Genomic DNA, 57,671 nt, shown 5'->3' with positions numbered 1-57,671 from the left:
AGCAACTGGAAGACCTCGCCAATATGCTTGATGTTCGGAATATCCGGTTTGGCGGATTTGTTTCCGATATTCGCGATATATGGAAGGCTCATCATGCTTTGGTTCTTCCTTCGCGCAAGGAAGGCATGCCAATTGTGCTTCTCGAAGCCAGTCTTTGCGGACGGCCTGCAATATGTAACCAAGTGGCCGGAATTTCCGAGATCGTTGATGATGGGGTAACCGGGTTTCTGTCCAAGGCACCCGAAGTCGAATTGTATAGCGAGGCTTTGGAGCGTGCATGGGACCGGCGTGAAGAATGGCAGCAGATTGGGCTACAGGCCGCGGCCAAAGTGCGTGAACTAGTTCCTGAGAAGCCGGCTGAAAAATTTGCGGAACGGCTGGAGCAACTGGCTGCTGAACGATAAACGATTTGGCGATGCCAACAACAGCACAACACTATCCTCAACTTGATTCCCTCCGCGCATTGGCGGTATTTGGTGTCATGTTGGCTCATTTCGCACATGTTGAGGGAATCGGTGCGTCTGGAGTTCGTTTATTTTTTGTTCTGAGCGGCTTTTTGATCACCCGCGTTCTGCTAAAGTCTAAAGCGAATATCGATTCAAAAATCTCCACCTTTGGTAATGAAATCAAAAAGTTCTATCTGCGACGATCAATAAGAATTTTTCCAATATACTATTTAGTATTGTTCGTCGCCTTTGTTCGTAATGTTAAGCCAGCCCGTGAAACATTTCCTTGGCATTTTTTCTACATGTCCAATGTACACGGGTTTGTTGAAGGCTGGAGTTGTGGCATGCTGGGGCATTTTTGGTCATTGTCAGTGGAGGAGCAGTTCTATTTATTTTTACCTTTTCTGATTTTGCTTCTACCTCAAGAGGTGCTTCTTTATGTCCTCTCCTCGTTGGTCCTGGTGGCCCCCTTGTTCAGGGCCGTTGCACAGCATTTTGGTTGGTGTGGCTATTACATCTGGCTACTGCCTAGCCAACTCGATGGTTTGGGCTTCGGTGCTTTACTTGCGCTATTTGGAATTTCTCAATATCGCTCTGGCTGCTTTCGTGTATTCCGGCTTCCTCAATGGATTGTTTGGTATTGCGGAACCTTCTCGCTTGGCTGCTTTGTATGGCTAAATTTGAAAGGCCCTCTTCCGGTGGCAATTTGCAATAATGTGAATATGGTATTCGAAGGAGTCTTCTTTACGTGGTTGGTCGGACAGGCTGCGTATGGCTTTTACGGAATTTGGGGAGGTTTTCTCAATTCTCCGGCCATTTGCTACATCGGAAAGATCAGTTATGGAATCTATGTCTATCATACCTTTGCAAATTTTCTCGCCCATAAGCCGCTGCGGGTTTTCAGCATCTCGTATCCCTCATCCGTTTGGTTGAGCCTGCCAATAGAAGTGGGGACTAGTATTGCTTGTGCTGCTATAAGCTGGCATCTCTTGGAGAATCCACTAAACGCCTTAAAATCGCGTCTTAACTAGTCGGTTTTGATTCCAGTTTGTTTTTCGCGACAAAACTTATTGGATACGCCTGTTATATCATGCCACTGAAAAACACAGCCGTGCAGTATCCAAACTTTACGTGCCAGACAGCTAGTGTTTGTATTGTGACCTTTAAACGGGATGACATCCTCCTAAAATCGTTAAGCTATCTGCTTGAATCGACTGTCCAGCCGATGGAAATATTGGTCGTAGATAATAGCCATTCGCTAGAATTGCCCGCACAACTGCGTAGGCTATCTATGCCAATCCACGTGATCTATCCAGATGAAAATATTGGATGCGCAGGGCTAAATCTCGCCTTTGCTCAGGCAACGGGGAAATATGTATTCTGCTTCGACGATGATAGTTTTCCGGCGTCGGACTGCCTCGAAAAGGCAATTAGGGCCTTTGAGGAAAATCAAAGTCTGGGAATGATTGGGTTCAAAATATACGACCCTGAGACGCGATTGCCATGGCATGATCCATGGTGGAATCCCGATTGCGCTACTAGCTGTCCTACGGTATTTTGTCCTGGTTGTGGCCTTGCATTTCGCCTGGACTCCAGGTTGCCACCAGAGATGTGTATGGAGGATATCCCTTCGCAGGCGCATGAGTTGAGTATGGCCGCAGAAATGATTCGTTTGGGATATGTGGTCGAGTTTCGGCCAGAGTGCATTGCTTATCATCCAGATAATACAATGAATTATGTCGGAATAAAATCTCGCAATGGGAACCGGAATCAAATGAGGTTTCTCATTCGGTATGCAGATGCTATTTCGCTTGGATTGCTTCTATTCTCTCAATGTTTATCCGCTATTTGCAGCAGGCAAAACGACGCGGCATTCGCCTTTCGCTATCTCTGGTCGGTTAAGCGGCGCCCCCTGTATCGCCAGTTAGCAAGGCAATTTCGTGATGTATTCCTGTGGCATATCCATCCACGGTTAGCACAGTTTCTGTCCCTATGCGCGTAATCACCAGTTCTCCTTCGATGGAATTGAGCGGTGCCAATATTCTCATGGCCAATTTGCTCGATCAATTCCAGAAGACTGGAGTAGAAACGGAGTGGATGCTGACCGGGCACAATCCCATTGATGATGATTCATGGATGGGACATCGGCTGTTCGGTGTTCATCGATTCCCTCCGTCGCCTATTCTAGCGATATGCGAACGCCAGGCGTTGATGCTGGAACATCTTCGAAAAATGTCGCCGTGTGTTTATCTTCCGAACTTTGATTTTGATATGGCCTGTATCGCTCCGGCGCTTCCGAAGGAGACATCGGTAGTGATGATCATGCACTGCGACGATCCTGTTTACTATAACTTCGTGGCTCGCTACGGACAGCTGTTCGATGCCATCGTATGCGTCAGTCAATTTGTAGCTGATAAACTTCGACGCGTTTACCCTCATTTGGTGGAGCGTATTGTTCACATATCGTTTGGGGTGGATGCGCCCGCAGAATTGCCATTGCGGCATGATAGTTGTGATCGCTATCTGAACATTGTCTATTGCGGCCGACTTACCTTTCACCAGAAACGCATTCAGGATTTGGCTGTCATCATCAAGGAATGCTATGCCGCGCATTTACCTGTGCGCTTTGTGATCGCCGGATCCGGTACGGACGAAAGCGCATTTTGTGAGAGTATTGCTCGCGCTTTGGCTGATGGTTTCGTTCGCCACTTAGGTTTGGTTCAAAACATGGAAGTGCTCCACCTACTAGACAAAGCAGATGTATTATTAATCACTTCGGACTTTGAGGGGCTGCCTATAGTGTTGCTGGAAGCGATGTCAAGAGGGTGCATTCCTATTGTATCCAAAACCGAAAGCGGGGTTGCTGAGCTAATCCAGGACGGCGAGAATGGATTTCTTGTGCCTATAGGTGATGTAAACGGTTTTGTCGATGCGGTGAAACGATTATTAGCTGAGCCGTCCTTGCTGGCACGATTAAGCCAAGCTGCCTTTGATCGCATTCGCTCAGGAGGATTTACTGTGCAGCGAGCTGCATTGGACTATCTCGAGCTTTTCAACTCATTGCCGCTATCTGTCAGGAAGGTATCATATGCACGCAATAGTGTACCAATTGTTCCTTCGAAATATAAAATTCCTACGAGAATTTTAAATAGAATGAGAGCTTTACTAAAGGTTTCATGATGATGGTAGACGCCGACATTGCCGATATAAACCGCAGTGCGAAGAAGCGATTGGTTTTAATTACAGGTTATCCCGTAGGATTTGGGGCCGTTATTTATCATGTAATCAACGGAATTTATTATTCCTTGGCTACAGGAAGAGTTCCTTTTGTATTCTGGGACAGGCATCGATGCTTATATGTAAACCGCTGCATGCCACCGTTGCCGGAACACAATTACTTTGAGGATTTCTTTGAGCCTGTCTCTTCTGCTCGGCTATCGGACTTTTCTGACAGATCATTAGTATACTACCCATCAGTATGGAACCGTAGTAACATTGTTGATACATCCCAGATTCCGTTTAGTTATGAAGTCAAAAATAACGCCGAATGTATTCAAGGGATTCCGACATCAGATGAAGCGCTTTCCGATGTTGTCGTTTTTTCCTCACGACTGTCGGTTTACGATTTGATTGCGCAATATCCGCCACCACCATGTTTCGTGAACCTTAACCCGACGGAGATCATTCGGAAAATCAGCCATGATTACCTGCGGCTTAGACGTTCTGTCGCAGAGGGTCTGGAGGCCAGGCATTGGGCGTGTGTTGGTTCTGAGCCTTACATTTCTGTACATATTCGCGCTACCGACAAAGTGATGGAGTTTCCCGTTCCTAACACGTCTCGATTTCTCAACACGATACGTACTGTTTTACAACGAAATCCGCGTTTGAATGTTTTCATCGCAACAGATTCCCTCGGTGCATTGTCTGCGGCCAAGAGCGCGTTTAGTGATCGGCTTCGTTGCCACGATGTTGAACGGTCCGCCGATGCTAACCCCGTTCATGCGCCAAATGGAAATGGTTATCGACGTGCTTTGGAATTCCTTCAGGATTGCTACTCGGCCGCGCGGGGAGCGGTATTTATCGGGACCCCGCATAGCGCACTGGTATGGGTGATGCGAGATGTTGTAGGCGAGGCAATGCTTAAATCCGAGCTGATATTTGTGAGCCCATCATTTGCTGATATATTGGCACATAAGAAAGTTGTTTTAGTTGATCGTGCGGAAAAAGTTGGAAAATTTTTACTGAGGCGATTACTCCCCAAGCATTTCGTAACGTTTATCAAATCTTACAGGGCTAGAACTCGCTGCTTCGCGTATTTTAGCCGATGAACAGTCAAAAATAATAGGCTGGTACATGTTGCCTCGTACAACTATGACATTATGAATATATTCCGTTTCCTTCGAAAATGCCTAACAGACAGATCTGCCGCGCTTAAGAGCGCAAAACTCGTTTGCCGACTGTATTACGGCCAAATGTACTGGAGTTGTTTTCCTCTGTCTCCCCTTAAACACCGGCTTCCGACCGGTGGAGTTATGCTGCTGGAGCCTGGACACATTTTTACGTTCTGCTATTGGCCTGGAATTGAACAATATGAGCCTGAGGTAACTGCGGCATTGCGGCATTTCCTCCGCCCAGGCCATACGTTTCTCGACTGTGGAGCCAATGTAGGTCTTTTTTCAGTAATGGGAGGGAATTTGGTCGGGGCAACTGGAAAAGTGGTTTCTATTGAAGCAAACCCTATAACTTACCGCTTGCTCCGGCGCAACCTCGATGCAAACGGCTTGGGACCATCCGTACATTGCGCCCTAACTACATCGCCAGGTGATGTGGAGCTATTTATGCCCATGGAGGGCGACGTATATTCGAGCTTGCGTAAAGGCGGTTATATTACTGGTCCAAATATAGAAACTTTTCGGGTAAACGGGCGGACGTTGCCGGAGGTTTTGGAATCGCTCGGCGTCAACCATGTCGATGTTATGAAGATTGATATTGAGGGCGGAGAACTGGACGTTTTGCGATCTTCTTCATGTCTGCTTGAAAAGATGCGCCCGACCATTATCTGCGAATATTCAACAAAAACGTGGCCCGCGTTTGGGGCCTCAGCAGAGGCATTAATACAGTTGGCGAAAAAGTATAGGTATAATATAGGAGTCTATAATATAGCTACAGGTGAAGTAGATCCCGTGAGCGATGGAATGTGGCAGTCCTGCTATCTTAATCTTGTATTGCAGCCACAGTGATTGTGCGTGCGAGATGCTCTAAGTCTCGTGGTGGTGAACTATAAAATTTCAAGCATGAAATGAGAAAGTTGCTAGAATACTATAGATCTCGTGTGCTTGTGTTTGTTGGGTATGATTTTTTTAGTAATGGCGGTGCTTGGCGGTCAATTTATCGAGTTTTCCGACATAAAGAAGCGAATGGCGAAGCGGTGATGCTTATCAATCGCTGCAACCAGAAAACCTTTCGCCAAATGGTCGCAGCATTATGTTTGAGCCCTCGACTTCTTATAAATGGATTGGGGGCATTTACACGCTGGGAGGGGATTGCTGCGTGCCTGTTGCGAAAGGACATCCTTATTTACCTCCATGATACCGAGTACATGATTGAGTTATTTGCACGCACTTTCCCATGGAAATTTCTACTATTCCGACGGATTATTCGCAGGAACCCGGTCTTGTGCGTTTCACGGCAAATGCAGGAATATTACACTGCCGAGTTAGGCGTTCGGCAGGTTCACGTTATCCGAGAAGCCTTGGCGATACCTTCAAAGCCTGATTTTGAACCAGGCTATAGGCACGTTGTGATGGTGGGATCTATGGATGAACGAAAGGGGGTCCCGTTTTTTTCCGCGGTGGCGGAGCAAGCTAACGCCCTGAGTTTGGGTTGGAAATTTCACTGGGTTGGGGGAGTCGCCAGCCAAACGCTTGGGACCCTTTCTGAGCGAGTTCATTGGTGGGGATGGCAAGAAGCGCCATACGAATTTGTCAATAGAGCAGATCTGTTTTTCCTTTCTTCTTTGGACGACCCATTGCCGCTAGCTTGTCTCGAGGCTATGGGGCAAGGAAAACGATGCGTTGTCTACCGTAAAACTGGAATCGCGGAGATGATAGCCGGAGTTCGAGGCTGCGCGGTATATGAGGACTATTCAGTAGCATCTGCAATTGATGCTATTAGGCGAGTAATGAAGGAGCTTCCAGATAGTGATACCCTGATTAAAATTACGAAAAAGCATGCGTCGGTATCCGCCTGGGATTCGAAAATACAGCAGATCATTCAAAGCTAGTTGGCGTTCCAATCGATTCCATGAAAATTCTAATTGTTGAGGAGGCTTTGCGTGGACTGAAAGGACACTGGTTTCAGTATATTAGCGATATTGTGAACGGTGGGCTGCGGGTGGGGCATCAGATCGAAGTAGCCGTTCATAAAGATGCCTGTAAGGAAATATTGGAGGCTCTTCCCTGCCGTCCCATTCTCAAAAAAACGGCGTTTGGAGGCAGCGCGGCGCCGGCCAGAGGATTTAGCCGCATCAAACAAATCATTGCTCATAATAGATCTCTTTATAATGACTTGAGCGCACTTCTTGCCGCTGGCAATACCTACGACGTTATCATAGCAACAACCGTAAGAATTGACCATCTGTTGGCATATGTAGGGTTGCTTTTGCATTTCCGCGGTCGCGGATTTGGAAAGCTTGTATTGCTTTTCATTGAGTCCGTTGGACGATATACATCGAACTATTCGCAGCTGCATATTAGTGCAAAATTGTATCCGTTGAAAGCTATCTTGATTTTATTTCGATTGCTAATGGGGAGATATCCGGTGTTTTTGGTAACTGAATCGCAGGGACTAGCCCGGCAGTATGAACAGCTATGTGGGGTTAACTTCCCTATTGTTCCCCATGTAACCGCATTGCCGCCATGGAAAGTATACCAATCGGACGAACGGAATGTCTCCGTCAATTCCGATAAACCAATTGTCCTGGGCGCCTTTGGCTTTACGCGATTTGACAAAGGATTGGATATTCTACAGGACGCGATTAGGATTCTAGGACAACGGGACGCGCGTCGTAACATGCGGTTCGTTCTACAGTGGACTGGCGATTATAGGCTTCCAAACGGCACGCGGGTCTGCAAGGATCCACAATTATTAAGAGACTCGTTTGTCCAATATATACCCGCATTTTCCTCTTCTGGGGAATACTATGAACAGCTAGCGAACACGGATATCATGGTGATGCCGTATCGGCGGGCCTTCTATTTCGATAAACTTTCTCGTGTCGCAATAGATGCGGCATTAGCGGGAGTGCCATTTGTCTTTCCTTCGGGAACGTGGTTGGAATCATTTGCAAACGTGCATGGATCAGGAGTGGCATTTCGAGCGGAAGACCCGTTCTCCCTAGCTGATGCGATATTTATAGCAGTTGATACGTTTGAGGAGATTAAATCCAAGGCGGAGACCCGACGACAATTTGTTGCTCCTGCGTTTTCGGCAAAGGCCTTTTTTGACTGCATTGCTGGCTTTCACGCTACAACTTGAGATGAATTATGGCACCGCGTATACGTTCGAATTTAAGGGCTAATGCAATGGCGACAGCAACATGCAACTTCTGTCTTCCGGAAGGATACCACCTAATGACTGACGAGATCATCGAGCGCGGTTGGATCCATGATCGTAATGGAAACCGGCGCGAAATTGTTGGGTCAGTTACAAAAGAGGAAGCAGCAATACTCGCTGGAATAATCTATAAGAACGGATGCAGGCGGAGCGTAGAGACAGGTGTTGCAAATGGAATAAGCACGTTAGCTATAGCCCAGGCAATTGCCGCCAACGGCGGACGCCATTATGGAATAGACCCAGAGCAGTCCTCTACACACGACTATGCCGCTGTAAGTTTACTTTCGGAACATTGCCTGAACGGATGCTTTTCATTGATGGAAGGGCCCGCCCACATTATGATGCCGCAGTTGATTGCACCGGAAGAGTTGTTTGACTTTGCATTTATCGATGGTATGCATACCTTCCACTACAAGCTTGTTGACTATTTTTTCGCCGATAAATTACTTCGTATTGGCGGCTGGTTGATATTTCACGACCTTCTGCTTCCATCGGTAAAGAAACTGTACCGTTTCATTCAGACACAAGGAAAGTATCGCACCTGGAATACTCCTCAACTTGAGCCTCCGATGGCATACAAGCTTCGTCATATCGCTGCTTCCCTCATCAAGGGAAAGCCACTTCCGACTTTCTGGCCGAACGGCTTCTCCAATCTTCTCGTTCTAGAAAAAATTAGCGATGCGGAACGCCCCTGGAATCACTTCAACGACTTCTAGCTTATATTCTAACGGTTGAGCTGTTTCATACAATAATGCATAAGTTGCTATATTATTCACCGGGAAGCTGTGGGGGCATCGCCGATTATGCGCATGAGCAAGCAATTGCGCTTGCCAATCTTGGGGTTGAAGTGGTGATGCTTTCTACTCCTGCGTATTCTCGACATAAGGCGCATGGGGCTTATACGCTTCTACCGTTGTTAAAAGAACCACGGTGCCACAGAAAAGGAGACCGTGCTGGAACTCGAAAGCTATTTAACTTTTATATCCTATTATACAACTATTCGATGCTGGCACGGACGATTTCGAAAGGAAAGTTTCGGCACGTATTGTTTGGTTCTTATGCCGAGTATTTCGCTCCTCTATGGGCGTGGCTGTTCCGTCGATTCGCACGCGCTGGGGTTGTTATTGGGGCGGTTGTACACGATCCTGTGCGTGACTATGTATTTGGTCCAATGTGGTGGCATCTGCGCTCTATTGCTAGCGCCTACTCGTTTATGCGGGAGGCATTTGTACATGACGATATTTCGTTGCATACAGGCGTTCCAATGCCGCAGTTGTGCACGACAACGATACCGATCGGATTGTTCCACTTCCCTCCGCCCAACGAGTCGCGCGAGGAAGCAAGGCGCCGGCTGCATATATCTTTGGATGCATTTCTAATACTTTCATTTGGACACATTCGTGATGGAAAAAATCTGGATTTGGCAATCGAATCAATTGTTGATTTACCCAATGTATTCTTGCTTGTTGCTGGTAAAGAACAATCCTCGGGGCAAAAGCCAATTAGATACTATCAGGAACTTGCAAGATCATTGGGCGTCCATAATCGGTGCCGCTGGTTGAATGATTTTATTCAGGAGAGTGCCGTTGGTAACTTGTTTGTTGCTTCCGATTTGATTCTTCTTTCCTACAGCCGGAACTTTCGCTCTGCTAGCGCGGCGCTTAGCGCTGGGGTAACGTATAGAAAGCCGTGTCTCGCATCATGTGGTGAGGGAAATCTACATTCTGTTGTCCAAAAATATACTTTGGGTTGGTTGGTTGAACCAGATAACGTATTAGCGTTACGAAAAGGTATTGAGGAGGCGACTCGCTCGCAGGTAACGCCTCGTTGGGACGCTTATGAAGCTGAACAATCCTGGTCGCGTAATGCTGAAATTGTAAAAGCGCGCATGTTTGAGCCGCGTGCATAAGCCGGTAAATTTGAAATTGTTGAAATGAATATAAAAGCGTTTGTTGGGGCTGCGATTGCCTATACCTATAATCACTGGGTAGGCTGGTTTCCGTTTCGCCCATTGCGTCACAGTTTGCTAAAGTTCTGGTTGGGCCGGTTTGGCAAAGGATCTTGCGTGCAAATTGGAAGCCGGTTTTTGAATGGCCGGAAAGTGTATTTGGGCGAAAGAAATGTAGTTAACGCAGGATGTCTACTAGACGGTAGACGCTATCGGATTTGTATAGGAAACGATGTGTCGATAGGACCTGAAGCCACCATTCTAACATTGGGACATGATCCACACTCAGCGCATTTTCTGGACCGTGGAGGTGATGTAATTATCGGTAACCACGTTTGGATAGCCTACAGAGCGGTAATCTTACCTGGTGTTTCCATTGGCGACGGTGCGGTGGTTGCTGCGGGTGCCGTGGTGACTAGGGATATCGAACCGTATGCGATTATGGCTGGTGTTCCCGCAAGGAAAATTGGTGAGCGAAACCCAGAAATCGGATATAGATTGAATTTCAATCCGTTGCTTTTTTAAGCTCAGACCAAGCGATGTCAAATTAATGAGAGAACGTGGCGATGCGAGGCCCACAAAGATCAGACTTCACCATCCACATAAACAATCTGGCGTCGTTAGCAATTCGTAAAATATTTTCACGGGGACGAATGCACGCCATCTCCGAAAAGTTCAATGCCTACATCTTTGCTCAAATTGCCCTCAAATCCGACTCGTTTCCATGGTTTGGACGCTGCGCGTGCATTTGCGATGCTCATAGGCGTCTTTTTTCATTCCGCGATGGCGTATAAGACTCGGGGAGGTTGGTTGCTGTCTGAGTATTCAAGATCGGTAGTTTTCGACTTTTTTTGTTCTATAATACACGGGTTTCGCATGCCATTATTTTTTTTGATGGCAGGCTTTTTTGCGCAAATGACCTTTCACCGATATGGAACGATCCTATTTCTAAGAAAGCGGGCGTTTCGTATCGGAATACCTTTTCTAATTAGTTGCTACACCGTGGTTCCGCTCTGTAAGTTATTAGCAACTTATATAGAAATGGATGTTTGGAGATCACCGTTTTCCGGATGGACCTGGAGGGACGGAGTTGGTCTAGGAAACGTATATCATCTTTGGTTTCTGCGCGATCTATTAATGTTTTATGCAGGTGCTATTTTACTTCGTGGAGTTGGTCGAATGTTTCCTCGACGTATCCAATTGCTACCTAACCGATGGTTTGCAAAATTGATCCAGATATGGTGGGGCCCTATGGTGCTTGGGCTGCCGATTTTGCTATTGTTTGCCATTGCCCGATCGTTTTTCCAAACGGTTTTGACGTCCAAAATTCCTGTGGATTTTTGGACAGATGCTAGTTTCTTTATTGTCGGCTGGCTATTACATCAGCAGCCAAAACTCCTCGATCATCTTATAGAGCGAAGCGCTACGAATTTTGTTGCTACCGTTTCGATGATGATTGGTGGTTGGGTATTTGCGTTTGGGGTAAAAGATGGTAATCATAATGAGATTCTATTGGAAGTGAGTAAAGTGTATTATGCTTGGTATTCAACGCTGTTTATTGTTGGGATGTTTTGCCGATATTGCAACTCTTATAGCGGTCGTGTTCGCTATTATGTGAATGCATCCTACTGGATATATTTAGTGCATCTTCCGATTGTGTTTGCGATGCAAATTGTTTTGGTTGGCTGTGAATTTGGAGCAGCGGTCAAGTTTCTTATTGTTAGTGCGGTTACAATGGGGGCTTGTTTCCTTAGTTATCGTTTGTTTGTGTGTGACACATTTGTAGGAATTTTCCTGATTGGAAAATCTAGTCAACCCAAATTGATCTCTACGCCGTTACAGAATATAGAAAGTTAAGGTTGCATTTTGGTTTGCCGGGCCAGCATTGTTTTTCAAATATAGTCCGGCTCCTTTGTTGCACATGGGGGCGATAGTGTTGACTATATAGTCGTTATATTTTGCCATGAATCTCTGGACGAATGGAAATCGGACAAAAACATTGGAATGAAAATAGCGCGTAACTGGATATGCTGTCAACTTGGTGCCCGTGAGCACTATGCCGTTCCTCGTGCCTTGCATAGTGTGAAAAGGCTGGGTTTGTTATTTACCGACGCTTGGGTGAATTCGGGAAACCCGTTGGGTTGTATAAGGCGGACATTGAGAGAACGTTATGACGCACAACTTGTCGATTCGCGTGTCGCGACGACAACCAACCGACTGATATTGTTCGAAGCGATTTGCCGAATTAGGGGAGTAAGAGGTTGGCCGCTCATTATTGGAAGGAATCGATGGTTTCAAAAACAAGCGATTCGGAAGCTTAATGAATTGGCTGCTTCAGTAGATGCATCGGGGCACCGCTCCATTCTATTTGCCTATAGCTACGCGGCACTGGAAATATTTCGATGGGCTAAAGCGCGGGGATGGAAAACGGTGCTAGGTCAAATAGACCCCGGACCATTCGAAGCGCGTCTTGTCGATTGTTTGGCTGAAGAACATCCTGATCTCGCTGTAGCGCACAAGAATCCACCGATTCGCTATTGGGAGCATTGGAGAGATGAATGTGATCTTGCTGATGTGATCGTAGTGAATTCGAACTGGAGTCGTAAGGGGTTACTACAAGAAGGCGTTGCTTCCGATAAAATCTCAGTAGTGCCACTTACCTATGATTTACCGAAGGCCCGTGCCTCATTTGTTCGAAATTATCCATCTGTATTTACGCATGAGCGCCCAATGCATGTGTTGTTTTTGGGACAAGCTAATCTGCGAAAAGGAATAGCAGAGGTACTGAATGCGATTTCGTTAATCGCTGGTAGCGCTATTGAACTCTGGGTTGTAGGGCCGGTACAGATTGATGTTTCTCTGGATAACCCACAAGTAAAATGGTTTGGCTCGGTGCCCCGAAGCAGTACCGCAAAATATTATCAGCGAGCCGACGTGTTTTTGTTTCCTACGCACTCTGATGGATTCGGTCTGACCCAGCTGGAGGCCCAAGCATGGAAACTTCCAGTTATCACCACACGGTTTTGTGGGGAAGTGATTAAGGATGGACAGAATGGTCTTGTGCTCGAATCGGTATCGGGCCCTAATATTGCGAACGCGTTATTGCACCTTTTGAGGAAGCCTGCTGAGTTAGCACACATGGCGGCCAATTCGGGTATAGGGCCATCATTTCATATAGAGGATTTGGGGCGGCGGTTGGTTGAATTGGAATAATTTTCTTTTGCGTGAATACGGAATTCTCGATCTTTGCGTGTATTCATATTCTGTTCTGCCTTCTGGGAATCTTTTGGTTCTTGAGGCGAAACGATGAAATTCCTTTGCTGATTTCGGCATTTCTATTCTACATAGCCACTTACCGCTATTGGGCGGTGCAGCAGAATTTGTCGGGATGGGTCGTCATAAATAACCTTGGGTTTTCCGTAATTGAGGCGGACTCGGCTCTTGGAGCGCTTAAGTTAATTATTCTGGGGCATGGAGTATTAATAGGTACGTACATGTACTGGCAAGATAAGCCGATTAGAATTTTCCGCTTCGATTTGCCTCAGAAGTTCGAATTGTGGATACAACATAAGCTATTTGTCGTCATATTCCTTGCTATCCCCGTTGTATATTTCTCTCGCATGTCGGTAATCGAACAAGTGCAGGCTGGCAAAAGTATGGGATTTGAAGTTAGCAAATATCTGGTGCTTCTTCCCATGATGTTGGTGGGCGTGGGGTGCCTTCTGATCTTACTATGGAAATTCGGAGCGTTTAAACAAACAGGACAAAAAGTAATGGCTGCATTAGCTTTGGCTGTCCTGGCTCAAAACACGTTCAACATTACTGGGCGTTTTATGTTTCTTGGTTGGTTGATGGCGGGGGGAATTGTTGTGTCATTGGGTTATTCTCCACGGCGGCGTTTGTTGATTCTTGGGGGCGTTTTCGTAGGGCTATTAGGTGTTTTCGTAGTAGCTGGGGCCCTGCGCAATCAGGGGGATCAGGAGAATGATTTGCAACAGGTAGCGTGGCAACGAGCGATATCGGGTGAAGATGCGAATATGCTCGACGGTTTTGTGATGCTGCAGCAGATTTACCCAGCGAGACTGAATTGGAGTTATGGGAAGGAGCATTTTGATATTCTATTGCGCCCGATCCCACGGGCATTTTGGCCGGAGAAACCTGTGGGTTCCTATATGAACAAACTCGGGTTGATCACGAAAGATGATGGATTCTGTTTGGGTATTTCTCCTTCGCTCTTTGGTTCATTTTATCAAGAGGGAGGAATATTCGGGATTGTTATATTTTCGATAATATATGGACTAGGAATCGCAAAGCTTGTGGTTTGGTCAACCCGTATTCATCCGTTTTCTGGCGTATTGGTTAGAGCATTGCTCTGCGCATCTATTGTGCCATTGATGAGGGGCGGTGACTTGCCTGGAATCTTTGCTTGGCTTGGGATGTCGTTTTGGCCGTGTGCATTGCTCCTTTGGGTGAACCGGGACGAATTGATCTATGGCACCACTTAACAGTTGAGGCTTTATACATATCTGCTAGAATGAATCTTCTTAATATAATTCAGTGTACAAACCTGGGAGGGATGGAGCAGGCTTCGCTGCGGTTGATGAAAGGATTTGTTCAGGGCGGGCATCGCGTTAACCTTTTGTCTTTAAACCCACTTGGTGCATTGAGGGGGGCGTTAGATACTGCGGGTATTTCTTCGGAAGGACTTGATTACGGTGGAAATGGGAAATTGCGTAATTGGATGCTGCTTAGGAAACGGATACAGGCGAGTGCTCCTGACGCGTTACTCATGACAGGACATAATCTGATGGCTCAGTTGGCGTTAGGTAATGTTTGTAAAGGTCGGAGGGTTCTCGCCATTCATTTTCACCACAGGGGGGTAAAACCAATCTGGCAGTGGCGCATTATCTATGCGGATGCTTGCAAACGGTTTCGAGCGATTGTTTTTCCGTCAGAGTTTGTTCGACGGGAAGCTGAAGAGATCTACCCGCAACTTGGCGAGGTGTCTCATGTGATTCGTTACCCGATGGAGATTCCTGCGGTTACTACGGAAACGGAGCGGCAGAGCGCCCGTAGGATTCTGGGGCTGCCAGGGCTTGATGTGCCTCTTGTTGGGAACGCTGGATGGCTAATTAAGAGAAAGCGCTGGGATGTTTTTTTGAGAGTCGCTGCAAAGGTATCTGCGAGTTTGCCGATAGTTCGCTTTGTTATTGCAGGGGATGGCCCGGAAAAACGGAGGCTGATGGCGCTCGCAGCCGATCTTGGAATTCAGGAAAAGATATTTTGGCTAGGATGGATCAAGGAGATGAAAACATTCTATCAAAGCGTCAATGCGGTATTATTCAATTCAGATTGGGATGCGTTACCTGTTACACCTCAGGAGGCGATGTCTTATGGTGTGCCGGTAGTTGCCTCAATTATTCATGGCGGGTTGAGTGAAATTGTCCTTAATAACAATCAGGGCTTTCTACTACACGAGCATGATGCGGAAAGGTTGGCTGATCGTCTGTGCACCTTGATTGTCGATCCGACTTTGGCGAATAACGTGGGCGCTCAGGGACGCGCTCGGATTGCGATGCTATCTAGTCCGGAAAAAATTGGAAATGCCTATAAAAAATTATTGTGCATGGAGGCTGGTAATACTTGCTCGCGTGGCATTCCAAAAGAAGTAATACATTGACAATCCTAAATGCAATTTCTGCTAGGGTGCGAAACCGTCTATTCATGATGGGTGTGAAACATCGCACAAAAATGGCCATCAGTCGGTATCGGCCGAATGTCATATTGGCGACATCTCCGCAAGCCTGTGATCCCGATTCACCGCTGAAAGTCTGGCTGCTAACCGGGCGCAGAGATATGTTGATGGCCCTCTGGGCGCTAAAAAGCTTGATCTGGAGCAGTCATAGAAAATGGGATATTTGGATCGCTGATGACGGAACATTGGATGCATCCAGTCGCGGGCTGCTTAAGGATCATCTACATGGCGCGCATATTTTGGAGTCCGGCGATATGACTATTGCCACGATGGCTGGACTAGAGGGATATCCGAAATGCCGCGCGTTGCGGAATGAATTCATTTTTGCAAGAAAACTATTTGATCCGTATTTTATGGTTCCTTCGGGACGGTATTTAGTTATGGATTCCGATATTCTGTTTTTTTCCAATCCCTGTGAAATTGTCGACGCGCTTTCGGAACCGCAAAATCAGCCCAATTATTTTTGCCGCCAAGCTGGGGTGTTATCCTTGTTTACACCGACGGAGGCAGAAGCCCTCATTCATCGTGAGGTCATGAAGGACTGCAATTCGGGGGTGTCCATTATCAACAAAGAAAGCATAGACTTGTCCTTGATGGAGAGAGCTCTGTCCGAAACCGGGGCATTGTTTCGTTGGCGACATATTTTGGAGCAGTCCCTATATGCTCTCTTGAGTTCACGTTACGGATACCGGTTTTTGCCGTCGGCATATCAGGTTCACATGGGAGACGCTAAGGCGCCGGATAACGTGATCTGCACGCATTATGTCGCTACGATGAGAGATCAATTTTACGCCCAGGGAGTGCGCTATTTTCAAGAGAGATGGCAGCTCGTGGGAAAGGAATGACTGCAAATGGAAGATGAATTAAATATTATGAAAGTTGGAGTTCAAGACAAGGGAACGTCTCCAGACTATATCAAGCGCATGGCCATCTCGGCGTGGCAAAACGTTGATGGGGAACGGGCTGAGATGACGGTTGCGGATATTGGTGGTGGGCGAGGGGACTTGGCTCGCCTGTTGGCCCCACAATGCAAAAATGTGGTGTTTGTTGATTTCTCGCCCCCTCTGGCGGCTATTGGCAATAATGTGGAAATATTGGGTGCCGACTTGAACGAACGTTGGCCGGTTTCCGATTCGTCAATCGACTTTATGTTCTCGCTGGAATGTATTGAACATGTCGAGAACCCTCGCCACTTCCTGCGTGAGTCTGCGAGGTGCATAAAGCCAGGGGGGTATGGCTTTATATCTACGCCAAACCAGCATTCCGTTCTGAGTAAAATTGCGTTTTTATTTCTTGGGCAGCATCGTTGCTTTTTAGGCAAAAACTATCCCCATCATATCACCGCACTTTTGCGCCACGATTTTAGGCACTTGCTCGCCGAGAATGGCCTTGAGTTTATCTCGTGGTATTTTTCAAACGAGGATAACCTTCCTGGCCTGGGATGGCGAATTCCCATTCCTGGCAATGCTTTCTCGAAGTGTATGGGAGTAATGTTTCACAAACCGCTCGTTGGCGAATAGTCGAAAGATAGCCGGGATGAATGGGCACTTATCATGAATACTCTGCATGTATATCAAGTTGAAAAACAAGAGCCGAATAATTTTTCAGCGCGGATTCTAAAGAAGGTTGAGCGCGATGTCCTTTCATATAAACCGAAACGTGTTCTTGATATCGGCTGTGGTACCGGCGCCTTGTGTGGTAGCCTGGTTCAGGCCGGGGTTGAAACTGTCGGATGCGACCCCACTCTGGAGACCATAGAATTCGCAACCAAGCAATATCCTGGAGCGACATTTAAGGGGATCTCAATATACGATGCAGTTGAAAAAATTACGCCATCGCTTGGGCTCTTCGATGTTATTGTCAGCACAGAAGTAATAGAGCATCTCTATTTGCCTCATATTCTGATTCAATTTGCAAAAAAACATCTGAGCCCGAACGGAGTCTTGATTCTTTCAACGCCCGATTACGGTTCGTATATTCGCAACTTAGCAATTAGTCTTTGTGGTCGTTGGGATCACCATTTTGCTCCACTTTGGCAGGGAGGGCATGTTAAATTTTGGTCAAAGAAAACCGTGAAGGATCTGCTGTATTCGGAGGGATTTAAACCGATTCGATGGGATGGTGTCCGGTCAAAGAGAATGCCGATTTGGAACATTAGCTTAATTTGCCACTCCAGAATCTCCGAGTAATGTATTCCCTGGGCATGTTCCGAATCCGCCTCCAGTGGGGAGTAGACTTCCAATGTTAAAGAAACCGCAACAAAGGCTAGTCTGGGTTGTGCCCGACCTGAGCTATTATCATCATGCTCGTATTAACGCGTTCGCCAGGCTAGGTATTGCAGACGTTGTTGTTATTGAAATGTGTGACACTAGTGGGTTTAAGGAATTCAAAAAGCCCGCTTTTTCTGATGCTGCGTATCGGTTGATCACGCTTTTTAAAGGCAGATATTATGCGGATATTCCCAAAGCCGAAGCCTGTGTGACAATTAATAACGTTTTGGATGAAGTTGATCCTGATCTACTGTTGGTTCAGGGCTGGTCCGATATATTTGCATTGGCCTCCATTCGCTGGTTACAAGAGACAGGAAAGATTGGCATTGTCGCTACAGAAAGTCAGTTTATCGATGACGTAAGAAAACCGTGGAAGGAATGGATCAAGCGCCGACTTATTCGGCGTTTTTCGTCTGGCCTAGCGGGAGGGCGTTCTCATGTTGACTATTTGAAAATGCTTGAAGTTTCCGCTGATAGGATTTTTTCCGGCTACGATGTGGTTGATAACGATCATTTTGCGACTGGCGCGGCGGAAATTCGTAGAAGACAGGAGGCATGGGTACAACATTGCCCGGCGAGAGCTTATTTCCTTGCTTCAAGCCGATTTATAAAGCGCAAAAACCACGCAAGGCTACTGCATGCGTATGCGCTATATCGAAAGGCGGTTTTGGCGCAAAACGGTGAACCGTGGAATTTGGTTCTGCTGGGGGATGGCCCGCAGCGAATGGAACTTGAACATTTGGTCGGAGAGCTTTCCCTTTCAGGGTATGTTCAAATGCCCGGATTTAAGGGCTACGACGAACTTCCTGCTTATTACGGTATGGCTGGTGCGTTTATCCATGCCAGCACGGTTGAACAATGGGGGTTAGTTGTGAACGAGGCGATGGCGGCCGGATTGCCTGTCCTGGTTTCTAATCGTTGCGGTTGCGCGGCCGACTTGGTTACGGATGGAGAAAATGGCTTTTGTTTTGATCCCTTTGACACTAGTGAACTCGCTCATCTGATGGCGCGGGTGACGTCAAAGGAGTGTAATGCGAAGGTCATGGGGCAATGCAGCTATCAAAAGATTACACGGTGGTCGCCACAAACGTTTGCTGAAGGGTTATCACAGGCGGTAAAGGTCGCACAGTCGCATCCGGTTCCGCCAATGGCGTGGTTTGATAAGGTATTACTTTGGAGCTTGCTGCGGCGATGAAGACCTTGTGCATTATGGATTCGGTTTCGCGTGCTAATGGCGGAATTTTTGAAGCCGAAAGGAGACTTCAGCAGACCCTCCACATGTGCTTGTCTGTGGATGTTAACGTGGTTGGCCTTCGCGACTTGCACACAGAAATAGATCGGGAACTATGGCATCCATTGAACCCTGTTGCATGTGCCGTGCGTGGACCGCAAGCTTTTGGATTTGCTCCAGGTTTTTCCGAAGCTTTATTTAAATCGGATGCCGATTTGGCTTACGGTGTTGGGCTTTGGAGATATCCTTCGATCGGTGCGCTTCATTGGATGGCCCGCACGGGAAAACCGATCATCGTAGCTCCTCACGGGATGTTGGATCCGTGGGCTGTTAGGAATTCAAGAGCGAAGAAGCGATTGGCAGCGTGGTTATTCGAGGATACTCGTTTGAAGAAGGCCGCGTGTTTGCGCGCGCTTTGCTCATCTGAGGAGAATGCCATTCGGGCATACGGCTTGAAAAACCCAGTTTGTACAGTGCCCAACGGGATTGATCTGCCGATGATCAGGAGCACGGCTGAGGTTGGAGAACGCAGTGAATTGCTTGCTCCGGGACGCAAGGTCCTTCTTTACCTTGGGCGACTACATCCGAAAAAAGGACTCGCTCATTTGCTTTGCGCTTGGGCCATACTTCAGCACGGGAAGGAGCAGGCAATCCGTGATTGGGTGCTTGCGATTGCTGGATGGGAGCAGTCTGGCTATGAAACCGAATTGAAGCACTTAGCTAGTGAACTGGGAATCCGGTGGCAGGACAAAAATTCGACGATAACGGATGCGTGTTCTGTTTGCTTTTTGGGGCCGCGGTTTGGAAATGCAAAGGCGAGTGCTTATTTTCATAGTGACGCATTTATACTGCCGTCCTACAGCGAAGGCTTGCCAATGGTTATCTTGGAGGCGTGGTCGTATGGTAAGCCTGTTTTGATGACTCGGGCATGCAATCTCCCGGAAGGATTTCATACCCAAGCAGCCCTCCCCATTGAAATAAATGCCGGCCGGATTGCGGCTGGTTTGAGGCAACTCTTCGATATGACCCGCGACGAACGTGAAGGCATGGGGGCGCGCGGAAGAAAACTGGTTTCTGAGCAATTTAGTTGGCCTAAGGTTGCTGGGCAGATGCATGAGGTTTACCAGTGGCTCCTTGGCGGCGGTGCAAAACCCGCGTGTGTAAACTTTCGGTGAATCAGTCAGCTGACTTGAGCGCAAGCCGTCTGGAATGTCAGGGAATTAAAAAAACCGGCCGATCAGACGAGCTTTGTTTGTACTACTAAGTTGCATTTCGGCCGGGCCTTTGGAGGGAAGGAGGCGGCGCATCAGGGAAACCCTGATTGCGGGGTGTCCAGCGCGCGAGGAGCCAAAGATACTTGCAAATACCCCTGGTTCCCCTAAAAAGGGCAGCCGCAATGAAGCTGATGTCCTCGTGTTTGGCGGCGCTTGGGTTCACCTGTGGGCTCCTGGGCTCTCCGGCCATGGCGGACTCGGTGGGGCTCGTCATCGCGGGTAACAGTGCGAATGAATCCGACGCCCAGCACTTCTCTTCTCTCGCAGCGCGCACCAGCGCTGCCCTAAAAGCCCGGGGTATCGAGAAAGTGACTGTTCTCGATCAAAAAGTCACCGAAGCCGCTATCCTTGGCGCATTGGATGCGGCGTCCAAGCAGACCGAGGAGGCTGACGAATGCTGGGTGGTTCTCCTGGGCCACGGGGGACGGGGCCGGGACCGGGAGCCGGCGTTCCAGGTCAAAGGCCCGCGCCTGGCGGCAAGCCGGTTGCGGGATGCTCTGCAAAAAATTTCCGGCGCAAAATCGGTCCTCATCGGCACCTCCGAAAGCGGCGGATTTCTTCCGTATTTGAAAGCCCCTGGCACCGCTGCCATCGCGGCCACGAGCGAGGAAGGGGAGGTCAATACCCCGCGGTTTCCTGAAAAATGGGTGGAGGCCCTTGAGCGTTATCCCAAGGCCTCCTTTGCCCAAATCGCCGCGCTGGCCTCCCAGTTGACGGATAAGGAGTATACCCAGGCAAGCCTGGCTGTCCTTGAACATGCGCGCTTTCTAGACCCGGTTTCGGGCGAAATTCTGGCGGCCCCCTTCGGCGTCAAAGGCGAGGCGCAGCTGGCCGCGAACAATCCTCCGCCAGCTCCCGGCGCCCCGGCTTCGGCGATGGACCCGAAGAATATCGAAATCCCCGACCTGAAGAAGGGCGAGCTTTTTCAGACCCTCCCTCCGAGCGCGGAAACCAAGGCCCTCATCGCCGAGGCGCAACAACGGGCTCACGCGTTCGCGGATTACCAAGCCGTCATCACGCAGCAGGAAATGGCGCTGACGGTCAACGCGGGCCGCTCCGTGACGGAGGAAAGCAAGCAGGCTGTCTTTCTCGCCAAGCCGGAATCGCTGCATCAATGGGCTTCGCGCAGCTTCCGGCACGTTCCCCCGGCCTTCCAAACGACGATCCAAAGCGCCCGGATGATTTTGCCCGATGGCTCTTCGGTAGTCCTCAATATCGACAAACTGGAGGTCGATACCACCGTCAAGGAACTGCCGCTGGGCTCGACCATTCACTTCGAATTCCCGCAGGCCGTCCCCGGCAGCCTTGTGGAAGTCGCCTGGAAAAGCACCTCGCTGCCCGACTTTTCGCTGCCCCAGTTTTACCGCGAAATTCCGCTCCAGGCCGCGATCCCCGCGTGCGAAACAGAGCTGACCCTTAAACTCCCCAAGACCGAGTCTTACCACTACCACCTCAAAAACCTCGTGGCCCAACCGCAGGAGACCGAGACCGAACAATCCAAAGTGCTATGCTGGAAGCTCGGCAACATCCCGGCTTATGAGCCCTTGCCGTTCGATCCGCCCGAACACGACGCTTCCGCCTGGCTGGGCATCAGTTCGTTCGGTTCGTGGGATGATTTTGGGGCATGGTATCGCCGCATCACCAAGGGCTCGGACGAAATCACCCCGGCGGTCCAGGCCAAGGCGGATGAATTGAAGCGCGGTGCCCAAACCCGCGAGGCCCGGATTAAGGGGGCATTCGAGTATGTTGCCGCGCTGCGGTATGTCGCCGTCGAATGCGGCATCGCCGGGCTTCGTCCCCGCACCCCGGAGCAGGTCCTCACGAAACGTTACGGCGACTGCAAGGACAAGGCCAACCTGCTCGGCGCGCTGCTGCGAGGAATGGACATCCCCGCCGGGTTCGCGCTGGTCAATCGGATGTCGTCCACCGATCCCGCTTTCCCCGGCTGGCAGTTCAACCACGCCATCGCCTACGTCCCGGCGGCCCCCGGCGAAGGTCAGCCCAGCGATCTCTGGCTCGACACCACGGACACCACCACCCCCTACGGCTCCCTGCCGCCCGGCGACGAGGGGCTCTCGGCGCTCGTATTTGAAAAAGCGAAGCTCCACTTTCAGACCGTCCAGACCTCCGGCACCACGCTGATCCGGGATGAATGGCGCTTCGAGGGCAAACCGGGCTCCGGGCATTTTTCCGGCATGCGCACCGGGCTGGCTGACGACGGCATCCGCAAGCAGCTCCGGTCTGCCACGCCGTTGCAACGGGCCTATTCCCTGCGGGCGATGTTGACCGCGATGAACGCCACGGCCGATTTCGAGAACGTCAACCTGACCGATCTGACCAACCTGGCCGAACCCGTTCGCGTCGATGCCGATTTCCACCGGGGGCTCCCTCCCGGCGCTACCCCCGAGCCCTCGTTCGACTTTCGCTCCCTGGTTTTGCTCCCCGAACGCAACCGCCCCCTATGCGCCAACGACGGCCAGCCGCTGAAGTATGAGCAGCTCATCAGCTTCCCCATGGAAAAAGGCTCGGTCGCTTCGCCGCTTCCCCCCAGCTTCCAACGCGAAGCCGCCGGGTGGCGCTGCCGCATCGAATACGGCTATCGTGATACCCCCCATGGCCCCAAGACCCTTCTGCGAACCGCTTCCTGCGAAATCGGCGCGCCGAAAGTCGAAGCCGCGGATTACCCCGCCGTGCGCGAAATGCTCCGGCTCTGGCTCGACGCCTTGAGCCCCGTCCCTCCGACGGTTCCCCCGCAGGCCCCATAGCTTTCCCTACTCCATTATGTCCTCCCAGCAAATTCCCATCTCCACCCAAACCAGCGAAGCCGATATCGAGCTGCTCAAACAGGTCGGCTGCATCTACCAACAAGTCGCCGAAGAGCTTTCCCGCCGCATCGTCGGCCAGCAGGAAGTCATCCGCGACCTGTTCGTCGCCATCCTGGCGCGGGGACATTGCCTCATGGTGGGCGTTCCCGGCCTTGCCAAGACCCTCCTGGTCAAGAGCCTCGCCGAAATCCTCGCCCTCGACTTCCGCCGCATTCAGTTCACCCCCGACCTGATGCCCGGCGACATCACCGGCTCTGAAATCATCGAGGAAACCGGCGAGGGGAAACGCTCATTCCGCTTCGTCAAAGGGCCGCTCTTCACCCAGCTCCTCCTGGCCGATGAAATCAACCGCACCCCGCCCAAGACCCAGGCGGCCCTGCTGGAGGCCATGCAGGAGAGGTGCGTCACCGTGGCGGGCAAGACCTACCCGCTTCAGTCCCCCTTCTTTGTCCTGGCGACCCAGAACCCCATCGAGCAGGAGGGTACCTACCCGCTTCCCGAAGCCCAGCTCGACCGCTTCATGTTCAACCTCAAAATCGACTATCCCTCCATTGAGGAGGAAATCGATATCCTCCTGCGTACTACTGGAGACGAAAGCGAGCCGCTTAACAAAACGCTCAGCGGCGAACAGATCGTGGCCTTGCAGCACGCCGTCAGCAAAATCCCCGTTCCGCAAAGCGTCGCGCAATACGCCGTCACCCTGGTTCACTCCACGCGCCCCTCCTCGCCCATGGCTTCGAAGGAAGTGCAGCAATACGTCCAGTGGGGGGCCGGTCCGCGCGCCTCTCAATACCTGGCGCTTGGCGGCAAGGTGCTGGCCGTCCTCGACGGACGCTACAACGTCGCCCGCGAGGACATCGCCGCGTGCGCGAAACTGGTGCTGCGGCACCGCGTCATTACTAATTACCGCGCGGAAGCCGACAGCGTGACGCCCGACCAGATCATCGAGGGGCTGCTTGGCCAGTCATAACCGATGCCTGCCAACGCCCCCATTGACCTCGCGCTGCTGGCGCAACTGCCCAACATCCCCCTTCGAGCCAAGTATCTGGTCCAAGGCTTTCTCTCCGGCTTCCACCGGAGCCCGATGAAGGGCAATAGCGTCGAGTTTACCGAATACCGCGCCTACCAGTCCGGCGACGAACCCCGCCGGGTGGACTGGCGTTTCTACGGGCGCTCGGACCGGCTTTGCGTCAAAGTTTTCGAGGAGGAGACGCAACTGCGCGTCTTTCTCTTCATGGACAGCAGCGCCTCGATGAAGTACGCCAGCGGCCAGAACGCCTTTACCAAGCTGGAATACTCCAAAACCACGCTCGCCGCGCTCGCCTTCCTCGCCTCGCGGCAGGGCGATTCCTTTGGAGTCGCTCACCTTGGCGACGAAATGGAGCACTTCCTGCCCGCGCGCTCCCGCAACGGCCATTTGAAAGCCGTTTTCGCGCGGCTTGAAGCTCCCCCCCGCTACCGCAAGACGCGGATCGCCGCGAGTCTGCTCGCCCTGGCCGAACTGCTGCCCAAGCGCTCCATCGTCATCATCGCGAGCGATTTTTACGACGACCTCCCGGCTCTCGAAACCGCCTTCGGACGGCTCCGCTACGATGGCCACGACCTGATCGCGCTGCAAGTCCTCGACCCGATCGAAATCGAGTTCAACGACATTCACGGCATCCTCGTCGACGTGGAAACTCAGCAGCGGATGCAAACCAGCAGCCACGAAATGCGGGAGAGCTACCTAAGGCGCTTCGGGCAGTTCCAGCGGGACCTCGCGGACGCCGTGGGGCACCGGGGCGGCGACTTCATCGCGCTGCGAACCGACCGCTCTCCGCTCGAAGCGCTCTCGGCCTACCTTGCCCACCGCGAACAAAAGCTCTGACGCGTTTCCCCCCCAATTTTAGCTCAATGCATTGGCTCCACCCCCAGTTCCTGGCCATCGGCCTGCTCATCGGCCTGCCCATCCTGCTCCATTTCCTGCGGAAAAAACCGCGCGAAATGCGACCCTTTCCCACGCTGCGCTTCGTGCTCCCCAGCGTGCTCGAACACCGCCGCCAGCATCGCATCCTGCGCTGGCTGGTGCTCGCCGCCCGGTGCGCGTTGATCCTCGCGTTTGCCGCCGCCTTTGCCCGCCCCTTCAAAGCCAGCCCGCCCGACCCGTTCGCGCGCGCGGTCATCATTGCCGTGGATAACTCCTTCAGTATGCAGACGAAGGGGCGCTGGGAGGAACTCCGGAAGTGGGCCGAGCAAACCATCGGCACGCTCGGGCCGGGGGACCGCGCGGGGCTGCTCCTCATGGGGCCGACCCCCACCTGGGCCGTGCCGTTGAGCGAAAACATGAGCGAAGTGCTGGCCGCGTTGCGCAACCTCCAGCCGGGCTACGAATCCGTCCGTTACGGCCCCTCGCTGACCCTGGCCGCCGAGACGCTCGCGCACACTTCGGCGCTGGTCAAAACAGTGGTCTGGATGGGCGATGAGCAGGCGGGGAGCTGGCGCGATGTCGATTTTTCCAAGCCGCTCCCGCCCGGGATTAACGTGATGTTCCCCCCGGCCCGACCGGCCCCCGCCCGCCAGGCCGCGATCACGCGGGTCATCAGCCACCCGGCTTCCATCGAAGTGCAGATCCGGCTCTTCTCGCCCGCGCGCGATCGGCGTCAAATAACGCTGACGGTCAATGGCAAAACCTCCGCCCCCGTGAGCGTCGATCTCGATGCGAAGACCCCGGCATCCATTTCCCTGCCGCTGGAGCCGGGCATGGCAGACTGGGTGCGCGTGGCCCTTGATGCGGATGATTGCCCCGCCGACGACATCGCGTGGGCCGCCACCCGCTCTGAGTCGGCGCTCAGTGTCATCCTGCCTTCCGCGCCGGAGCCGGATTTCCTCAGCAAAGCCATCGCCGCGACCGAGCAGAAAGGCCTGCAAGCCCTGAAAATCCAGGCTCCGGCGGACGCCCCCTGGCCCCTCGACGCCGTTGCGGTTGTGCGTGGCAACGAAGTGCTTCGGCCCCCGCTGCTCAACCGGCTCAACGCATTCCTCAACGCCGGAGGCGCGGCCTGGGTGGCCTTCGACGGTTCGCTCGAACAGCTCGCCTGGCTGAAAACGCGCGGCATCACTGCTTCGCCCCTCCACGGCAAGCCGCATCTCTCGCGGTTCGATATTGATCACCCCGTCTTTTCCGCCCTGGCCGAATCCAGCCTGATGCCGTTGCTGGAACCGGAGTTTTCCGGCGGTTACGGCCTCTCTGGCGAAGGGCTATCCCCGCTCGCGCACTGGAGCGAACCGGCGAAATCGACCCTCTCGATCGCGGAAACCGGGCACATGATCGTCAGCGGGTTCGGCTTGTCCCGCACAGCTTCCTCGCTGCCGATCAGCTCAGCCTTCGTGCCGCTGGTGCACCAAATCCTGACCTACCTCGGGCAGGCGGAAACCTCGACCCATGACAGTCACCTCGTTGTAGGCCATTCCGTCGAGCTGCCGCCGCAACCCGGCACCTGGGCCGCCGTGGACACCCCGGGCCTGCCCGGCGAACCCACGGAGGTCAACGGGGCCGTCGTTCCGCAGCAGCCCGGTCTCTACCGGTTTACCCCCGGCTCGGCGAACGCCAAAGCCAACGCCAAAGCCACTCCGCAGCCCAGCGTCGCCGGTGCCCGCCTCTACGCGGTGAGCGTCGCCGATGAGGAGTCCGATCTTACCCCGATGAAAGACGCCCCTTGGCTGAAGCTGCAAAACCGCGATCCTGCGCCGCCGCCGGAAGCCTCGCAAAGCGCGCAATTCCGCGAGACCGAGGGGAACGCCCGCAAAAACGCCAACGCCTGGTGGTGGCTCGCCTTTGCCGCGCTGGTGCTGCTGGTTGCCGAAACCGCCCTTTCCAACCGTACCGCGTTATGAGCGACCCTCTCCAATTTTTGAGCGCCGAGTGCCTCCGGAAAAAACTGCGTCCCCTCCTTTGGACCTGCTCGGGTGGCATTTTCGTGGCTCTTGGACTGCGCGTCTGGGCCCGCTTCCTGTGGCTGCCGACGCTCGGGATCACCTTCCTCTCGCTAATCGTTCTGGCGCTCCTCTTTCGCCCCAAACGCAAAGCCATCGCCGCTGATCTCGATGCCCGGCTGGGCTCTAAAAACCGGCTGGAAACAGCCGAGGAACTGGCCGGAAATCCCTCGCCGCTCGCCCGCGCTCAACGGGAGGAGACCGCGCGAGCCCTTAAGAAAGAAACCGCGCGCCGCCGCTTCCCCGTCTTTTCTGCGAGCACCGCGTGCCTGGCCTTCCTCACGATGATCTGCCTGCTCTGTTGTGATTCCGTAACCTGGCTGATGGGGCTGGCCCATGCCCAGGCGAACGCGCCGAAGGAGGTCCCCGAAAACCGGCCCCTGGCGGAATTCCGCTGGAAAGCCCCCGAAGCGGAATCCATGGGCACGAAGGTCGAGGAGATCCCGCTGACGGCCGAGGCTGATTCCACCTCGGGTCTCAAAGAGGTCGCGCTTGAGCTCCGGGTCAACGGCGAAGTGCGCCCCCCCGTTCCCGTCAGCCCGGACGTTCAGAAAGAACTGCTCAAACCGGGCAGCCACCCGCTGGATCTCTCCATCTACCTGGATGAGCTGAATGTCGAAGCCTACGATGTCGTCAGCTACAGCCTCAAAGGGATGCGCCAAGCGCCCCAGCCGCTGCCGCCCACCGTTTCGCCGGTGCAGTTCATCCAAATCCGCCCATTGCGCGAAGATGTCCGGATTATTGAGAAAGATGGAGTATCACGAGATGCGTTCAACCTCATCATCCAGCTAAAGCTTGCCCAGCTCCAGTTGGTAAAGCAAAACTCCGTCCTAACCTACGCCGACCTCTCCAAAACCGACCCCGTCTGGCAACGCGAAAACGGGCGGGTAGGGGAGGACCAGCACGTCCTCGCAAACAAAGTCCATGAGGGGCTCCCCGTGCTCATTGATTTGAAGGTGGACGCCGAAGTGATCGACCTGCTCACCCAGGCCGAACCGCTGATGCGCAATGCGGCCGCCACGATCAAGGGAACCGAAAACGGCAAGGCGATCCCCGATCAGGAACACGCCCTGGCCCTCATCACCGAAGCGCAAAAGCACTTCATGAAGGTCGTCAATCTGAAGTCAGGCAAAGGCGCGGCGCCCCCTCCGCCCCAGGACCCTTTCAAGGATCGTCAGCGGCTCCAGCTTCCCAAACGCGAGGAGACCGCCGCGGGCAAACTGGAGCAGCTTGCCGAAAAGCAGGCGAAGCTGACGGACAAGCTGAACCAGGCCAAGCCGGACGCCGCCGAACTGGCCAAGGAACAACAGGAAGTCCACGAGGGTATCGGGGGCCTTTCCGGTAAGCTGGAAACGGACGTCAGCAAGGAGCTGACCGAAGCCGCCGAAGCCGCTCGGAACTCGGCCTCCCAGCTTGAAGCGAAAGACCCAACGGCGGCCAAGGAACCTGCCAGCCGCGCGGCGGAACGGCTCCAAAGCGCGGTCAATAAAATGCTGGAGGAAGCCCGCAAGGAAGCGCTCGCGACCTTGCAGAAAGCCCAGCGCGAGTTGAATCACATTTCCGACGAAATGGAGCAAGCGGGAGGAAAGGGCAACCCCCAAGCCGCCGAAAAAGCCCGGAACGCCCTGGCCGCCGCGGCCGGTAAGCTCGACGAGGAAGCCCTGAAGCAGAGCGAACAAGGCTCCGCGCTTTTCGCCAACCAGTTGCGTGATCTCGCCAGCCAGCTTCGCACCGCCGACCCCTCGAAATTCGCCGCGCCAACGCAGCAAACCGCCGCCCAATCCGGCACCAGCGGCAACGCTCCCGGCACCGCCTCCGCCAGCGCAACTCCCGCCACGGCCCCGGGCTCGATGCCCAAGCCTGACCCGGATTCCAAGAAAGAGGGCTCCGCGGGCTCCCCTCCGGATCAAACGGACCGGCTGGGCTCCGGCGTCGATGCGCTGGCCCAGAAACTCGCGGATGCCCAAGCTCGCATGGCCTCCAGCCAGGACCTGCTCCAGCGTTCCCTGCAAGACGTCCTCCGCGCCAAAGCCACTCTGGATCGTATCGCCAGCGGCAAATCCGGCGAACACGGCATCACCGAAGCCGAACGCGCCGCCGGGCTGCAGGAGATCCTCGATACGCTTAAGGAAACCTCCCAGCGCACCGCCTCGGTCCTCGCCGTATCGCAGCCAGGCAACGGCACCCAGGGCAAAGATCCCAACGCATCGGGTTCCAGCAATCAAGTCTCAAACCACGGCGCGAGTGGCGCGGCACAGGCCCAGCCAAAGCTGGATAACCTCCGGCGGCCCTTCACCCACCGCGTCACCGACGTGCGGGACGCCGCCGAACCGCTCGACACCCTCATCGCCATGATTTCCAAAACCCTGGCCGACCAGCAGCGCGAGCAGCCGATCGCCACCGGCAATCCCGACCAGGCGCCGCCCGCCTACCGGGAAGCCGTGGCCAAATACTTCGAACAACTCTCCCGCTCCAAAGCGAAATGACGACCACGCTTCAAACCTTGGAATGGCGCTTCGGCGGCTTCCTTCAACACGGCAGCCCGGTGCTCGGCTGGAGCCTGCTGGCTCTGCTCTTCGCGCTCGGAGCCGCCTCTGTCTGGATCAGCTACCGCAAACCGCGCGCGCCACTCAATCTTACCCAGCGCATTCTGCTCTGCTCCCTGCGCGGCCTGGTCTTCGCCGGGCTGGCGCTCATGCTGGCCAATCCCACGCGCGTCAGCCGCGAAATGCTCCCTCCGCCGCCCAAAAAGCCGCTCGCCGTGCTGGTCGACCAATCCGGCAGCATGACCGCCCAGGACAACCGTGGGCGGTCCCGGCTCCAGGACGCGCTGCAAACCTGGAAGCGGATCGAGCCCTCGGCCCGCGAGATGTTTGGCGTGCTGGATTACTTCAGCTTCGCCACCCAGCTCACCTCGGCGGGCTCGCTAAAGGGCGTGCTTGAGCACAAGGAACCCGAGGACGAAACCCGCCTCAACTTTTGCCTTGCCGACGCCCTCCGGCACAACGGCGATTATGCCGCCCTCGTCTGCATCACCGACGGCCTGGACACCACCTCCGCCCCCTTTGACGAAGCCATCAAGCGCAGCCAGGCCACGCGGACGCCGATTTACTTTCTCCCGTGCCACAACCGCCTCCAGGCCAAGCCCCTCCTGGCCATCCGCGAGATCAACGCCCCCTCGGAAACGATGCAGCGCACCGAAATCCCCTTCAACGCCGTCGTGGATTGCTACACCCCGGCGGCGAGGGACATTCCCCTCACGCTCCATGCGGGCACCGGTGTGGTCGCCAGCGGCACGCTCCACGCCGAGGCCGGGTTCGGCAGCTATCCGTGGCGCACCTCCGTCACGGCCCAGGCCCCCGGGCTGGTCGATCTCCAGCTCACCGTCGGCAATCCGGGCGAAAAAAAAGAAGCCCACGCCCTCGTGCGCGTGACCGACCGCAAATCCATCAATCTGCTCGTCTACCAAGGCACGCTCGACTGGGGTTTTCGGTTCCTCAGCGACGCCATCGCACGCGACCCGAGCTTTCACATGACCGGCCTCTTCGATTCCTCCACGCGGGTACGCATCCTCACCGGCGGGACCGACGCGGGAGGCCTCACCGACCTTCCCTCCTCGCGTAGCGCGCTCGGGAAATACAACATCATCGTCGTGGCCAATGCCGACGTCGCCCAGCTCGATCCCGAGCAACAAGAAGCGCTGCTCGCCTATGTTCGCGACGGCGGCGGCGTCCTCTTCATCGAGTCCGATACGCACCTCGCCACGCGGTTCTCCGGCTCCACCCTGGAGCAGATGCTCCCCGTATGGTTCTGTCCCCCCGAGCCGCGCAACCTTCACGGCGAAGCCGAGGCGCGCTTCATGAACATGATGGGGCCCAGCCGGGGCAACGGAGCCGAAACCCGTTTCGCCGCCGTCGCCGAGCAGCGCGACACCCAGCCGCGCCTGGCCAAGTTCCAGATCGTCGACACCGCCGCCTTGGCCCCCGTCCTCTCCGCCCCGGGCAAACCCGGCATCGCGCTCCAGCCCATGTTTACCTCCTACGCCCGGGTGGAAAGCGCCAAACCGGGCGCCCGAATCCTCGCCGTCCACCCGACGGAGACCAACCCTTCGACCGGTGCGCCCTCCATTCTGATGGCCAGCCAGCAGTTCGGCAAAGGCCGCTCCACCGTCCTGACCACCGACTCCCTCTGGCGCTGGAAGCTCTCCTTGCCGAGCGGCTCAAGGGAAGCTGAAACCTTCTGGCAACAGCTCCTCGTCTGGTTGGCGCAGCCTTCCCTCAATGCCATCCATTTCGTCAAACCGAAGGTCGAAGTCCCCGTGAACCGCCCCGTCCGCTTCGTGCTCGAAGGCAACGCTGATCTGCCCGCCGTTACCGTCCAGAGCGGCACCAGCCAACCCTCCGCGCCGCTCCCGGTCTCCCGCGCCGCCGACGGCACCTTTGAGGTGAAATGGACCCCCATCGCAACCGGCCCCGCGACCCTAACCGGCTTCGATTCCTCCGGCGCGGAAACCTCCATTGCCGTCGCCGTTGTGGAATCCCAGGCCACCCTGGAAACCTCCAACATTCCGCCCGACCTCGACCTCCTTCGCAACGTCGCCGAAAGCACCGGCGGCGAACTGATCCAAAACGGCATCCCCACCTCCTGGCGTCGCCTGGCCGAAGCCCCGCGGAGCATCGTCGTTTCCGAAAACCTCACCCTCCTCTGGAACCGCTGGCCACTCCTTCTCGCCTGCCTCGGGCTCTATAGCGTCGAGCTGCTTCTGCGCCGCCGCTGGAACCTCATTTAGTCATCGCCAAAACAAGCCCGGATATGAACAACAACCTCGACCGCAGAGCCTTCCTCAAACTGCTTGCCGCCAGCGGGTGTGCCTCCTTCCTCGGTTACACGCGATCTTTCGGCGATCCCGCCCTCAAGCCCGCCACCCAGGGCCCCGTTTGCCCCTGGGCCCGGCTTCATCACCGTTGCGTCAACGGCGACGACGACGACTGGAACGTCCATCCGCACGGCGACCTCAACCTGATCGAGCACATCACCACGCATACCAGCGTCAACCTCGATCGCAACTGGAACATCGCCAGGCTCGACAAACTCGACGAAATGGTTCGCTACCCGTTTCTCTTCATGCACAGCGAATTGGCGCCCGATTTCACCTCCGAGGACCGTGCCAACCTTCGCGAATACTTTTTGCGCGGCGGCTTTTTATTCGCCGAGGACTGCGTTAACGGCAAGGGGCGCACCGGCAGCCACTCCAACACCGACTATTTCTTCCAGCGCATGGCAACCGAACTCCCCGCCATCCTCCCCGAGGCGAAATTTGGAAAAGTGCCATTTGACCATCCCGTATTTCACTGTTTTTTCCACATCTACGGCGGCCTTCCCCACATGCAAGGCATCCCGCACGGCCTCTACGGAGCCACCTACAACGGGCGGCTCGTCGCGCTACTGAGCCCGTCGGACACCCACTGCGCTTGGACCGGCTGGTTCAGCGAAGCCAAGCGCCGGGCCGGGCTGCAAATGGGCACCAACATCTACCTCTACGCAATGACCCAGCCCACCCCGGGCGGTTTTTGACCAAATCCGGTTCCTCCGGGAACCTCCTGAGTGAAAGGCTTGGCCGGTGAGGCAAGGAAACCAACCCGCCCCGATTGCAGCTCTTTTAAAGATGGATCGGATTTTTGTCCGGAACGCCCACGAGTACGTTTGCCGGAACGGTCACCTCTTTTTGAACGCGGCCTGATGCATCCCTCCATGCACGCACATGCACCGGCCCCCGGATCGTCGGCACCGTTCCCTCGGCAAAGTCCAGATAGCCCAACTGCGGCTCGATGACGATATTGCCATAGCCAGGCTCCAGCGGGCGCACCCCCAAGACATAACGGGGGATGATATTCCCCGGCGCAGTGCCCCAGGCGTGATTCCAATCCTGATTCGGCTTCAAGGTCTGATCCCACGCCTCCCAGGTGATCGTCGCCCCTTTTTGCAGCATGTTCAGCCAGCTCCTTAATCCCTCGGAAGTCATGAGCTCAACGGCATAGTCCGCTTCGCCAGCTTTGAATAGCGCTTCCAGCAGGTATTGCGCGACATAGACAGAGCAGGCCATTCCTCTCGATTTGATCCATGCGACAACCGCGGCTTGCTGCGTCTCCGGCACCAAGTCAAATGCCAGCGGGAACACGTTTGCGTGAAGCGAGGCGTGGCTGGACCCGATGCCATCGAGGTAACAGCCCCGCTCAGAGTCGAACAAAACGGTGTTGAAGGCTTCTTTTAGCTTCGCGGCCCGGGCGGTGAAATCAGCGGCATCGCCGGGGAACCCAAGCGCCCTGGCAATTCGGGTCATCAAAACGAGCGTTTGGTAATGGAACGCATTCACTACGGTGTTAACGGGCAGCAATTCATAACTGTCCCGTTCGGCCACCGGCCAATCGACGATATCGCGAAGCGCGCCGGTATCGATCAGCCCATCGGGCCGGGTGTAGGCATTTAGGAGTTTCTGGCTCTTTAGCAGCTCGTAGTTCCGGGCCAGGGAGCGAAGGTCGCCGGTGGCCTCGTAGTCAGCCCATGCGATGAGGATGGAATGTTGCTTCCATTCCGTGGGCCAGGTGGAGTGAATGAGCAAGTGTTCATGCGTCCGCCGCGCCAGGGAATACTCGCGGTCGGCCGCGTAGTGGCAGAGTTGGTTGATGTAGGCGTCGGCTTCGTAGGGAATCCGTTCCCGGTCGCCATCGACGTAATAGCCTGCGAAGGAGGTAGCCAAAATCGAATACCGGCAAAGTTCCCAGACCTGGTCGAGTCGCTCGTCCGAGGAGGAAAACGAGGCGGCTTGTTCGTCGAAGGGATACTGAACGCGCATCATGCGAACACCATCCGCCGCAGGGAAATCGCCAGGGCAGCCGATCAGCTCTGCATACCGGAAGGGCATGATGACACCAAGCTCCTTCGGCAACGGAATGGCCAGGCGGCAATCGGGAATTTGGGGATCGTCCCCCGTGTTCCGCAAATCCGGGGATAACTCAACGCGCTGGTTTTTGCCTCCCTGCTTCAGCGTGATCAAAACCGAGGCGTAGCGAATCGTCCCCTCTGGCTGGGTGTCGATGCGCCCTTGCGAAAGCTTCTCGCCCAGCCGCACCTCCAGAGTCAGCTCATGCTTCAATGTGGAGCCGTCAATTTCGAGCCATCCGAAGGCGGCCTTTCCAAAGTCAATGAACCAAGTGTTCGAGGCGCGATATTCGCACTTTACCGGAATGATCGGGCGGACCTCCTGCGGATAGTAGCTCACGGGAATCGTGCCTGGCTTGCCCAACCCAAAATGCTGGGGCTCGGCCCACTCGCTGGCATCGGCCTGGCCCGCCCAAGTGCACACCGTCCAATAATAGGAGCCGCCGGTTTTAAGCGGCAGGCCCCCATACGGGATGGCGACGGATTGAGCTGATTCCACCCGTCCTGTGTCCCAGAGATCACCCACGCCATCGCGCCATAGGTCGGGATGCGTGGAGACCAGAATACGGTAGGCAGCTTGAGCCGCGCCTGGATTCCCGCCGTTGACCATCCAACTGAAAGAGGGAATCTCATTGAGAATCTCCGCGCGCTCTGGAAATGCCAATAAATCGCACATCAGCCCACAGGGCGGCTGGTGGAAAGGTTTTTCGTGGTGAGGGGGGATCTCTGTCCGCATTCCGAAAGTTTGATTGGCGTGACCCCGAATGGCAAATTGGTTCTGAATGCCAAAAACGCCAATTTCTATATGCGGAGTTCGTCAGTGACTCCCACGATTTAGGAACCCACCACCAGCTTTCGTTGGCTCAGTCGCTCTTAGAAAGGCGCGTTGATATCGACGACCCCGATGACCTTATGGTTGACGAACTCTTTAATGCCAAGGTGCGTCAACTCCCGGCCATAGCCCGAACGGCGGACGCCGCCAAAGGGAATGTCGGCTTTCACCATCGTCGGATGGTTCACAAAAATCATGCCCGTTGAGATTCGCGCGGCGACTTCCGCACCATGCTTGGGATCAGAGGTAAAGACCGATCCGCCAAGCCCGAAGGGGGAGTCGTTCGCGATCTGGACGGCCTCATCCTCGTCTTTGGCGCGCAGAATCATCGAGACAGGGCCAAAGAATTCCCAATAGTAGGCGGGATTCTCGGGCGTGAGGTGAGTCAGGAGGGTCGGCTGAACGAAAGCGCCCTTGGAAGGGACCTTCGGGCCGACTTCAACCGCGACCGCGCCATGTGCGACAGCCTGGCGGATTTTCTCCCTCACTCCGTCAGCTGCGGCCTGCGATGAAAGCGGTGCCAGAGTGGTCTGCGGGTCCGAGGGATCGCCCGCGCGAAGGGCCGCCACTCCTGCCGTGTAGCGTTTGAGGAAATCGTCATAAACGGCCTCCACAACGATGATCCGCTTGGAGGAGACACAGACTTGCCCGCCGTTCCAGTGCCGCCCGAAAACGGCCCACTTGACGGTCTGCTCCAGCTCGGCATCCGCGAGGACGACGAAAGCGTCGGCGCCGCCGAGTTCCAGCGTGGATTTCTTGAGCACCCGTGCCGCCTGGACGGCCACGGTTGCGCCCGCCTCCTCGGAGCCCGTCAGCGCGACGCCGCGGACGCGCGGGTCGTTGATGATCTGCTCAAGCTGCTGTCGCGTGGCGTAAAGGTTCTTAAACCCGCCCTCCGGGAGCCCGGCTTCCAGCATCAGTTTTTCAAACGCGTCGGCGCTCTGCGGCACGTTGGAGGCGTGTTTGAGCAGGATCGTGTTGCCCGCCGAGAGCTGGGGCGCGATGATGCGGGCGATCTGGTAATAGGGGAAATTCCACGGCTCGATGGCGAGCAGGACGCCCAGCGGCTCGTGGACGATGATCACTTCGCCTTCCGCCGGATCGGCCACCGGAAGCGGCTCGGGTTTCAAAAGGTTTTCAGCGTTCTTCGCGTAATATTCGAAAATCTGGGCCGACAGCTCGACCTCAGCTTCCGCCTCCGCGGTGATTTTGCCCATCTCGAGCGTCAGGATTTTTGCATACTCCTTCTTGCCCCGGCGCAGGAGAAACGCGGCCCTGGTCATGACGGCGGCGCGCGCGGCGAAAGAGGTTTTCCTCCAGGATTGAAACGTCTCGTCCGCTTTGGTGATGGCCTGCCCGACTTCGGCGTCCGTCGCGTCCGGGAAGGTTTTCACGAGTTCGTTGGTGTAGGGATTGATCGTTGCGTATGGCATATTTTCCTTCGGTGGTTGACGAAAATGATTACCGGATAAGATCAATTTGTTTTGTGAAATTGAGGTCGTCCTGTCCTCTTCTATTCGCTTCCGGGAGCATAGCCCCGTGGATGAGCTACGGGAAATACCTTCTTGTTTGGGTGAGCATGCCTGGGGGGCCTGCTGGCGACTTTGCCGGAAGACCCTCGAAATCCGCTCTCTCCCCTGGACAAAATAAAGCCCGCCCTATTCATCACAAACCCTAATGAATGGGGCGGGCTTTGGGAGTAGGCATTTGTAACAACATCAACTATGCCACCATCTCTCAGCTATCGAACAATACCCTACCGAGGGTCGGCATTTTCCGGTAGTCGGTAGTTTTACCGACACGGCGTCAATTTTCCCGGCCAAAGTAGCGCGCCACCGCCTGGGAGCGCGATTGCACGTGAAGCTTGCAGTAAATCCGCTCAATGTGGGTGCGCACGGTCGAGTAGCTCACCTGCATCATGTCGGCGATCTCTTTGTAAAGGTACCCCTTGGCCAGCAGGTCGAGCACTTCGCGCTCCCGGGGCGAAAGGCCTTCGTCCTCCGTTTGGGGGGCCTGGGGTTTCTGAAACGACTGCACGACAAGCCGCGCGATGCTGCTGGTCATGGGGGCCCCGCCGCCGATCACGTCGCGCACCGCCGCCAGGAGCTGCGCGGCCCGCACCGGCTTGGTAAGATAGCCCACGGCCCCGGCCCGCAGGGCGTCGAAAATGGTCTCCGTGTCGTTGAAGACCGTCAGCATCAGAATGTGCGAGTGCGGGTCGAGCTTGGAGAGGCGGCGCACGCATTCCACGCCGTTGATGCCCGGGAGGTTGATGTCCATGATGACCACGTCGGGCGTGGCCGTCTCCATGGCCGCGAGCGCCTCTTCGGCGGAACCGTATTCGCCTGTGCAGAGGCATTCTGGATCGCTGGCAAGGATGGTGGCGAGGGTTTTTCGAATTCGGGGATCGTCCTCGACGATGGCGACGGTGATGGACATGGCAGATGAAGCTTTAGGCATATTGACCCGGGCCCGGCTTGGTGGCAGTCGGTAGTTCTACCGACAAGAGGGTTGCGGTCCCTTGGCCCACGGCACTTTCCTGCTCGCAGCAGCCGCCGATTTCGCGCATCCGGGTCCGGAGGTTCTCCAGACCGTCGCGCGTGGAGGCGGGGTCCGCAAGCGCCTCTTGCGCGAATCCCCGACCGTTGTCCCGGATGCGGATGTGCAGCCAGGAGGCCTCCCAGCGGATCTCCATGCGCACTTCGCTCGCCTCGGCGTGCTTGACGATGTTGTTGAGGGTCTCTTTGACCGCCAGGCAGACCTGGTGGCGCACAGTGGAGGCCACGGTGACGGGCGGCAGCATCGTGGGCACTTCCAGGCGGCAGGGGAGCGAGGCGCTTCCCAGGAAGTCGCGGGCGAACTCCACCAGGTAGGAGATCAGCTTTTCCAGCGTATCGTTGGCCGGGTTGATCGACCAGACGATTTCGTCCAGCGAGCGGGTCAGATCGCGCGCGGTCTGGAAAATGTCATCGAGGTATTTGCGGCCTTCGTTCAGGTCGGCCTGGGCCAGTTCGCTTAAGAGCGCCACCTCCGTCAAGCCCGCCCCCACTTCGTCGTGGATGTCCCGCGCGATGCGGGCCCGTTCGCGTTCGAGCATTTGTTCGTGCTCCAGCTCCCGCAGCTTGCGGCGGGCTTTGAGGCGCTCCCGCCAGACCAGCAGCACCACGATCCCTGAGAAGCCCAGCGCGACCGCGCCCGCCCGGAAGCCCATGGTCTGCCAGAAGAGCGGGGGAATGGTGAAAGCGAGAGAGCTATCCGCAGAGCTCCAGACGCCGTCGCGGCCGCACGCGGCAACGCGGAAGCGGTAGTTGCCCGGCGGGATCTCCGCATAGGAGGCGCTGCGCCGCGTATCCGGGATCGACCAGTCGGCATCCAGCCCCTCAATCCGGTACTTGAACCGGACTCGCTCGGGGGCGAAATATTCCGGCGACGTAAAGCGGAACTCGATTTGCCGGGCCTGCTTGGGGAAAAGCGCCAGATGCGTCCTGGCGCTCCCGGTCAGCCCGGCGCTCCAGGCGGTGGCCTCCGCGATGCGCACCTCCTCCAAATAAACGAGCGGGGTCTCCGCCGTCTTGGGGAGCGCCTTCGGGTCGGCCATGACGAGCCCGTCCATGGTTGGGAACCAAAGCCGCCCGTCCGGGGTTTTCACCGGCTTCGTGCCCGTGCATTCCTCGCTTTTCATGCCGTCGCCCCGGCCGAAATAGTGAACGGCCAGGGTCGTCTTGGCTCCGCCGTCCACCTCCGGGAATTCCGAGAGATAGATGCGCATCAACCCCGAGCGAGTGCCCAGCCAAAGGTAGCCGAAATCATCCTCAGTAATTTGCCGGATCGCGTCATCCGTCAGCCCCTGGGCCACGGTGAAAACGCTCATCCGGTTCTTCACCCAGCGCATCAGCCCGGCAGAAGTCCCCACCCAGAGCGCGCCCGATTTGTCGCGGTAAATGGCCCGCACGGAATTGTCCGGCAGCCCTTCGCCTTTCTGGAACCAGACCGCCGAGCCGTCGCGCAGCAGCTTCAGGAGGCCGAGCGTCTGGTAGCCTACCCAGAGCGTCCCGTCGTCGTCCTTGTAAATGACGTTCACCGTATCCTTCGAGGCCCAGTTGCCGACGTCGGCGGGTACCAGCCCGGCGTCCGTCACCCGGGAGAGCCCGCCGAGCGTGCCCACCCAGATCCGTCCGGCGTGATCCTGCGCCAGCGTGGTAATGGCCGGGATATCCACACCCTTCGGCGGCAAAATCAAGTCCACCTTCCCGTTTTTCCAGCGCCAGAGGTTGTGCGAATGCGTGCCGATCCAGATCGCTCCGTCCCGGGACTCCAGTAGCGCCGAGGCCGTGGTGTCGGCCGGGTAGACATCGATTCCGGCGGGCGCGAGGGCCCCGAGCGCGCCCACCAGGGGCTTCATTCCCGGGATGCCCACCCACCATTGCGATCCCGAGACGAGCACCGAGATAAAGGCCTCTTTCTCCAGCCCCAGGCCCGAGGAAAACACCTGCACCGCCTTGGGCGTCAGCCGCATGAGCCCGCCGGTGCCCGCGATCCAGAGCCCGCCCTCGCGGTCTTCCTTGAAGCAGCGTACCGAGAAGGGGAAAAAGCCGTCGCGCGTGGTCAGTTCGCTCCATTTCTCGCCGCGCCACCGGAAGAGCCCCCGCAACGTCCCCACCCAGAGCTCGCCGCCCTCGCGCTCCTGAACGGTCTGGATGCCGTGCCAGTCGAGCTGGCCGTCGGGGAAGGGGATCTCCTTCCACCCGGTGGCCGTGCGGCAAAGGAGACGGCGCGCGTTCACCACCCAGAGCGTCCCCGAGGGGCCCAGGTGGACCTTGAGCAGCTCCTCCTCGGCGTATTCCGGCGGAAAGTCCTCGGGCGTATAGACGCCGTTATGAAAGCGCAGCAGGCGCGTACTCCGGTCGTCGCGCTTGGCGATCACGACAATCTGCCCGTCCGGGCCCGCGTCCATTTCCCGAATGGCGTAGTGCATTCCCTCCACCGTACAGGGGAAGGGGGCGGTCTGCGTCCCCTCAAGGCGGTAGAGCCCGTGTTCACCCGAGGCCCAGACGGTTCCCTTGGGGTCTTCCTCCAGATTCTCGATCTTTTCCTTCCCGCCGAGGAAGGCGGTCCATCCGTGGCCGTCGTATTTCATCACCCCGCCCTCGCCGTAGAACCAGAGGGCTCCGCGATGGTCGGCCGTGACGCCCAGCCAGGTGGCCTGGCGCGGCAGCGCGGGGTCGATCCGCGTGAACCGCTGGCCGTCGAACTTCATGATCTGGTTCTGCGTGACGCACCAGACGTAGCCGTCAATCGACTGCTCGACCCCGTTAACGATATCCTCGCCCAGGCCATCCTCGCCGCGCCACTGGCGGATGCCGTAATCCGCGAGCATATTCTCGTTCGCGCCCAGCAGAAGGCCGACCGGGAGGAGGCAGAGCAGGAATAGAATGAGGGGGAACGGCGGCTTGCGCACGCACACCCTTTACGCCGATACGTGGCAAAACGCGAGCGAATCGTAGTAGTGGCAGCGGCCCCGGCAATGGGCTTTATTGCGGCAGTCCGCGGCGCATTCATCGGCGCTCATGGCGGCGCGGTAGGGGGCGAAACGCTCCTCCCAAATGGACTCCATGGAGTGGCTGGCGAGGTTAAAGGTGAACTCCTCCGTGTTGGCGAACGAGCACGGCTTCACGTTGAGCGCTTCGTCGATGTAGATCGAGAAAAAGCCGCATTCGCACGAGTCGATGGTATCGACGTTGACCTCCGTGCCGTGCATCAGGAGCGGCACGAAGCAGGCGTCGAAGCCGATGCGCGTGGCGCACTGGTTGGCGTTCACCTTGGCCAGGAACCACTCCAAAGCGCCGCCCAGCTCCAGGCACTTCGCGGGGTTCGCCCGGCCCTTTGGCTTGTAGGTCAGGAAGATCACCGCGTGGAGCCCTTTGAGGAGCGCATTCGCCTTGCCGTCGAGCAGCTCAATGGCTTCGAGGATCGATTCGCTGTCCAGGATGAAGTGGAGATTAACCGTCACCCCCGCCTCGGCGAGGAAGGCGATTTTATCGACCGGGATCTCCGCGATGGAGCGCACCGAGAGCGCCACGGCTCCGATCCGCCCCCGCAGGCGGCGGGCCACGGACGGGTCGATGAGAAGGCCGTTGGTGGTGAAGTTCGCCACGATGTTCCGCTTTTGGGTTTCGTCCAGGATCTTGAAGAACTCGGGATGCTCCAGCGGTTCGCCGCCGCCGAGGGCCACCTGGAAGACGCTGCCCCAGCGCTCGCTGCGCAGGCACTCAATGACGTAGGCGTACTCCTCGGCGCTCATGAACGCGCCGCCGGGGACGCTCTCCCGGTAGCAGAAGGCGCACCCTTTGGAGCACTGGTTGCTGATAGAAATATCGGCCAGCTCGGGCCAGGGGGCGCGCTCGGGGTTCTCGTCGAGCGTCGCGCCCCAGTGAAGCGTGAGTCCGGTTTCCGTGTCGCCCCAGAAGTTGTAGCCCGGGCCGTGGCGGCGGATGATCATTTGCCGGAGGCCTCGGAGTTTTTCTTCAGCGTGTTATGGCACTCCGGCGTATTGAGCCGCTCGCAATCGTCGCACTTCACGCGCTGGCAGAATTTCTCGGCCAGGCGCACTTTGTCGCGCGGTACCTGCATCGACCCGAACCCCTTGAATTCCGACGCCAGCCGCCCATTGACGAAGTACTCGCCGTAAATATAGGCCCACAGCTCCTTGTCGCTGAGCGCCGCGAAGTCAACGCTTTCGACCGGCTGGGGAAACGACTGGTCGTAGAGCGTGTCGGGCTTTTTGGAGAAATCGTAGACCTTCCGATAGAGATCGTTTTCCCCCACGGTGATTTTCTCCCCATGCTCCTTGAGGTCCTGGCTTAGCACGCCGTAGATCCGTTCCCGTTTGTTGCCCGGGGAGGCGTGGCCCTCCCGGATGTGGGTCATTTTGTAAGAGAATTCCGCCATGTCGGGGCTCATGGTGATGACGTAGCTGACGGAACTGCTGTTGGTAACGAAATCGGTGCGAATTTTCATAGAGGACAAAACATGGGATGGCCTGGTTTTGCGCCGAAGGCCCGTTGGTCGGTTTGCCGTTCGCGCGCGAAGGTCTGCTAAATATCTCAGCGGAAGCGGGCACGCTGAAGGCGCGGATCGCCGCCGCAAAATCACCCAGTTTGTCTGATGTGCGGGGCGGGGCTTGAGCAGCTTCTATGCCATTGGAGGTGCTTGAGGGCGCTCCCAAGGGGGAAATCCCCGCGCGCGAGCCGCGTCACCCGTGTTGTGTTTCGATCAGCCTGCTGCCTTCTGCCCGTTGCGGTGGAGGGATTTGAACAGAGGATATTTCGGAGTTGAGCTCGGGTCCCATTCAAGCTTTCCTAAAAGATATGACTCCTCCTCCCGGTTTGTTCCGATGGACTGGATTATTTCTTTTTTCCGCTATGACAGCTTTTTCACAAAACCCAACCGCCCAGCCCAACCCTGCCGTCGCATCAGAGGGCGTGATCAAGGAATTCACCTTCGCCGAAAGCACGATCTTCCCCGGTACCACGCGGGAAGTCACCGTTTTCATTCCCGCCCAGTATGACGGCTCCAAGCCCGCGTGCGTCTACGTTCGGCAGGACGGCTATAACGCCGAAGAGAAACCGCTCCTGGAAAAAATGATCGCTGCGGGTGAAATCCCCGTGTTCATCGGCGTGTTTGTGAACCCCGGCGTCCTGAAAGCTCCCGTCGCGGGCCAGTTCGAACGGCGCAACCGCTGCTTTGAATACGATGGAGTAGGGGACCGCTTCGCCCGCTTCATCAACGACGAAATTCTACCCTTCGTCGCCCAATCGTGCGCTGTGAAGCTCTCCGCCGATCCCAACGACCGCGCCATCGCTGGGGCGAGCAGCGGCGGCATCTCCGCGTTCAATGCCGCGTGGGAGCGCCCGGACCTGTTCCGGCGCGTCTATGCCAACAGCGGCAGCTTCGTGGCCTTCCGGGGCGGGCATGAACTCCCCACGCTGGTTCGCAAATTCGAGCCCCAGCCCGTACGCGCCTACCTCACCACGGCCACCCACGACATGGAAAACTGCGCGGGCGACTGGTTCCTCATCGACCAGGAAATGGACAAGGCGCTGAAGTTTTCCGGTTACGACTACGAGTTCCACGTCATCGAGGGGCCCCACTGCGCCGGGTGGATCGACCATTTTAGCGATGCCATGCGCTTCATCTGGAAAGGCTGGCCCCAGCCGGTCAGGCCCGGGACAGGCGCTCCGCGGGTGCGCGACGTGGTCGTGGACAACGCCCCGTGGGAACCGGTGCCGGGGGATTTCCAAGCTCCGCGCGGCCCCGCGTGCAATTCCAAGGGCGAAATTTTCTTTGTCGACGTCAAGACGAACCGAATTGGCCGGATCGGGCTTGATGGGAGCCTCTCCGTATTCGCCTCCGATGCCGCCCACGCCTCCAGCCTCTTCATCGGCCCGAAAGACGAACTTTACACCGTCTCCGAGATCACCGGCGAAGTGCTGGTGTACAACGCCGAGGGGAAGGCGGCCCCATTCGCCAGCGGAATCAAAGGCGCCTATGGCCTCGCCCTTCCCTCTGGCGGCATCTACATCTCTGCCCCTGCCCCCGGCGCCTCCGCCGAGGAGGGGAGCACCCTCTGGTACCTCAAAGACGGCCAGAAAACCGCCATCCCCGCGCCGGAGATCAAAGGCGCATCCGGGCTGGCGCTGCGGCCCGATCAATGGCTGCTCTCCATTGGCGACGGCCGTTCCAAGTGGGTTTTTAGTTGCCAGGTTCAGCCGGACGGCACCCTTATCAACCAAGAGCGCTTTTTCTGGCTGCACGTGCCGGATTGGGAGGACGACGCCGGAGCGCAATCCATCTGTTACGCCCAGGAAAACCGCTTACTCGTCGCCACGCGCTTCGGCGTGCAGATTTGCGCGGACGACGGCCCCACGCAAGTTATCCTGCCCATGCCGGACCGCCGTCGCACCATGGGCGTCTGCCTGGGCGGGCCGGAGCTGAATACCCTCTACGCCTTCTGCGACGGCAAAGTCTGGAAGCGCCCGGTAAAGCTCCATGCCGCCGGAGCGTTCACCCCCGCCGTCACGCTTACGGGCGTTCCTCTGTAAAGCGGATACCCGCCCCGGCATTTCAGGATGATTGAATATGCCCGGCGGGCTTTCCCCGGGGGTGGATATCGTTTCTTGACGAAACCGGCGCTTCCCTTCAAATTCCAGGTAAATCCCCGCCCTGATTTCCCCTGTGTCTGTCAGCATTCTTATCCCCATCAAAAACGAGGCGAAAAATCTCCCCCGTTGCTTGAAATCGGTGGCCTGGTCGGACGACATTTTTGTGGTCGACTCCGCCAGCACGGACGCTTCCCGGGAAATCGCGGAACAGTTCGGGGCCAAGGTCGTGCAGTTCCAGTTCAACGGCATCTGGCCCAAAAAGAAAAACTGGGCGCTGGAGAACCTCCCCTTCAAGCACGAATGGGTCTTCATCCTCGACGCCGACGAAGTGCTGCCGCCAGGGGCCGAGGCCGAGCTGTGTGCCATCGCCCACGACCCGCACCCGCCGTTCGAGGGCTACTGGATCAACCGCCGCTTCATGTTCATGGGGCGCTGGCTTAAGCACGCCTATTACCCGAACTGGAACCTCCGGTTTTTCAAGCACCGCCTGGGCCGCTACGAACAGCTCACCAACGTCGATACCCAGAGCGGCGACAACGAAGTCCATGAGCACGTCGTCGTGCAGGGAGGGACCGGCTTCCTCAAGAGCGAGATGGACCACTACGCCTTCCCTTCGGTCGATGTCTTTGTCGAAAAGCACAACCGCTATTCCAACTGGGAATCCCGCGTGGCGCTCGACCGCTACCTGCACGCCAGCGAGGCCCACTTGCAGAAGGGGAACGTCGGCTGGCGGCGGCGGCTTAAGCAGATCTCCCATCACCTGCCGTGCCGCGAATGGCTCCGGTTTCTCTACGTCTACGTCTGGCAGCGCGGCTTCCTGGACGGGAAAGAGGGGTACTATTTTGCCCGGCTGCACGGGTTCTACGAATTTCTGAGCGTGGCCAAGACCTTTGAACTCAAGAAAGAGGCGAACACGGGCCCGCAAAAATGACGACCGCCGCCAAGCCCGCCTCGGACCGGATCGCTTTCCTGGATCACATCCGGGCCGTCGCGCTTCTCCTCGTCCTCGTCTTTCATTCCCTCAACCCCGCCTTTGGGGTCAACAGCCTGGGGTGGACGGGCTGGTTCCGGGACTTCGGCGGGGTGCCCAAGTCCTTTCTGCCCCTGCTCCCGTGCTCGTTTGCCTGGGCCGGGGTGGCCGTTTTCTTTGCCGTCAGCGGCTTTTGCATTCACTTGAGCCACGAGCGTTCCGCGCAGAAAAGCTGGCGGGTCTTTTTTATCCGCCGTTTCTTCCGGATCTACCCCCCGTATCTCCTCGCCCTGTGCCTCTTTTGGGTCTTCCTGCCGCACGACCGGCTGGCCGGTGAAGCGGGAGCTGGCGGGGCAGGGGCGGGAGTCGGGCAGTTCCTGAGCCATGCGTTTTTGGTGCACAACTTTCAGCCCGCCTGGGCCTATGCGATCAACGGCTCCTTCTGGAGCATCGCCACGGAGTTCCAGCTCTACCTGATCTACCCGCTGCTGCTGCTGATGTCCCGCCGCCTCGGGTGGCGCGGGGCGCTTTGCGTGGCGGCGGTGCTGGAGACGGGGCTGCGCACGGTGGAGTTTCTTTGGGATTTCAACCCGCCCGTGCTGCTGCGTCCGCTGCCCGTGTTTTACTGGTTTAGCTGGGCGGCCGGAGCCCGGCTCGCGGATGATTGGATCTACGGGCGCCCGCTTTTCCTGAGCAAAATCCCGGCGCTGGTCTTGGTGCTGCCGATGCTCGCCTCGTTCTTCTTCAAGCCGCTGTTTTCCTACAGCTTTCTCTTCATCTCGCTGGTGGCGGTGAAGTGGATCGCCTCGTGGCTGGAGCGGCCCGAGGGCCATTTCTCCCGCCCGGGCGTCGGCTTCGAGCTGCTGCGCCGCATCGGGTTGGTGAGCTACGGCGTTTACCTGCTGCATCAGCCGTTGCTCGACCTCGTGCCCGACCTTCTGCACGGGGCCTTCCCCCACGTTTACTTCCATCCGCTTAAGCTCTACGCCCTCACTCTGGGCGCTGGCGGGCTCGTCTGCCTCTTTTGCGGGCTATTTTACCAATGGGTGGAACAGCCGAGCATTGAGGCTGGAAAGTGGGTCATCCGGCGCGTAACTCGCCCGGGAGCCCGGCCCGAGCGTGTCCGCGTATGAAGGCGCTCATCATCAGCCCCTATTTTGGCAAGCTGCCTCCGTGGTACGGCCTCTTTATGGTCACGCTCGCGCGCAACCCGCTCCTGGACTGGCTGCTCATCACCGACGGCCCCGTTCCTCGCCACCGCCCGGCGAACCTCCTCGTGCGGCAGATGTCGCTTGGCGACTTCAACGCCCTTTGCGCAAAGCAGCTCGGGTTCGATCCCGCCATTGCCAACCCGTACAAAGTCACCGAGCTGAAACCGGCGTTTGGCCGGATCTTCGAAGAGAGCCTGGGCGGCTATAGCCACTGGGGGTATGGGGATTGCGACGTGCTGCTCGGCGATGTCGCCGCGTTTTTCCCGGAAGCGCTGCTGGACGCCTACGACGCCTTTGCTTCCTGCCGCTGCTCGATCACGGGGCAGTTCGCCCTGTTTCGCAACACGCCGCCGCTGCGGGAATTCTACCGCCAGATCCCCGACTACCCCGCGCGGGTGCGCAGTTCCAGCGTCTTCAACCTGGATGAGCTTCCCACCGACGCGGCGCTTTCCGCCCAGGGGGCCTGCATCCTGCGCCGCCAGTTGCAGATTCACGACGTCGATTCAGAAGAATGGCGGCAGTGGGCGGAGCGCCTGGAGCGGGAGGAAAAAGGGACGCTGGACGGCTTTTTCTGGGAATCCGGGGAAGCCGACTGGCGCGATGGGCACCTCTTACACACCGCCACGGGCCGCGAGGCGATGTTCTACCACTTTCACCACTGGAAGAAACATTGGCGGCTGCCCGCGTTCCCCTACTGGCCGGGTGAGGTCACGCAAATCAGCGTGCGCCAGAGCGGCCTGAAGTTCGCCCCACGGAGCGGCTGGAAACGAATTGAATTTGCGCTGAGCGCTCAGGTGCCGTATTGGGTGGGCCGGGTATTTTCAGCCGGACGCGGTTGGGCCGGGCGGATTCGCCGCGGCGTGGCGCGGAGGCTAAGGCGTGCAAGTTAAAGCATTTATGAACCCTGGCGAGGACTCTCATTTTCGGAACATCCTGGGCGTCCGGTTTTTCACCGGGCCCGCGAAGGAAGCTGTACAAATCGCGCTCGCGGGCGGCCTCGTCGTCGTTCCCTCCGCGCCCGTCCTGCTGGCCATGCAGGAGGACCCGTACACCGCAGAGGCCCTCCTCAACAGCGATCTGGCCATCACCGACAGCGGCCTGATGGTGCTGCTCTGGCGGCTCCTCAAGCGGGACCGCGTGGAGCGGGTCTCCGGCCTGGAATACCTGAAGCTCCTCCTCTCAGAACCCTCCCTGCGCGAGCCGGGGGCCGTCTTCTGGGTCATGCCCTCCCTAGCCACCCGGGACAAAACGCTCGCCTGGCTCGCCAGCCAGGGCTTCCCGACGACGCCCGAGGACTGCTACATCGCTCCGGTCTACGGAGCGGGTTGCGTGATCGATCCGGAGCTGCTCGCGCGCATCAACGAGCGCCGCCCGGCGCACATCTTCATGGCCGTCGGCGGCGGCGTGCAGGAAAAGCTGGCCTATTATCTAAAAGTGGGGGCCTGCTACCGGCCCGGGCTCCACTGTACCGGGGCGGCCATCGGCTTCCTTACCGGCGACCAAGTGCGCATCCCGACCTGGGCCGACCACTTCTACCTCGGCTGGCTCATGCGCTGCCTGCATGCGCCGGAGCGGTTTGTGCCCCGCTACTGGAAAGCCCGTAAACTAATCTGGCTGCTCCTGAAATACCGCGAGCGCGCCCCGGAGGTCCGGAAGTAATACGATTTACACAGATAAAAGGCATTAAGTCTCACGCAAAGACGCAAAGAAGAAACGCACCTGCCTTCTTTGCGGCTTTGCGTGAAATATTTTTTATAGAGAGGCCGTTTAGTGGCGTTCGACTATGCAAGTCGTATAAAAGCGCCCCCCGCGCGGTTATTCCCGCCCCGACGTCTGTTTTTGGAGCTCGATCATCCCGGGCGCTTTTTTCTTAAAGGCCGCCAGAGCGGATTCGAAGTCCGGGAACCCGGCCATCGTGAATTCGATCGTCTGCTGCCCCAGGTTCCGCTGGCCATGGAGCGCGCGGTTCACGCCAAAGGTGTCTTGCTGGAACACCCCCGCGTCCACATCGCTCGCCTTGCCCTCGTTATGCCGGGTATAGAACACGAAAATCCGGCCCCCTCGGCGGCGGAATTCCCAAGTCTGGAATGTCAAGTAGCCGCCTTTGACGGCGACCCTTGCCGGTAGATAAGCCGCCTCCAGCGGCATGCCCGCAGCGGGGAAGCAGATGTCCGGCGTGTGCATCGGAGCCCACTGGCTGGTCCCCTTGACGCCGCCGCCGAACTCCAGCGTGGAAAGCGACCATTCGGTTCCGTCGTTTTCCTTCCACTTCCCGGTGCGGCCCCCGGAGCAGAGCGTCACGTCGCGCACCCGGTCGGGAATTTCGCTCGGCGTAAAGCTCGGGTTAGTCTCCGGCCAGATGATCTCCGCATGCGTTGCGAATGGCTGTTCCGTATCGTGGAGCCCGTACCAGCCTTCCACCCCGACGATCACCGCCGCAAACCAGAGCGTCAGCAAAGCGCCGATCCACGTCGGGATCTTGCGCAGATTCGGGGGCGGGCCGTTGCCGTCCACGCGCGGTTTGCCGCCGATCTCATTGGCCACGAAGACCATGATGCCCAGCGAAAGGAGCAGGATCGACCAGCCCGCGCGGTCGTGCCAGGCCTCGAAGTCGGTCATCCCGTTGTACAGGCAGACAAACGAGAGGATCAGGATGCGCAGGACATTGAAGGCCAGCGAAAGCGCCACACCGAGGCCGACCAGCGTCGCCCGCAGCGGAATGAGCATCCGGCGCTCTTCCCCGAGGAAAATGGCCACCATGAACAGAGACTGGAGCGAATGAATGCCGCTGCATGCTTCGTTGATGCCGATGATCCCGGTTTTCAGAATCACTAGGTTACCGTAATCGACCGCCGTGATCCCGAGCAAGTGGAGCACCTCCACTGACGCCGAGGCCACGAAGCGGCTCAAGCCCTGGATGAGCCATTGCTCGGGCGTGAGCGGGAGCTTCACCGCGCAGAAGAGGAACAGCACCGGGATCATCATCTGGCGGGCCAGCTTCCAGCCGCCCATGATCCCGAGGAGGGCAAAGGTGTAGGCCGCCACCAGGAACGTCAGGCCGTAGCCCGGCACACTCCAGTGGGTCGTCGCCTGGCGGATCAGCCAGATGGGGGCGATCAGGAAGGCGAAAAGCAGCGTTGCGCCGCTGGCTCCGATGCCGTCCGTGCGGCGGGTCTCCGCGAGCGAGTTCCAGCGCAGCCAGAAAAGCCGCAACCCGAGCGGCACCACCAACCAGCCGTACTGGTATTGCGGCGAGTTGGACCAGAAGATATGAAGATAGGCAATCAGCATCCCCCAGGGCAGGAGGATCGAGGCCCACATCAGCACACGATTGAGCCGCGAGGCCGAGGCCAGGTCGAGTTCCGGGATCTGCGGGACCGCGCTCGCTGCGTTTTCAGGGGTCGTGGAAGCCATGAGCCGAATATCTTATCAGCGCTTTTGCGTAGAATCAAATACCGGATAGCCGACAAACTGAAGCCACCCGAGGCTCCGGCGCATTCCTTCCTGGAAAGAAACCGGGGGCTGGTAGCCCAAAATGCGCTCGGCTTTCCCGATCGGGAGCCGCCATTGGCACTGGCCCAACAGGGAAAGTTCTTCCGTAACGGCGGCGGGCGTGCCGGGGGGCAGCGTCCAGACGTTGGGCATCGGCGTATCGCGCCAGTTGGAGAGGAGGACTTTGGTGAGCCGTTTGAGCTGGCTTGGGAAAAGAGGGAGGAGCTTCTGGACGGCGGGACGCGAGGTGATGGCCCCCACGCGCTCTTTGAGCGGTTTGGGAAATTCTGGCGGCTCGATGGAGCGAACGCTCTCCATTCCGACACCGAGGGCCCCGGCCACGGCGGCGTAGAATTCCCGCCACGTCACCCTCTCGGCATCGCCCACGAGGAAGACCTCGCCTTTCGCCTCAGGAACCACCAGAGCCCGCTCGATGGCGTGAACGAGATTATCGACGTAAATCGTATTGCAGAGGGCCTCTCCTTCGCGAATGAGCGTGGCGCTCCCCGCCAAGAGCTGCGTGGCCACGTCAGCCACCCACCGGGAGCGCGGCCCGAAAACGACCGAGGGCCGCAGCATCACCACCTCCACGCGGCCATCTTGGGCGAGCTGGTTGAGGAGCCGTTCCGCCCGGACCTTGGCCGTGTTGTAGGCCATGGCGTGCTTTTCGTGAAGGGGGCTCGTTTCATCGGTGCCCGGTTCCGGGGCCTGGCCGTGAACGGAGGAGGAGCTCAGCACGACGAGCCGTCTCACCCCGGCGCTTGCGGCAGCCTGGTAAATGGAGCCCGCCATGCCGACAATCTGCGAAGGGTCGCCAATGGCGGCGTGGACGACCGCCTCGCACCCGGCAAAAGCGCGGGCAAGCGCGGGGGCGTCCATGACGTCGCAGACCTGCCAGGGCAATTCGAAGCGGGCCATTACGGCAAGGCTGCTGAAGGAACGGACCACGGGCACGACCTCGAATGCGCCACCCCCCAGCTTCCAGCATTCGAGCAGGCGCGTGCCGACAAATCCACTGGCTCCGACGAGGGCGACTTTCATAGTGAGGCGAGGTGTTGGGCGGTTGTGGTTTCGCCGGGGGTGAGCCAGGGCATTTCGAGGAGCCCCGAACGCTCCCGGTAGCAGCGCTCGATGAGCTGCAGGGAGCGGATGCCTTCCTCCCCGGGGACGCGGAGCGTTTCGCGGCCTTGCAGCGTGGCGGCGATGTTCTGGAGCTGGGCAATGAAGCTTTGCGGGTTGGAGCGCTCCGGGCGGCCGCCGGGGCCCTGCAAGGTTCCCGAGAGCAGCGAGGGCATGCCGTCGGCCTGGATTTCGAGATGCGCGGCGTCGTTGACCTTGTAACGGACCACGCCGCGTTCGAACCGGAAGGTGTAGCAGTTGCGCGTGGCCCAGTCGCGGCTCAGGTGGACCTGCCCCCGAGCCCCGCCCGCGTAGGCGAGTTCGAGGCGGCAGTTGGCCTCCTGGCCGCCCATGGCGTCGTCGCGGTAGAGGAGCGTTTCTGGTTCCCCGAGCCACCAGAGGAGCAGATCGAGCACGTGGACGCCGATGTCGAGCAGCACGCCGCCGGGTGTCACGCTTTTGCGAAAAAACGAATCTGACGCAGCCTGCCAGCCGAATCGGCCCCCTTCCTCGACGGTGAAGGAAATCAGCCGCCCCAGAGGCTGTTTTTCGAGGAGGCCTTTAAGCGCCTCGCAGGCCGGAAAGAAGCGTTTGTAGAGCCCGACGGCCAGCAGCGAGCCACTGGAGCGGGCGGCGGCAAGAATGGTCTCCGCATCGGCGACGGTGTCGGCCATCGGCTTTTCGCAGAGCACGGCGGCTCCGTGGGTGAGGGCGTGGACCGCCGCCGGGGCGTGGAACTTGGGTGGCGAGGCAACGACGACCAGGCGGGAGTCAATGGGCGTCTCCTCCAGCCGGGCAAAGCGCGCGGCGTTCGGGAAGGTTTCCGCCAGCTTGGCGAGGCTCTCCGCCGAGGGGTCCACGAGCGCTTCCACCTTGAGCGTTCCCGCGCCTTCGAGCGCCGTCAGCGCCGGGGCATAAAAAAACTGGCTGACCGCGCCGCAGCCGACAAGAACGATGGGAAGAGCAGGGGTTTGCATGAAGTTCTAAGGAGCGGGCTTACCGGAGACCCGCCTCGAAGGCGGACTGTATCACAGCCGGGTTGAATTCCGTCTCGGCAAAATGCGTGCTATTCGCTGATTTTCCCGCCCAGCCGCGCTCGGTTTTCAGTGCTTCGACAAAGGCCGAGGCGTTTTCGATCCGCTCCGGCGCGTAGAAATCGGGGTATGCGTTGCGGGCGGCCCATTGGCCCAGAGCGGTTTCGCGCGGCGCGACCAGCAGGGCCGGGAGGCCGGTTTGGGAAAATTCGACGAATTTGCTCGGGAAGCTGGTCCGGGTCCACGGCATCTCTTCCACGCGCTCGCTGTAGCTCACCAGCACCGCCGAGGCGTTGCGGGTGATGAAGTCGAGCGCCTCGCGGTTGGTCGGGAAGAGATCGCGGTGCTCCACCGGCTCGGCCTCGCAGATCGCGCGCAATTCCGGCGTGGGGCGGGAGAGGATGAGGAGCCGTCCCCCGGCGGCAGCGATGACGCGGGCAAGCCGGGCGAAAAGCGGCATCTGGGCGGGGTAGGCGAACCCGGCGTAGACGATCAGCGGCCGGGTGGTTTCCGCTTTCCACTGGGCGCGTTCGGCCACGCCCTCGGGGATGGGTGGCAGGACGTGCTTTTTAGACGCGGGAACGTCGTACTGGTCAGCCAGCTCCGGGGAGACGAACCAGAGTTGATGGGCTTGTTTGAGAATCCACTCGCTGCGCCGGAGGGTCGCGGCGGCTTGGCGCGGATCGACCCCCGGGAAGTCCGGCGGATAATCGTGGATGATGAGGGTCAGCGGTGCGCCGCAGTGCCGGGCATAGTGCGCGGCCACCTCGGAGTGCAGCTCGCTGTAAAGGCTCAGGTAGGAGACGATCGCCTGGGGCGGCTCGGGGAAGAACTGGGCGCATTCTCCGGCCCAGAGGCGCATCCGCAGCGAGCGCAGGAAACGGTTCCCGGCGCGGAACGGCGGCCACCACGGCTTGCGAAGGCTTAGGTGATGGATGGGCCACTTTTCCGCCAGGGCGTCGGATTGTCCATTTTCCGTCACCAGCTCGATATGCCAGCCGCCCGCCGCGAGCCGCCGCAGGTGCCGGAGCAGGATGACCGGGCTGCCGGTGCCCTGGTCCGGTGTCTGGCCGAAATAGACGAGGTGCGGGGTTTCCATGCTCTAACGCATTCTCTCCCCAAAAAGCAGCCCCTTAAAGCCCCATTTGACGAGCGACAGAAACCAGGTGAGCCGGGCTTGGGTTGGCTTGCGGAGCCAGTCTCCAAGAGCCAACACCGCCACTTTGAGGTCCCGGAATGGCTTGTGGCGGCGGTAGTAGTGGCGCTTGGCGGCTCGAACCACCTCGGCCTGCCGGGGATCGGCGGGCACGTAGTGGTCCCACTTCGCCCGGAAGCGGGTGTACGAAGCCTGGATGCGCCCATTCTGCTGCGTGATCGACGCCCCGTGCACGCGCTTTAGGTAAAGGCGCTCGGGCAGGTAGTGGACGGGGGCCAGGAGCGCCATCTGGCAGAACATATCCGTATCCTCCTGGGCGGAAAATTCGCTGAATTCCTCGCTCCACCCGGCGGTTTTCTGGAAGACCGATTTGCGGTACATCGCGAACGGCCCCTGGCCCGTGGCGCAGAAAAAGGTCACAAAGGGTGTCTCAAATTCCTCGTCGCGCAGTTGCCTCGGGAAAAAGCCCCCGGGCACCCACCGGCTCCGCTTGGCCTCGCCGAAGGGGCGGTCCTCCGGGTCGATTTCCTGGAACTGGCACCCCAAGAGGCCCACCTCGGGGTGGCGGTCGAGGTATTCGCTCATTTTGCGCAGCGCGCCGGGGACAAGCAGGTCGTCGCTATCGAGAAAAAAGAGGTAATCGCTTTCGGGCGAAACGTGCGCGCCGCCGAGGTTGCAGGCCCGGGCCCGGCCGCCATTGGGTTGCGAGACGCCCCGGATGCGGGCATCGCGTTCGCTGTAGCACCGGATCACCTCCGGGGTGGAGTCCGTGCTGCCGTCGTCCACGAGGATCAGCTCCCAGTCCGGGAAATCCTGCGCCTGCACGCTCTGGATGGTTCTCTCCAGGAAAGCGCTGGAGTTATAGCACGGAGTGATAACCGAGATTCTGGCCATGGGCGCGAGGGGTGGAGGGGCTGCCGCTGACTATTTCTTTTTTAACCCCATGGCGTCAAGGCTGATCCGCAGCCGCCACCGTAATGCGCGTTTCGCCGGTTTCCACGACCTGGCCCGGGTGGATTTTGCACGCCTTGCGCTCCTCGGTCACGCCGTCCACCGTCACGTAGCCCCCGGCCACGAGCGCCTTGGCCTCCGCGCCGTTGTCGGTCACGCCCATGAATTTGAGGAGCTTGCTGAGCTCGATGAATTCCTGGCCGGGGCGAAGCTGAAAAGGGAGCGTTTTCATGAGAAAACTTATTGTGGGCGAGAAAGCGCGGGCGGGCAAGGGGAATGGGGATTTCCTTCCGCGCACAACCCTGCTATGTTGGTCCCCTTTCTCCTTTCATGTCCGTCTCCCGCCTCCAATTCCAACTCGAAGCCACGGCCACGGGCTCTCACGCCCGCGCGGCCACGTTCCGAACGCTTCACAACGAAGTCAAAACACCCCTCTTCATGCCCGTGGGCACCCAGGCGACCGTCAAGGCCCAGGCCACGCAGTCGCTGGAGGAGGCCGGTTCGCAAATCCTGCTCGCCAACACCTACCACCTCCTGCTGCGGCCCGGCCCCGACGTTTTTCGCAAGCTCGGGGGCATCCACCGCTTCATGAGCTGGGAGCGCTCGGTATTGACCGACTCCGGCGGGTTCCAGATCTTCTCGCTTCCCAATGCCCGCTTGATGAGCGAGGAGGGGGCAGCCTTCCAGAGCTACCTGGATGGCCGGACGATCCTGCTCAGCCCGGAGCTGAGCATCGACACCCAGAAGGCCATCGGCAGCGACATCATGATGGCCCTGGATCAGTGCATCCCCTCCACGGCGGGCGAGGCGGAGGCCCGCGCGGCCTTGGGCATTACGCATCGGTGGGCGGTTCGCAGCCTGGCGGCGAGGGGCGATTCGCCGCAGTCGCTCTTTGGCATCGTGCAGGGGGCGCTTTTCCAGGATCTGCGCCGCCAGAGCGCCGAGTGCCTTAGCGCCATGCCCTTTGACGGCTTTGCCATTGGTGGCTTGGCCGTGGGCGAAAGCCGCGCCGAACGCGAGGACACGTGCGAATTCACCGCCAGCCTGCTGCCCCACGACAAGCCGCGCTACCTGATGGGCGTCGGCACGCCGCTCGACATTCTGGAAGCCGTCCACCGGGGCGTCGATATGTTCGACTGCATCATCCCGACCCAGGTGGCCCAGCGCGGCGGCGTCTTTACCTCGCGTGGCTACCTGCAACTGCGCCGGGGCGTCTACAAATGCGCCGACGAACCGCTCGACCCGGCCTGCGGCTGCCCCACCTGCGCCCGCTATTCCCGCGCCTACCTCCATCACCTCACCAAAGCCGGGGAAACGCTCGGCTGGCAGTTGCTCGGACAGCATAATATTTACTATTACCACCAGATGATGCGGGAAATCCGCCAGAGCATTCTGGAGGACCGCTTCCTGGCGCTCTACCACGAAAAGCGCGAATTCCTACACGCCGAGGACCTCGACAACCCCGTCCACGGCCCCAAGCCGGGCAAGCGCCGCAAGACCTTCCGGCTGGGAGCCTACGAAGTCCACACCGCGCCCGAGGGCTTCTCCAGCATTCGCCACATCGCCTCCGGGGAGATCATGCATTCGCGCACGCCGCCGATCGAGGAAGCGCGGCGGCTCTACATCGACCAATCCCGCCTAGCCCAACGCCTGCGCGAGGCCACGGATGCGCCGCTGGTCATCTGGGATGTCGGCATGGGCGCGGCGGCCAACGCCATGGCGGCCATCCAATGCTACGAAGCGGCGGCGAAAGAGGGGCCCGTTCGCCCCATGCGCATGATCAGCTTCGAGAACGACCTCGATTCCCTCAAGCTCGCGCGAATCAATAACGCCGCCTTCCCCTACGTGCGCCACGCCGGGCCCGACGCCATTCTAAAGCAGGGCGAGTGGCGCTCGGTCGCTGATCCCGGCCTGGAATGGCAGCTCCTGAGGGGCGATTTTCTGGAGCGGCTCGCCGATGGGGTCCCCGCGCTGCCGGACGTGATTTTCTACGACATGTTTTCCAGCAAAAGCGACGGCGCACACTGGACGCCCGGAGCCTTCCGCCGCCTCTTCGCAGCGTGCGAAAGCGCCTCGGCGGAACTCTTCACCTACACCTGTTCCACCGCCATCCGCGCCGCGCTGCTGGAGGCCGGTTTCTTTGTCGCCCGGGGCCGGAGCACCGGCGAAAAGACCGAAACCACCATCGCCGCGACGCCTCGTGCCCACGCCGCGCTGCCGCTTGGTGTCCACGATTGGCTCGGGGCCGAATGGCTGCAAAAATGGGAGCGCTCCGGGGCCAAGTTCCCCCCGGAGATTGCCGAGGAGGCCCGGCCCGCGTTCGAGCGTGCGATTCGCGAACATCCGCAATTTTAGCCGCTCCAATAAGCCTGAAATAGGGAATAGGATAACCCTAAAAAGACGGAGCCTTGTCTTTCGTTCGATTGTAAATTTATACTATTGTGGCTGTGCGCCAGCAGTGAACGTCCCCATCGAAAGATCGCCTTGCTGCGGGATCAGTATTTGATTACTACCCGTCGCGATGACGGTATTGGAGACGTTATCATAAGTTCCTGTAACCATGACTCCTCCGCTCAGTCTTGTTGTCCCTACAATATTTGTTGTTCCTGACAACGCTACGTTGCTGGCAGTTCCACTGTTTGCGATCGCCGCGAGATTTGCAGGCAGGTTTGCAATACGTGAATAGTCGAGATTGCCCTGAATCTGAGACATCGGAATGATTCCGCTTAACGAAGATGCTGTTCCACTATTCTGAGAAAAGGCAACGGTACCACTCGCCGTAACGTACCCTATATCGTTGTTAAAAGCTGAAACGATTGTGGGTGCATCGATCAGCGAACGATAATTTCCGGTGATAGCAACTGGAGAAAGTCCGGTAATTTGGTTGGCTGAAATGGAGCCAGAAATCGTTGATGCCGTCCCCGAGGACATTACGTTTCGGAGAGAATTGCTGCTCGCTATCACCGTTCCATCAGGAAGTGTAAGGGCGCCGCTACCAGATAGCGCCAGTGTCCCGGAAGCCGTGATCGTATCCGTTGTACCAAACCCCATACTTAATGGCAACACCTTTACGCTTGAGGAGCCTGCGTCGGCGACGATTCCTGGATTTGCAACAAGGCCACCCAATTGAGGGCCGTATCCATAGATCGTTATTAATTCGCCGTTACTAGCTGCGCTGGAAACATGTATGTCCAAGTATACAGTGTCAGATCCATCACTGCTAATCCGCGCTTGGTCAACATAAGTATAACGTGTTCCCCTTGTCTGCTGTATGCTTCCACCGATTCCGTACCCCCATATCGAATATTGCAATTCGATATCGCTGACACGGTTGTTATAGTTGCAAATAATTTTCACTGTACCTGCGGAAAACCATCCCCCGGCATGAATTCGGTACCATCCCACGGAAGCTGGGCTGAACACCGCCTTCTTCTCGATTAGCATTCCGGATGCGGAAATGTCTCCCTTCAC

Annotated in this window: 46 protein-coding genes (2 of these 46 cut by a window edge); 33 read left to right on the top strand and 13 right to left on the bottom strand. The window is 57.4% G+C overall.

All coding sequences use genetic code 11. From position 1 onward, the window contains the following. The 27 genes from B2828_RS12990 to B2828_RS12860 all read left to right on the top strand — a co-directional run. Positions 1-404, top strand: the 3' portion of a protein-coding gene (locus B2828_RS12990) for a glycosyltransferase family 4 protein (protein WP_479634183.1). Its footprint begins 739 nt before the window's first position; 404 of the gene's 1,143 nt are visible here — the last part of the coding sequence; its start codon lies beyond the left edge, outside the window; it ends in the stop codon at positions 402-404. Between the two features lie 11 nt (positions 405-415). Next, the gene (locus B2828_RS12985; protein WP_479634182.1) at positions 416-1,477 is read left to right on the top strand and encodes an acyltransferase family protein; all 1,062 of its coding nucleotides are present in this window, start codon (positions 416-418) and stop codon (positions 1,475-1,477) included. A gap of 59 nt (positions 1,478-1,536) precedes the next feature. Next, positions 1,537-2,448 (top strand): glycosyltransferase family 2 protein, encoded by a 912-nt coding sequence (locus B2828_RS12980; RefSeq protein WP_479634181.1) that lies wholly within the window; start codon positions 1,537-1,539, stop codon positions 2,446-2,448. Next, a complete protein-coding gene (locus tag B2828_RS12975) occupies positions 2,439-3,626 on the top strand; it encodes a glycosyltransferase family 4 protein (protein ID WP_479634180.1) in 1,188 nt (395 codons plus the stop codon). The genes B2828_RS12980 and B2828_RS12975 overlap by 10 nt, the downstream gene beginning before the upstream one ends. Further along, positions 3,623-4,774 carry an O-fucosyltransferase family protein gene (locus B2828_RS12970; protein WP_479634179.1) on the top strand — a complete coding sequence of 384 codons (1,152 nt, stop codon included), beginning with the start codon at positions 3,623-3,625 and terminating at the stop codon, positions 4,772-4,774. Before B2828_RS12975 ends, B2828_RS12970 begins: the two co-directional genes overlap by 4 nt. Positions 4,775-4,978: 204 nt before the next feature. After that, positions 4,979-5,686 carry an FkbM family methyltransferase gene (locus B2828_RS12965; RefSeq protein WP_479634178.1) on the top strand — a complete coding sequence of 236 codons (708 nt, stop codon included), beginning with the start codon at positions 4,979-4,981 and terminating at the stop codon, positions 5,684-5,686. A 59-nt stretch (positions 5,687-5,745) separates the two neighbouring features. Next, positions 5,746-6,729 carry a glycosyltransferase gene (locus B2828_RS12960; protein WP_479634177.1) on the top strand — a complete coding sequence of 328 codons (984 nt, stop codon included), beginning with the start codon at positions 5,746-5,748 and terminating at the stop codon, positions 6,727-6,729. 20 nt (positions 6,730-6,749) lie between these two features. Further along, entirely contained in the window at positions 6,750-7,982 is a 1,233-nt protein-coding gene (locus B2828_RS12955; RefSeq protein ID WP_479634176.1) for a glycosyltransferase family protein, read from the top strand. Between the two features lie 95 nt (positions 7,983-8,077). Then, entirely contained in the window at positions 8,078-8,776 is a 699-nt protein-coding gene (locus tag B2828_RS12950; RefSeq protein ID WP_479634175.1) for a class I SAM-dependent methyltransferase, read from the top strand. 35 nt (positions 8,777-8,811) lie between these two features. Continuing rightward, positions 8,812-9,969 carry a glycosyltransferase family 4 protein gene (locus tag B2828_RS12945; protein ID WP_479634174.1) on the top strand — a complete coding sequence of 386 codons (1,158 nt, stop codon included), beginning with the start codon at positions 8,812-8,814 and terminating at the stop codon, positions 9,967-9,969. 24 nt (positions 9,970-9,993) lie between these two features. Further along, on the top strand, positions 9,994-10,533 hold the full coding sequence (locus B2828_RS12940; RefSeq protein WP_479634173.1) for an acyltransferase: 540 nt from the start codon (positions 9,994-9,996) through the stop codon (positions 10,531-10,533). A gap of 153 nt (positions 10,534-10,686) precedes the next feature. Then, complete coding sequence (locus B2828_RS12935) at positions 10,687-11,865, top strand: acyltransferase family protein (RefSeq protein ID WP_479634172.1); 1,179 nt, start codon at positions 10,687-10,689, stop codon at positions 11,863-11,865. Between the two features lie 147 nt (positions 11,866-12,012). Then, entirely contained in the window at positions 12,013-13,221 is a 1,209-nt protein-coding gene (locus B2828_RS12930; RefSeq protein WP_479634171.1) for a glycosyltransferase family 4 protein, read from the top strand. A gap of 11 nt (positions 13,222-13,232) precedes the next feature. Further along, positions 13,233-14,513 carry a hypothetical protein gene (locus tag B2828_RS12925; protein ID WP_479634170.1) on the top strand — a complete coding sequence of 427 codons (1,281 nt, stop codon included), beginning with the start codon at positions 13,233-13,235 and terminating at the stop codon, positions 14,511-14,513. A 29-nt stretch (positions 14,514-14,542) separates the two neighbouring features. Continuing rightward, on the top strand, positions 14,543-15,688 hold the full coding sequence (locus B2828_RS12920; RefSeq protein ID WP_479634169.1) for a glycosyltransferase family 4 protein: 1,146 nt from the start codon (positions 14,543-14,545) through the stop codon (positions 15,686-15,688). Positions 15,689-15,741: 53 nt separating this feature from the next. Then, a complete protein-coding gene (locus B2828_RS12915) occupies positions 15,742-16,608 on the top strand; it encodes a hypothetical protein (RefSeq protein WP_479634168.1) in 867 nt (288 codons plus the stop codon). Between the two features lie 6 nt (positions 16,609-16,614). Continuing rightward, positions 16,615-17,283, top strand: coding sequence for a class I SAM-dependent methyltransferase (locus B2828_RS12910; RefSeq protein ID WP_479634167.1), 669 nt, complete (start codon positions 16,615-16,617; stop codon positions 17,281-17,283). A 33-nt stretch (positions 17,284-17,316) separates the two neighbouring features. Continuing rightward, on the top strand, positions 17,317-17,952 hold the full coding sequence (locus B2828_RS12905; protein WP_479634166.1) for a class I SAM-dependent methyltransferase: 636 nt from the start codon (positions 17,317-17,319) through the stop codon (positions 17,950-17,952). A gap of 88 nt (positions 17,953-18,040) precedes the next feature. Next, complete coding sequence (locus B2828_RS12900; RefSeq protein WP_479634165.1) at positions 18,041-19,228, top strand: glycosyltransferase; 1,188 nt, start codon at positions 18,041-18,043, stop codon at positions 19,226-19,228. Then, positions 19,207-20,439, top strand: coding sequence for a glycosyltransferase (locus tag B2828_RS12895; RefSeq protein ID WP_479634164.1), 1,233 nt, complete (start codon positions 19,207-19,209; stop codon positions 20,437-20,439). Before B2828_RS12900 ends, B2828_RS12895 begins: the two co-directional genes overlap by 22 nt. 221 nt (positions 20,440-20,660) lie before the next feature. After that, complete coding sequence (locus B2828_RS12890; RefSeq protein ID WP_479634163.1) at positions 20,661-23,303, top strand: DUF3857 domain-containing protein; 2,643 nt, start codon at positions 20,661-20,663, stop codon at positions 23,301-23,303. Positions 23,304-23,319: 16 nt separating this feature from the next. Continuing rightward, positions 23,320-24,333: an AAA family ATPase gene (locus B2828_RS12885; RefSeq protein WP_479634162.1), complete on the top strand. Its 1,014-nt coding sequence runs from the start codon at positions 23,320-23,322 to the stop codon at positions 24,331-24,333. A gap of 3 nt (positions 24,334-24,336) precedes the next feature. Beyond that, positions 24,337-25,230, top strand: a complete 894-nt coding sequence (locus B2828_RS12880) for a DUF58 domain-containing protein (RefSeq protein ID WP_479634161.1) — start codon at positions 24,337-24,339, stop codon at positions 25,228-25,230. Between the two features lie 26 nt (positions 25,231-25,256). After that, the gene (locus B2828_RS12875; RefSeq protein ID WP_479634160.1) at positions 25,257-27,236 is read left to right on the top strand and encodes a vWA domain-containing protein; all 1,980 of its coding nucleotides are present in this window, start codon (positions 25,257-25,259) and stop codon (positions 27,234-27,236) included. Further along, entirely contained in the window at positions 27,233-29,821 is a 2,589-nt protein-coding gene (locus tag B2828_RS12870) for a hypothetical protein (RefSeq protein WP_479634159.1), read from the top strand. The genes B2828_RS12875 and B2828_RS12870 overlap by 4 nt, the downstream gene beginning before the upstream one ends. After that, on the top strand, positions 29,818-32,124 hold the full coding sequence (locus tag B2828_RS12865; RefSeq protein ID WP_479634158.1) for a hypothetical protein: 2,307 nt from the start codon (positions 29,818-29,820) through the stop codon (positions 32,122-32,124). The genes B2828_RS12870 and B2828_RS12865 overlap by 4 nt, the downstream gene beginning before the upstream one ends. Before the next feature lie 23 nt (positions 32,125-32,147). Continuing rightward, positions 32,148-32,909 (top strand): DUF4159 domain-containing protein, encoded by a 762-nt coding sequence (locus B2828_RS12860; protein WP_479634157.1) that lies wholly within the window; start codon positions 32,148-32,150, stop codon positions 32,907-32,909. Between the two features lie 85 nt (positions 32,910-32,994). Here B2828_RS12860 and B2828_RS12855 read toward each other — a convergent pair whose 3' ends face one another. The 6 genes from B2828_RS12855 to B2828_RS12830 all read right to left on the bottom strand — a co-directional run bounded on the left by B2828_RS12855 (position 32,995) and on the right by B2828_RS12830 (position 42,123). Continuing rightward, the gene (locus tag B2828_RS12855; RefSeq protein WP_479634156.1) at positions 32,995-34,950 is read right to left on the bottom strand and encodes an alpha-L-rhamnosidase-related protein; all 1,956 of its coding nucleotides are present in this window, start codon (positions 34,948-34,950) and stop codon (positions 32,995-32,997) included. A 197-nt stretch (positions 34,951-35,147) separates the two neighbouring features. Next, positions 35,148-36,539: an NAD-dependent succinate-semialdehyde dehydrogenase gene (locus B2828_RS12850; protein WP_479634155.1), complete on the bottom strand. Its 1,392-nt coding sequence runs from the start codon at positions 36,537-36,539 to the stop codon at positions 35,148-35,150. Positions 36,540-36,912: 373 nt separating this feature from the next. Continuing rightward, positions 36,913-37,566, bottom strand: a complete 654-nt coding sequence (locus tag B2828_RS12845; protein WP_479634154.1) for a response regulator — start codon at positions 37,564-37,566, stop codon at positions 36,913-36,915. Next, a complete protein-coding gene (locus B2828_RS12840) occupies positions 37,559-40,564 on the bottom strand; it encodes a two-component regulator propeller domain-containing protein (protein WP_479634153.1) in 3,006 nt (1,001 codons plus the stop codon). The genes B2828_RS12845 and B2828_RS12840 overlap by 8 nt, the downstream gene beginning before the upstream one ends. A gap of 9 nt (positions 40,565-40,573) precedes the next feature. Further along, a complete protein-coding gene (locus B2828_RS12835) occupies positions 40,574-41,605 on the bottom strand; it encodes a radical SAM protein (RefSeq protein WP_479634152.1) in 1,032 nt (343 codons plus the stop codon). Continuing rightward, positions 41,602-42,123 (bottom strand): hypothetical protein, encoded by a 522-nt coding sequence (locus B2828_RS12830; protein WP_479634151.1) that lies wholly within the window; start codon positions 42,121-42,123, stop codon positions 41,602-41,604. The genes B2828_RS12835 and B2828_RS12830 overlap by 4 nt, the downstream gene beginning before the upstream one ends. A gap of 404 nt (positions 42,124-42,527) precedes the next feature. On the opposite strand from B2828_RS12830, the gene B2828_RS12825 reads away from it, so the two are divergent. From B2828_RS12825 to B2828_RS12805, 5 genes are all read left to right on the top strand, one after another. Next, positions 42,528-44,207: an alpha/beta hydrolase-fold protein gene (locus B2828_RS12825; RefSeq protein ID WP_479634150.1), complete on the top strand. Its 1,680-nt coding sequence runs from the start codon at positions 42,528-42,530 to the stop codon at positions 44,205-44,207. 133 nt (positions 44,208-44,340) lie between these two features. Next, positions 44,341-45,198 (top strand): glycosyltransferase family 2 protein, encoded by an 858-nt coding sequence (locus tag B2828_RS12820; protein ID WP_479634149.1) that lies wholly within the window; start codon positions 44,341-44,343, stop codon positions 45,196-45,198. Then, positions 45,195-46,370: an acyltransferase family protein gene (locus B2828_RS12815; protein ID WP_479634148.1), complete on the top strand. Its 1,176-nt coding sequence runs from the start codon at positions 45,195-45,197 to the stop codon at positions 46,368-46,370. The genes B2828_RS12820 and B2828_RS12815 overlap by 4 nt, the downstream gene beginning before the upstream one ends. Beyond that, positions 46,367-47,338 (top strand): DUF6625 family protein, encoded by a 972-nt coding sequence (locus tag B2828_RS12810; protein WP_479634147.1) that lies wholly within the window; start codon positions 46,367-46,369, stop codon positions 47,336-47,338. Before B2828_RS12815 ends, B2828_RS12810 begins: the two co-directional genes overlap by 4 nt. Next, positions 47,328-48,107 carry a WecB/TagA/CpsF family glycosyltransferase gene (locus B2828_RS12805; protein ID WP_479634146.1) on the top strand — a complete coding sequence of 260 codons (780 nt, stop codon included), beginning with the start codon at positions 47,328-47,330 and terminating at the stop codon, positions 48,105-48,107. Before B2828_RS12810 ends, B2828_RS12805 begins: the two co-directional genes overlap by 11 nt. A 156-nt stretch (positions 48,108-48,263) precedes the next feature. Here the strand turns inward: B2828_RS12805 and B2828_RS12800 are convergent, their stop codons facing one another. Genes B2828_RS12800 through B2828_RS12775 form a run of 6 tightly spaced genes read right to left on the bottom strand, consistent with a single transcriptional unit; the run spans position 48,264 to position 54,432 of the window. Beyond that, positions 48,264-49,862 (bottom strand): exosortase/archaeosortase family protein, encoded by a 1,599-nt coding sequence (locus B2828_RS12800; RefSeq protein WP_479634145.1) that lies wholly within the window; start codon positions 49,860-49,862, stop codon positions 48,264-48,266. Between the two features lie 15 nt (positions 49,863-49,877). Further along, positions 49,878-50,981: an NAD-dependent epimerase/dehydratase family protein gene (locus B2828_RS12795; protein WP_479634144.1), complete on the bottom strand. Its 1,104-nt coding sequence runs from the start codon at positions 50,979-50,981 to the stop codon at positions 49,878-49,880. Then, complete coding sequence (locus B2828_RS12790; protein ID WP_479634143.1) at positions 50,978-52,036, bottom strand: Gfo/Idh/MocA family protein; 1,059 nt, start codon at positions 52,034-52,036, stop codon at positions 50,978-50,980. Before B2828_RS12790 ends, B2828_RS12795 begins: the two co-directional genes overlap by 4 nt. 19 nt (positions 52,037-52,055) lie before the next feature. Then, entirely contained in the window at positions 52,056-53,192 is a 1,137-nt protein-coding gene (locus tag B2828_RS12785; RefSeq protein WP_479634142.1) for a glycosyltransferase family protein, read from the bottom strand. 3 nt (positions 53,193-53,195) lie between these two features. Next, positions 53,196-54,143 (bottom strand): glycosyltransferase family 2 protein, encoded by a 948-nt coding sequence (locus B2828_RS12780; protein ID WP_479634141.1) that lies wholly within the window; start codon positions 54,141-54,143, stop codon positions 53,196-53,198. A gap of 55 nt (positions 54,144-54,198) precedes the next feature. After that, the gene (locus tag B2828_RS12775) at positions 54,199-54,432 is read right to left on the bottom strand and encodes an RNA-binding S4 domain-containing protein (protein WP_479634140.1); all 234 of its coding nucleotides are present in this window, start codon (positions 54,430-54,432) and stop codon (positions 54,199-54,201) included. Positions 54,433-54,530: 98 nt separating this feature from the next. Between B2828_RS12775 and tgt the strand changes: the two genes are divergently transcribed. Then, on the top strand, positions 54,531-56,555 hold the full coding sequence (tgt, locus tag B2828_RS12770; protein WP_479634139.1) for a tRNA guanosine(34) transglycosylase Tgt: 2,025 nt from the start codon (positions 54,531-54,533) through the stop codon (positions 56,553-56,555). An 81-nt stretch (positions 56,556-56,636) separates the two neighbouring features. Here the strand turns inward: tgt and B2828_RS12765 are convergent, their stop codons facing one another. Continuing rightward, positions 56,637-57,671: the 3' end of a hypothetical protein gene (locus B2828_RS12765; RefSeq protein WP_479634138.1), read on the bottom strand. It continues 1,068 nt past the right edge of the window; the window shows 1,035 of its 2,103 coding nt (coding positions 1,069-2,103); its start codon lies beyond the right edge, outside the window; it ends in the stop codon at positions 56,637-56,639.

It is taken from the genome of Spartobacteria bacterium UBA695 (genome assembly GCA_002298145.1).
Lineage (GTDB): Bacteria > Verrucomicrobiota > Verrucomicrobiia > Chthoniobacterales > Chthoniobacteraceae > UBA695.
Note: the sequence above shows the minus strand (reverse complement) of the source record. Positions and strands in the feature narration are given on the sequence as shown.

What these genes read in the sequence shown, in the direction of transcription:
- B2828_RS12885 (WP_479634162.1), top strand. Translation starts at nt 23,320, where the DNA reads ATGTCCTCCCAGCAAATTCCCATCTCCACCCAAACCAGCGAAGCCGAT.
- B2828_RS12985 (WP_479634182.1), top strand. Translation starts at nt 416, where the DNA reads ATGCCAACAACAGCACAACACTATCCTCAACTTGATTCCCTCCGCGCA.
- B2828_RS12835 (WP_479634152.1), bottom strand. Translation starts at nt 41,605, where the DNA reads ATGATCATCCGCCGCCACGGCCCGGGCTACAACTTCTGGGGCGACACG.
- B2828_RS12960 (WP_479634177.1), top strand. Translation starts at nt 5,746, where the DNA reads ATGAGAAAGTTGCTAGAATACTATAGATCTCGTGTGCTTGTGTTTGTT.
- B2828_RS12870 (WP_479634159.1), top strand. Translation starts at nt 27,233, where the DNA reads ATGAGCGACCCTCTCCAATTTTTGAGCGCCGAGTGCCTCCGGAAAAAA.
- B2828_RS12855 (WP_479634156.1), bottom strand. Translation starts at nt 34,950, where the DNA reads ATGTGCGATTTATTGGCATTTCCAGAGCGCGCGGAGATTCTCAATGAG.
- B2828_RS12800 (WP_479634145.1), bottom strand. Translation starts at nt 49,862, where the DNA reads ATGGCTTCCACGACCCCTGAAAACGCAGCGAGCGCGGTCCCGCAGATC.
- B2828_RS12950 (WP_479634175.1), top strand. Translation starts at nt 8,078, where the DNA reads ATGACTGACGAGATCATCGAGCGCGGTTGGATCCATGATCGTAATGGA.
- B2828_RS12935 (WP_479634172.1), top strand. Translation starts at nt 10,687, where the DNA reads ATGCCTACATCTTTGCTCAAATTGCCCTCAAATCCGACTCGTTTCCAT.
- B2828_RS12930 (WP_479634171.1), top strand. Translation starts at nt 12,013, where the DNA reads ATGAAAATAGCGCGTAACTGGATATGCTGTCAACTTGGTGCCCGTGAG.
- B2828_RS12825 (WP_479634150.1), top strand. Translation starts at nt 42,528, where the DNA reads ATGACAGCTTTTTCACAAAACCCAACCGCCCAGCCCAACCCTGCCGTC.
- tgt (WP_479634139.1), top strand. Translation starts at nt 54,531, where the DNA reads ATGTCCGTCTCCCGCCTCCAATTCCAACTCGAAGCCACGGCCACGGGC.
- B2828_RS12980 (WP_479634181.1), top strand. Translation starts at nt 1,537, where the DNA reads ATGCCACTGAAAAACACAGCCGTGCAGTATCCAAACTTTACGTGCCAG.
- B2828_RS12795 (WP_479634144.1), bottom strand. Translation starts at nt 50,981, where the DNA reads ATGAAAGTCGCCCTCGTCGGAGCCAGTGGATTTGTCGGCACGCGCCTG.
- B2828_RS12965 (WP_479634178.1), top strand. Translation starts at nt 4,979, where the DNA reads ATGCTGCTGGAGCCTGGACACATTTTTACGTTCTGCTATTGGCCTGGA.
- B2828_RS12860 (WP_479634157.1), top strand. Translation starts at nt 32,148, where the DNA reads ATGAACAACAACCTCGACCGCAGAGCCTTCCTCAAACTGCTTGCCGCC.
- B2828_RS12850 (WP_479634155.1), bottom strand. Translation starts at nt 36,539, where the DNA reads ATGCCATACGCAACGATCAATCCCTACACCAACGAACTCGTGAAAACC.
- B2828_RS12790 (WP_479634143.1), bottom strand. Translation starts at nt 52,036, where the DNA reads ATGCAAACCCCTGCTCTTCCCATCGTTCTTGTCGGCTGCGGCGCGGTC.
- B2828_RS12905 (WP_479634166.1), top strand. Translation starts at nt 17,317, where the DNA reads ATGAATACTCTGCATGTATATCAAGTTGAAAAACAAGAGCCGAATAAT.
- B2828_RS12810 (WP_479634147.1), top strand. Translation starts at nt 46,367, where the DNA reads ATGAAGGCGCTCATCATCAGCCCCTATTTTGGCAAGCTGCCTCCGTGG.
- B2828_RS12875 (WP_479634160.1), top strand. Translation starts at nt 25,257, where the DNA reads ATGCATTGGCTCCACCCCCAGTTCCTGGCCATCGGCCTGCTCATCGGC.
- B2828_RS12780 (WP_479634141.1), bottom strand. Translation starts at nt 54,143, where the DNA reads ATGGCCAGAATCTCGGTTATCACTCCGTGCTATAACTCCAGCGCTTTC.
- B2828_RS12865 (WP_479634158.1), top strand. Translation starts at nt 29,818, where the DNA reads ATGACGACCACGCTTCAAACCTTGGAATGGCGCTTCGGCGGCTTCCTT.
- B2828_RS12880 (WP_479634161.1), top strand. Translation starts at nt 24,337, where the DNA reads ATGCCTGCCAACGCCCCCATTGACCTCGCGCTGCTGGCGCAACTGCCC.
- B2828_RS12955 (WP_479634176.1), top strand. Translation starts at nt 6,750, where the DNA reads ATGAAAATTCTAATTGTTGAGGAGGCTTTGCGTGGACTGAAAGGACAC.
- B2828_RS12920 (WP_479634169.1), top strand. Translation starts at nt 14,543, where the DNA reads ATGAATCTTCTTAATATAATTCAGTGTACAAACCTGGGAGGGATGGAG.
- B2828_RS12975 (WP_479634180.1), top strand. Translation starts at nt 2,439, where the DNA reads ATGCGCGTAATCACCAGTTCTCCTTCGATGGAATTGAGCGGTGCCAAT.
- B2828_RS12785 (WP_479634142.1), bottom strand. Translation starts at nt 53,192, where the DNA reads ATGGAAACCCCGCACCTCGTCTATTTCGGCCAGACACCGGACCAGGGC.
- B2828_RS12945 (WP_479634174.1), top strand. Translation starts at nt 8,812, where the DNA reads ATGCATAAGTTGCTATATTATTCACCGGGAAGCTGTGGGGGCATCGCC.
- B2828_RS12830 (WP_479634151.1), bottom strand. Translation starts at nt 42,123, where the DNA reads ATGAAAATTCGCACCGATTTCGTTACCAACAGCAGTTCCGTCAGCTAC.
- B2828_RS12940 (WP_479634173.1), top strand. Translation starts at nt 9,994, where the DNA reads ATGAATATAAAAGCGTTTGTTGGGGCTGCGATTGCCTATACCTATAAT.
- B2828_RS12970 (WP_479634179.1), top strand. Translation starts at nt 3,623, where the DNA reads ATGATGATGGTAGACGCCGACATTGCCGATATAAACCGCAGTGCGAAG.
- B2828_RS12910 (WP_479634167.1), top strand. Translation starts at nt 16,615, where the DNA reads ATGGAAGATGAATTAAATATTATGAAAGTTGGAGTTCAAGACAAGGGA.
- B2828_RS12845 (WP_479634154.1), bottom strand. Translation starts at nt 37,566, where the DNA reads ATGCCTAAAGCTTCATCTGCCATGTCCATCACCGTCGCCATCGTCGAG.
- B2828_RS12815 (WP_479634148.1), top strand. Translation starts at nt 45,195, where the DNA reads ATGACGACCGCCGCCAAGCCCGCCTCGGACCGGATCGCTTTCCTGGAT.
- B2828_RS12775 (WP_479634140.1), bottom strand. Translation starts at nt 54,432, where the DNA reads ATGAAAACGCTCCCTTTTCAGCTTCGCCCCGGCCAGGAATTCATCGAG.
- B2828_RS12890 (WP_479634163.1), top strand. Translation starts at nt 20,661, where the DNA reads ATGAAGCTGATGTCCTCGTGTTTGGCGGCGCTTGGGTTCACCTGTGGG.